Annotated in this window: 41 protein-coding genes and 8 pseudogenes; 35 read left to right on the top strand and 14 right to left on the bottom strand. The window is 64.0% G+C overall.

Translation table 11 applies throughout. From position 1 onward, the window contains the following. Window positions 1-500 precede the first annotated feature (500 nt). Complete coding sequence (locus tag EBE87_RS22355) at window positions 501-1,619, bottom strand: FUSC family protein (protein WP_158611664.1); 1,119 nt, start codon at window positions 1,617-1,619, stop codon at window positions 501-503. A 185-nt stretch (window positions 1,620-1,804) separates the two neighbouring features. After that, window positions 1,805-2,710 (bottom strand): annotated as a pseudogene (locus tag EBE87_RS22350) (helix-turn-helix domain-containing protein). A gap of 168 nt (window positions 2,711-2,878) precedes the next feature. Between EBE87_RS22350 and EBE87_RS22345 the strand changes: the two are divergent. From EBE87_RS22345 to EBE87_RS22285, 13 genes and pseudogenes are all read left to right on the top strand, one after another. After that, window positions 2,879-3,658: pseudogene (locus EBE87_RS22345) on the top strand (IS5 family transposase). 296 nt (window positions 3,659-3,954) lie between these two features. Further along, entirely contained in the window at window positions 3,955-4,257 is a 303-nt protein-coding gene (locus EBE87_RS22340) for an urease subunit gamma (RefSeq protein WP_120636389.1), read from the top strand. A gap of 20 nt (window positions 4,258-4,277) precedes the next feature. After that, window positions 4,278-4,730 (top strand): urease subunit beta, encoded by a 453-nt coding sequence (gene ureB / locus EBE87_RS30530; protein WP_120636388.1) that lies wholly within the window; start codon window positions 4,278-4,280, stop codon window positions 4,728-4,730. Between the two features lie 33 nt (window positions 4,731-4,763). Continuing rightward, window positions 4,764-6,482 (top strand): urease subunit alpha, encoded by a 1,719-nt coding sequence (locus tag EBE87_RS22330; protein WP_120636387.1) that lies wholly within the window; start codon window positions 4,764-4,766, stop codon window positions 6,480-6,482. A 62-nt stretch (window positions 6,483-6,544) separates the two neighbouring features. After that, window positions 6,545-6,928: a fluoride efflux transporter FluC gene (locus EBE87_RS22325; protein ID WP_120636393.1), complete on the top strand. Its 384-nt coding sequence runs from the start codon at window positions 6,545-6,547 to the stop codon at window positions 6,926-6,928. A 15-nt stretch (window positions 6,929-6,943) separates the two neighbouring features. Further along, window positions 6,944-7,321 carry a CrcB family protein gene (locus EBE87_RS22320; protein ID WP_199707038.1) on the top strand — a complete coding sequence of 126 codons (378 nt, stop codon included), beginning with the start codon at window positions 6,944-6,946 and terminating at the stop codon, window positions 7,319-7,321. 22 nt (window positions 7,322-7,343) lie between these two features. Then, window positions 7,344-8,012 (top strand): urease accessory protein UreE, encoded by a 669-nt coding sequence (locus tag EBE87_RS22315; RefSeq protein ID WP_120636385.1) that lies wholly within the window; start codon window positions 7,344-7,346, stop codon window positions 8,010-8,012. A 41-nt stretch (window positions 8,013-8,053) separates the two neighbouring features. Beyond that, window positions 8,054-8,734, top strand: a complete 681-nt coding sequence (locus EBE87_RS22310) for an urease accessory protein UreF (protein ID WP_120636384.1) — start codon at window positions 8,054-8,056, stop codon at window positions 8,732-8,734. Window positions 8,735-8,761: 27 nt separating this feature from the next. Further along, window positions 8,762-9,409 carry an urease accessory protein UreG gene (gene ureG / locus EBE87_RS22305; RefSeq protein ID WP_120636383.1) on the top strand — a complete coding sequence of 216 codons (648 nt, stop codon included), beginning with the start codon at window positions 8,762-8,764 and terminating at the stop codon, window positions 9,407-9,409. Between the two features lie 4 nt (window positions 9,410-9,413). Continuing rightward, window positions 9,414-10,349 (top strand): urease accessory protein UreD, encoded by a 936-nt coding sequence (locus EBE87_RS22300; RefSeq protein WP_120636382.1) that lies wholly within the window; start codon window positions 9,414-9,416, stop codon window positions 10,347-10,349. A 15-nt stretch (window positions 10,350-10,364) separates the two neighbouring features. Beyond that, entirely contained in the window at window positions 10,365-11,390 is a 1,026-nt protein-coding gene (gene yut, locus EBE87_RS22295) for an urea transporter (protein WP_120636381.1), read from the top strand. 163 nt (window positions 11,391-11,553) lie between these two features. Further along, a complete protein-coding gene (locus tag EBE87_RS22290; RefSeq protein WP_120636380.1) occupies window positions 11,554-12,795 on the top strand; it encodes an ammonium transporter in 1,242 nt (413 codons plus the stop codon). A gap of 120 nt (window positions 12,796-12,915) precedes the next feature. Then, a complete protein-coding gene (locus EBE87_RS22285; protein WP_120636379.1) occupies window positions 12,916-14,154 on the top strand; it encodes an ArsB/NhaD family transporter in 1,239 nt (412 codons plus the stop codon). A gap of 60 nt (window positions 14,155-14,214) precedes the next feature. Here the strand turns inward: EBE87_RS22285 and nikR are convergent, their stop codons facing one another. After that, complete coding sequence (gene nikR / locus EBE87_RS22280; protein WP_120636392.1) at window positions 14,215-14,688, bottom strand: nickel-responsive transcriptional regulator NikR; 474 nt, start codon at window positions 14,686-14,688, stop codon at window positions 14,215-14,217. A gap of 143 nt (window positions 14,689-14,831) precedes the next feature. Between nikR and EBE87_RS22275 the strand changes: the two genes are divergently transcribed. From EBE87_RS22275 to EBE87_RS22250, 6 genes are all read left to right on the top strand, one after another. After that, window positions 14,832-15,614: a DUF4198 domain-containing protein gene (locus EBE87_RS22275; protein WP_120636378.1), complete on the top strand. Its 783-nt coding sequence runs from the start codon at window positions 14,832-14,834 to the stop codon at window positions 15,612-15,614. 6 nt (window positions 15,615-15,620) lie between these two features. After that, window positions 15,621-16,235 carry a cobalt transporter CbiM gene (gene cbiM, locus EBE87_RS22270; RefSeq protein WP_120636377.1) on the top strand — a complete coding sequence of 205 codons (615 nt, stop codon included), beginning with the start codon at window positions 15,621-15,623 and terminating at the stop codon, window positions 16,233-16,235. Continuing rightward, on the top strand, window positions 16,232-16,786 hold the full coding sequence (locus EBE87_RS22265) for a cobalamin biosynthesis protein CbiL (RefSeq protein ID WP_120636376.1): 555 nt from the start codon (window positions 16,232-16,234) through the stop codon (window positions 16,784-16,786). The genes cbiM and EBE87_RS22265 overlap by 4 nt, the downstream gene beginning before the upstream one ends. Continuing rightward, a complete protein-coding gene (gene cbiQ / locus EBE87_RS22260; RefSeq protein WP_120636375.1) occupies window positions 16,783-17,496 on the top strand; it encodes a cobalt ECF transporter T component CbiQ in 714 nt (237 codons plus the stop codon). Before EBE87_RS22265 ends, cbiQ begins: the two co-directional genes overlap by 4 nt. Further along, the gene (locus tag EBE87_RS22255) at window positions 17,493-18,194 is read left to right on the top strand and encodes an energy-coupling factor ABC transporter ATP-binding protein (protein ID WP_120636374.1); all 702 of its coding nucleotides are present in this window, start codon (window positions 17,493-17,495) and stop codon (window positions 18,192-18,194) included. The genes cbiQ and EBE87_RS22255 overlap by 4 nt, the downstream gene beginning before the upstream one ends. A 507-nt stretch (window positions 18,195-18,701) precedes the next feature. Next, window positions 18,702-19,470 (top strand): IS5 family transposase gene (locus tag EBE87_RS22250; protein ID WP_408887757.1). Its coding sequence is split into 2 segments (ribosomal slippage): window positions 18,702-19,009 and window positions 19,008-19,470, totalling 771 coding nucleotides; the frame shifts between segments, so codons are not numbered across the junction. A 5-nt stretch (window positions 19,471-19,475) separates the two neighbouring features. Here EBE87_RS22250 and EBE87_RS29935 read toward each other — a convergent pair. After that, a pseudogene (locus EBE87_RS29935) lies at window positions 19,476-19,670 on the bottom strand (IS481 family transposase); the annotation flags it as partial. A gap of 278 nt (window positions 19,671-19,948) precedes the next feature. Here EBE87_RS29935 and EBE87_RS22240 point away from each other — a divergent pair. After that, the gene (locus EBE87_RS22240) at window positions 19,949-20,206 is read left to right on the top strand and encodes a hypothetical protein (RefSeq protein WP_147425910.1); all 258 of its coding nucleotides are present in this window, start codon (window positions 19,949-19,951) and stop codon (window positions 20,204-20,206) included. Window positions 20,207-20,316: 110 nt separating this feature from the next. Here the strand turns inward: EBE87_RS22240 and EBE87_RS22235 are convergent, their stop codons facing one another. Both EBE87_RS22235 and EBE87_RS22230 read right to left on the bottom strand, forming a co-directional pair. Beyond that, entirely contained in the window at window positions 20,317-21,471 is a 1,155-nt protein-coding gene (locus tag EBE87_RS22235) for an amidohydrolase (RefSeq protein WP_120636371.1), read from the bottom strand. Between the two features lie 65 nt (window positions 21,472-21,536). Beyond that, a complete protein-coding gene (locus EBE87_RS22230; RefSeq protein WP_120636370.1) occupies window positions 21,537-23,003 on the bottom strand; it encodes an MFS transporter in 1,467 nt (488 codons plus the stop codon). A 488-nt stretch (window positions 23,004-23,491) separates the two neighbouring features. Between EBE87_RS22230 and EBE87_RS30525 the strand changes: the two genes are divergently transcribed. Beyond that, complete coding sequence (locus EBE87_RS30525) at window positions 23,492-23,731, top strand: DDE-type integrase/transposase/recombinase (protein WP_120636369.1); 240 nt, start codon at window positions 23,492-23,494, stop codon at window positions 23,729-23,731. 65 nt (window positions 23,732-23,796) lie between these two features. On the opposite strand, the pseudogene EBE87_RS22220 reads toward EBE87_RS30525, so the two are convergent. Beyond that, window positions 23,797-24,965 (bottom strand): annotated as a pseudogene (locus tag EBE87_RS22220) (IS110 family RNA-guided transposase). Window positions 24,966-25,220: 255 nt separating this feature from the next. On the opposite strand from EBE87_RS22220, the gene EBE87_RS30680 reads away from it, so the two are divergent. Next, window positions 25,221-25,454 (top strand): hypothetical protein, encoded by a 234-nt coding sequence (locus EBE87_RS30680; protein ID WP_199726506.1) that lies wholly within the window; start codon window positions 25,221-25,223, stop codon window positions 25,452-25,454. A 257-nt stretch (window positions 25,455-25,711) separates the two neighbouring features. Here EBE87_RS30680 and EBE87_RS22210 read toward each other — a convergent pair whose 3' ends face one another. Together EBE87_RS22210 and EBE87_RS22205 are read right to left on the bottom strand one after the other, a co-directional pair. Next, the gene (locus tag EBE87_RS22210; protein WP_120636368.1) at window positions 25,712-26,830 is read right to left on the bottom strand and encodes a Fic family protein; all 1,119 of its coding nucleotides are present in this window, start codon (window positions 26,828-26,830) and stop codon (window positions 25,712-25,714) included. A 131-nt stretch (window positions 26,831-26,961) separates the two neighbouring features. Next, a complete protein-coding gene (locus EBE87_RS22205; protein ID WP_120636367.1) occupies window positions 26,962-27,759 on the bottom strand; it encodes an IclR family transcriptional regulator in 798 nt (265 codons plus the stop codon). A 271-nt stretch (window positions 27,760-28,030) separates the two neighbouring features. On the opposite strand from EBE87_RS22205, the gene EBE87_RS22200 reads away from it, so the two are divergent. Genes EBE87_RS22200 through EBE87_RS22190 form a run of 3 tightly spaced genes read left to right on the top strand, consistent with a single transcriptional unit; the run spans window position 28,031 to window position 31,287 of the window. Continuing rightward, the gene (locus tag EBE87_RS22200) at window positions 28,031-28,864 is read left to right on the top strand and encodes a polysaccharide deacetylase family protein (RefSeq protein ID WP_120636366.1); all 834 of its coding nucleotides are present in this window, start codon (window positions 28,031-28,033) and stop codon (window positions 28,862-28,864) included. A gap of 39 nt (window positions 28,865-28,903) precedes the next feature. Continuing rightward, complete coding sequence (locus tag EBE87_RS22195; RefSeq protein ID WP_233552956.1) at window positions 28,904-29,671, top strand: SDR family NAD(P)-dependent oxidoreductase; 768 nt, start codon at window positions 28,904-28,906, stop codon at window positions 29,669-29,671. 38 nt (window positions 29,672-29,709) lie between these two features. Beyond that, window positions 29,710-31,287: an ABC transporter substrate-binding protein gene (locus tag EBE87_RS22190; protein WP_120636364.1), complete on the top strand. Its 1,578-nt coding sequence runs from the start codon at window positions 29,710-29,712 to the stop codon at window positions 31,285-31,287. Window positions 31,288-31,403: 116 nt separating this feature from the next. On the opposite strand, the gene EBE87_RS30375 is transcribed toward EBE87_RS22190, so the two are convergent. The 3 genes from EBE87_RS30375 to EBE87_RS22180 form a co-directional block, all read right to left on the bottom strand. Further along, window positions 31,404-31,526: a hypothetical protein gene (locus tag EBE87_RS30375; RefSeq protein ID WP_267898272.1), complete on the bottom strand. Its 123-nt coding sequence runs from the start codon at window positions 31,524-31,526 to the stop codon at window positions 31,404-31,406. A gap of 388 nt (window positions 31,527-31,914) precedes the next feature. Next, window positions 31,915-33,375: a M81 family metallopeptidase gene (locus EBE87_RS22185; RefSeq protein WP_120636363.1), complete on the bottom strand. Its 1,461-nt coding sequence runs from the start codon at window positions 33,373-33,375 to the stop codon at window positions 31,915-31,917. Between the two features lie 89 nt (window positions 33,376-33,464). Beyond that, the gene (locus tag EBE87_RS22180; RefSeq protein ID WP_120636362.1) at window positions 33,465-35,045 is read right to left on the bottom strand and encodes an ABC transporter substrate-binding protein; all 1,581 of its coding nucleotides are present in this window, start codon (window positions 35,043-35,045) and stop codon (window positions 33,465-33,467) included. A gap of 160 nt (window positions 35,046-35,205) precedes the next feature. Here EBE87_RS22180 and EBE87_RS22175 point away from each other — a divergent pair, with 160 nt between their 5' ends. Continuing rightward, window positions 35,206-36,144, top strand: coding sequence for a LysR family transcriptional regulator (locus EBE87_RS22175; RefSeq protein ID WP_120636361.1), 939 nt, complete (start codon window positions 35,206-35,208; stop codon window positions 36,142-36,144). Window positions 36,145-36,380: 236 nt separating this feature from the next. Here the strand turns inward: EBE87_RS22175 and EBE87_RS30520 are convergent, their stop codons facing one another. After that, window positions 36,381-36,572 carry a transposase gene (locus EBE87_RS30520; protein WP_120636360.1) on the bottom strand — a complete coding sequence of 64 codons (192 nt, stop codon included), beginning with the start codon at window positions 36,570-36,572 and terminating at the stop codon, window positions 36,381-36,383. Window positions 36,573-36,847: 275 nt separating this feature from the next. Between EBE87_RS30520 and egtB the strand changes: the two genes are divergently transcribed. From egtB to EBE87_RS22150, 4 genes and pseudogenes are all read left to right on the top strand, one after another. Beyond that, a complete protein-coding gene (gene egtB, locus EBE87_RS22165; RefSeq protein ID WP_120636359.1) occupies window positions 36,848-38,056 on the top strand; it encodes an ergothioneine biosynthesis protein EgtB in 1,209 nt (402 codons plus the stop codon). Continuing rightward, window positions 38,053-39,012 (top strand): L-histidine N(alpha)-methyltransferase, encoded by a 960-nt coding sequence (gene egtD, locus EBE87_RS22160; RefSeq protein ID WP_120636358.1) that lies wholly within the window; start codon window positions 38,053-38,055, stop codon window positions 39,010-39,012. The genes egtB and egtD overlap by 4 nt, the downstream gene beginning before the upstream one ends. A gap of 70 nt (window positions 39,013-39,082) precedes the next feature. Continuing rightward, window positions 39,083-39,557, top strand: a pseudogene (locus tag EBE87_RS29920) (IS5 family transposase); the annotation flags it as partial. Between the two features lie 459 nt (window positions 39,558-40,016). Then, a pseudogene (locus EBE87_RS22150) lies at window positions 40,017-40,367 on the top strand (transposase family protein); the annotation flags it as partial. A gap of 230 nt (window positions 40,368-40,597) precedes the next feature. Here EBE87_RS22150 and EBE87_RS28745 read toward each other — a convergent pair. Continuing rightward, window positions 40,598-40,795 (bottom strand): hypothetical protein, encoded by a 198-nt coding sequence (locus EBE87_RS28745; RefSeq protein WP_147425908.1) that lies wholly within the window; start codon window positions 40,793-40,795, stop codon window positions 40,598-40,600. A gap of 415 nt (window positions 40,796-41,210) precedes the next feature. On the opposite strand from EBE87_RS28745, the gene EBE87_RS22145 reads away from it, so the two are divergent. From EBE87_RS22145 to EBE87_RS29910, 5 genes and pseudogenes are all read left to right on the top strand, one after another. After that, window positions 41,211-42,209: a YncE family protein gene (locus EBE87_RS22145; protein WP_158600776.1), complete on the top strand. Its 999-nt coding sequence runs from the start codon at window positions 41,211-41,213 to the stop codon at window positions 42,207-42,209. Window positions 42,210-42,351: 142 nt separating this feature from the next. After that, complete coding sequence (istA, locus tag EBE87_RS22140) at window positions 42,352-43,902, top strand: IS21 family transposase (protein WP_120636354.1); 1,551 nt, start codon at window positions 42,352-42,354, stop codon at window positions 43,900-43,902. Window positions 43,903-43,914: 12 nt separating this feature from the next. Beyond that, window positions 43,915-44,568: an IS21-like element helper ATPase IstB gene (gene istB / locus EBE87_RS22135; protein WP_120636353.1), complete on the top strand. Its 654-nt coding sequence runs from the start codon at window positions 43,915-43,917 to the stop codon at window positions 44,566-44,568. 181 nt (window positions 44,569-44,749) lie between these two features. After that, window positions 44,750-46,030 (top strand): annotated as a pseudogene (locus EBE87_RS29915) (recombinase family protein); the annotation flags it as partial. A gap of 490 nt (window positions 46,031-46,520) precedes the next feature. Next, window positions 46,521-46,673: pseudogene (locus EBE87_RS29910) on the top strand (ATP-binding protein); the annotation flags it as partial. Window positions 46,674-46,799: the final 126 nt, after the last annotated feature.

The raw sequence follows: 46,799 nt of genomic DNA, 5'->3' as shown, positions 1-46,799 counted from the left end.
GGATCCGACCCCATGGCCCGTCTCCACGAACCAATATGCCGTCACGCACCTGGGGAAGCCTCAACCCAAACTCAACTGTAGAACTAGTCAGATCAACGGCGCCGCCTTCCACAGGACAGCGGCAGCATCGGCGATCGGGGTGGCCGCCCCTCTAGGAGTTCAGCCGGTCAAGTCGCCTGGGATTTTTCCGTCGGCACCTCCGGGGAGCACTCACCCGGCATCTACACATCGCTGGGCTGGCGGGTGCAGTTATCCCAATCTCTACCCGGCGGGGCCGCCCAGGCGAGCTGCCGGCCGGCCAACTTGGCGGTGCCGTTCGAATGCAGCGGGCGCATCCTGGACGTCAGCCTGATCCGGCTTCGCTGCGGACCACCAAATCTTCCCATCGGCGCAGGTCGGGGAGGCGGTGGCTTGCACAACGAATATGAACCGCTTTGCCTCCGGGCCTAGCGCTCGTGGGGCTGATGCTGTGCAGGAGCACCGCCAGAGCGTTCGGGGCCTCAGGACGAAGCCCGATGCAAGAGCCACTGCGCGGCAGCATTCACATAGACAGCAACGATCGAGATTGCGCAGCCTATGGAAATGTCGATCAGGCGGTCTGCTGGAGCGTGCGAAGGATGACCAGTGAGATGAGCAACCAACTGCAGCAGCAAGACGATGAACACAGCCATGGCTGCGAACCCGAGCGACCCCTTTCGCTGCTGCACAGGCCAACGGATGATGGCCGCAACCGTCATTCCGAAAATAAGGGCGGATGGCGATTCAAACAAAGTGCCGTAAAGCCAAGCCACAGCCACGCCTAGCAGCGTCCCACTGAACAGGTTCCTAGCCGTCCGGCGGCTTGCCTCGGCATCGCTGTGGAGGACGAGGATCAAGGCGAGGATCGCCCAGTTTAGGTGCTCGAGCCCGAGTGACCTTGCGAGGAGGAATGATCCTGCAACTGTCATCCCTGTAACGGAAGCGAACACCAGGCGCGCTGCCTGATCCTTCTTTAGATAGGCGGATATCTGCTCGAGCTTCAGGCCAGCCGAGGGGCGCCAAATCCCTGTTGCGGCGTCCCAAGACACCGAAAGTACCCAGCCATAGAGCGCGCATCCTCCGACTACGGCTATGTCAAACACATGCACGGGGGAATAGAGAGCGGCGATAGTGACAGCTAGGCAGAGGAAGCGCGAGGCAGCGGCAGCACTGGGGTGAAGCCCTTCGACAATACCATACAACATGGCGGTGCCGCCGAGCGCGAGGGCCGTCAGCCTGGGGTCTCCGTACGCCAAGGTGCCGATGCCGGCGCCCGCGATCACTATAAGGGCGGCAACGGCGAAGTTCGGCACGCGCGAAAGCGCTGTGCCACCGGTGTCGAGCATGTAGCTGAGGATGCAGGTTAGAATGGCGTAGGCAACCCAGCCACTGGCCCCGACCATGAGCCCTACAACAATGGGCGCCATCAGAGCAAAGGTAAAGCGGACAGACCTTCCGAGCAGGCCGTCACCATGCCAGAACGTAAGCGGCAGGTCGGACGGCAGCGATGTCGTCCCTGTCTGCTTCTCGCTCAGAATACCCTCCACTCTTGTCGGATTGCAGCGGTTATTAAGAAGCCGGTCTGATGCAAGTCCTAACATGCGAGTGGCAGCTTCGCGTTGAACTAAGTGTAGGGAGGGCATGTTTGCCGATAGCGTTCTTTCCATCAACCGGGCAGGCGGCTGACCAGCGATGAACCCACGGTCTGGGCTGTAGAGTATGGACTTGATGTGACGGCCACCTGACCGGCGGTCGGGCGTGTCCGATCCGGTGCGTATGTCTGACGCTACTGTGCCTGCAGCGTCTTCTTCTGGGCAAGTGGCGAGGCAGCCAGGAAGGTCTGCATGGGCGTTTTGCCGTAGCACCACCTGCCTTGGTGTGACCGCGCCTCGTTGTGCTCGGCAAGCTAGGCATCGCGGTCGCGTTGCAGCTCGTCGATCGCGCGGCAGAGCTTCTTACGAAAGGCTATCTGATGGAACTCGTGCAGCATGGTCTCGTGGAGACGCGCCACGATGCCATTCGTTTGCGGGCTTTTCGTCCTGGTGCGGGAGTGATCCAGGTCCTCGACAGCCAGGTAGCGTTCATATTCGTGCCGCCCGGGGCTGCCGCAGAATTCGGTTCCTCGATCAGTCAGGATTCGCAGCAGCGGGATAGCATGAGGTCGTTCAACAAGTCGGCGGCGGTGATCGGGGTCTTGCGGTCATACAGCTTGGCAAAGGCCACCTTGGAGGCAGTGTGGACAAAGGTCTGCTGGTAAATCCGGCCCACGCCCTTCATGTTGCCGACATGGAAGGTGTCCTGTGCGCCATCCGGGCCTCCAGCGCCTTCAGCCGCGCCTTCATGCTGGTGAGATCGTGGCGCAGCCAGATGTTCCTCACCCCAAAGGAGGAGACGGGGACACCCTGCTTGCGGAGTTCGTTGGACACCCGGAGCTGCCCCAGGCGGGCTGGTCCACGGCCATCTCGGCCACGGCTGCCTCAATGGCTGGGTCGACCCGGTTCTTCAGGTTCGGCTTGCGCCGGGAGAGTTCCTGAAGCGCAACCTCGCCGCCCTTCTCGTACAGGTCCTTGAACCGGTAAAAGCTGTCCCGGCTGTCGCCCATGATCTTGCAGGCCTGGCTGACGCTGCCGGGCTGCCTGGCCAGCTCCTGCACCCCGACCTTGCCGCGGATGATCTTCTGCTCCCGCATCATCGTGACCTCCGTCCTCAAGGACGCCTGCCAGCTCCAGCCAGCAGGTCAGGTGCCCACCACTTCACCACTGCCTATCAGATTAAGCCGATACCTTTGCAGATCGGGTCTATCAACAAGCCTCTTGCTCCTTGATCCTGCTGTGATGCCATGGTGGCCGGAGGTGCTGCCATGGCCGACCTGTTCTGGCTGACGAAGGCGCAGATCGAGCGGATCCCGCGCTCCTTCCCGCTCTCGCACGGCGGGCCGCGGGTGGACGACCGACGCGTCGTCAGCGGCATCATCCATGTCATCCGCAATGGACTTCGCTGGCGCGACGCGCCTGCCGAATACGGGCCGCACAAGACCCTCTGCAACCGCTTCATCCGCTGGCGCCGCATGGGCATCTTCAACCGCATCTTCGCGGGGCTGGCCCGGCGCAACGGGCAGCCGGAGCGGCTGATGATCGACGCCACGCAGCGCAAGGTCCACCGCGCGGCGGCCAGCCTGCTCGGAAAGGGCTGTTCCCCGCCGTAGCGGGCGCACCAAGGGCGGCCCGAGTTCCAAGCCGCACGTGGTCCCGGACGGGCAGGGTCGTCCCCCTTGTCATGCTGCTCTCTGAAGGTCAGATGAGCGACCACAAGGGCGCAGCCCTGATGCGCGACGCCCCGGCGTCCACCAGCATCCTGATCGGCAACAAAGGCCATAACAGCGACCGCTTCCGCCAAGCCCTGGCCGCCCGCGGTATCGAACCCTGCATGCCGTCATGCCGTGGCCGCAAGCGGCGCATCCCGCATGACAGGAAGCTCTACCGCCAGCGGCACCGCATCGAGAACATGTTCGGCAGGCTCAAGGGTTCGAGGCACTGCCTCGGACCGCCGCATCGCCATGCGCTATGGCCGATGCGCCCACACCTTCATGTCCGCCATCTGCCTCGCAGCCACCGCCCTCTTCCGCATCGATGAGGCCTGAACTTAAACTGCGCATCAGCTGAACAAACATTTTACGATGAAGAAACAACTTATAGTTATCGCTTCAAAAAGGAATCTCCTAGTACATCCAATAAGACAGATTTATACGTCGTTCAGGCAGCTCACCTATAAGGAAGCTTCTTCTCTGAAGCTGGAACATTCCGGAGGCTTTGTCGGAGCGGTTAACCAGCGCAAAGCAAGCGAACAGTGCTGCTTCGCTAAGTACAAGTCTCCGAAATTGATCAGGTGCGTGCTGAACGGCCTATCGCTGATCAGCAGACCATGAGGAGGTGGTGAATGCATTTCACTCCGCGGGAAATTGATAAGCTCATGATCTACATGGTCGCCCTTATTGCACAGAAGCGTAAGGACGCTGGGCTGAAGCTCAACCACCCGGAAACGGTATCTCTCATCTCGGCTGCTGCACTCGATGGTGCGCGGGCTGGCAAGACCGTTGAGGAGGTCATGGAGTTGGCTGGGAAGGCGATCACCCGAAGTGATGTCATGGACGGCGTGGCAGAAATGATTCCGTACGTCCAGCTGGAGGCCGTTTTCACTGACGGCAGCCGCCTCGTCACTGTCCATAACCCGATCAAGTAGCGGCGATCTAAGGAGCTATCATGAGCAAGGACCAGAACAAGAGGCCGCCGGCAGCTTCCGTCCCTGACGACGGCAACAGAAAGGCGCCGGTTGGAGGACTCGTCCTTGGTAACGGTGATATCGAGATCAATGCCGGTTATCCAACGACCCCGCTGAAAGTTCGGAATACTGGTGACCGGCCAATCCAGGTCGGATCACATTTCCACTTCTTCGAGGTAAACGCCTCCCTGGAATTCGATCGCCAGCTGGCCTTCGGCAAGCGGCTCAATATTCCCGCCACCACCGCTCTGCGCTTTGAGCCAGGGGATGAGAAGGAGGTTGTGCTCATTCCCTACCAAGGCAAGCAGCGCGTGTTTGGCTTCAACGGCCTCGTCAATGGCTGGGCGGGCGACGAGAGCTACAATGATTACCGCCCACGCCTGACAGATGCTCTCGAAAAAGCGAAGCGCTACGGTTTCAAGAGCAAGCCGTGACAAGCCGCAACAATCAGGGATCGGAGATCTGAAATGGCCAAGATCTCAAGGCAACAGTATTCGGATCTCTATGGTCCAACAACCGGCGACAAGATCCGTCTTGGTGACACCGACCTCTATGTGGAGATTGAGCAAGATCTGCGTGTTTATGGTGAGGAGGCGGTCTATGGCGGCGGTAAGACGCTGCGCGACGGGATGGGGTTCGACAATGAACTCACCAGCGCCGCCGGATCGCCCGATCTCATTATAACCAATGTCACCATCATCGATGCCAAGCTCGGTATCATCAAGGCCGATGTTGGCATCAAGAACGGCCTGATCTGCGGCATCGGCAAGGCAGGCAACCCCTCGATCATGCCGGGAGTGACAAATGGCTTGGCGCTGGGGCCCGGAGTCGACGCCATTTCGGGTGAGCATCTTATCCTCACAGCGGGCGGTATCGACGCACACGTCCATATGATCTCTCCGCAACAGGCCCAGGCCGCGCTTTCCAATGGTGTCACGACCTTGCTGGGTGGCGGCGTCGGCCCCACCGACGGGACCAACGGCACCACCATCACGCCGGGCACATGGAACATCGAGCAGATGCTCCGCTCATTTGATGGCTGGCCCGTAAATGCGGGTGTACTTGGAAAAGGCAACGCTTCCGCGCCGGTGCCCGTTGAGGAGCAGATCTATGCCGGGGCGATGGGCCTCAAGATCCATGAGGACTGGGGCAGCACACCAGCCGCTATCCGCAACTCGCTTGCGGTTGCTGACATTCAGGACATCCAGGTGTGCATCCATACCGACACCCTGAATGAGTCCGGCTTCGTCGAGAACACTATCGCCGCATTCGAAGGCCGCACGATTCATACCTATCATACGGAAGGGGCCGGTGGTGGCCATGCGCCGGACATCATCCGCGTGGCAGGTGTGTCGAACGTCATTCCAAGCTCGACCAATCCAACTCTTCCTTTTGGGATCAACTCCCAAGCAGAGTTGTTCGATATGACTATGATCTGTCACAATTTGAGCCCGAAAATCCCGACCGACGTTGCCTTTGCCGAAAGCCGGGTGCGTGTTGAGACCATTGCGGCAGAGAATGTCCTGCATGATTTGGGGGCAATCTCGATCATCTCGAGTGACAGCCAGGCCATGGGGCGGGTCGGAGAGAACTGGACCCGTGTCATTCAGCTTGCCGATCTTATGAAGCAACGCCGTGGCGCCTATGACGGGGATACCTCCGGCAACGACAATCAACGTGTGCTTCGCTTCGCTGCGAAGATCACGATCAACCCGGCCATTGCGATGGGTGTGTCGCATGTGATCGGCTCTGTAGAGGTCGGCAAGATGGCGGACCTCGTCCTCTGGGAACCGGCGTTCTTTGGTGCCAAGCCGAAGATGGTGATCAAAGGCGGGATGATTTCCTGGGCGCTGATGGGTGATCCGAACGCTTCCCTGCCCACACCGCAGCCGGTGATCTATCGTCCGACGTTCGGTGCAATGGGATCGGCACTAACAAGGACCCGGATGACCTTCACCTCCCATGCGGCCTTCGAACGCGGCATTGTCGACCGCTACGAACTGAAATCGCAGGTGGTGCCGGTATACGGAACGCGCACGATCACAAAGAGCTCGATGATCCGGAATTCCGCCCTTCCGAAGATCGAGGTCAACCCTGAGACCTTCGCCGTTATGGTTGATGGCACGCACGCCACGATAGAGCCTGCCAAGCGGCTTCCTCTCGCGCAGCTTCATTTCTTCAGCTGAACCTCGAGACGAGGTCTGGCTAATGATGCGTTCTTGCGCAACATATCAACGGCTCGTAGGTGATGAAAGCAATCGACATACTGTGGGTTGGCCTGGGAGGCGGTGCCGGGTCATTGCTGCGCTGGCAGGTCGGCCGGTTCATCGACAAACGCATCACCACGCCGTTCAAGTTCGGCACCTTCCTCATCAATGTGTCGGGCGCCTTCGTTATTGCATATATTTCTACTTTGCTTGCACTGGGGTGGGAAGATCGTTATGGAAACGTGATCTCCTCCCTTGTGCTGACAGGCGTGCTCGGTGGGTACACCACATTCAGCACCATGCAACTTGACGCGGTTCAGATGGCAACTGCGCGCCGCCACGGGCTCGCGGTCATCTACCTGGTGACCTCCGTGTGCGCCGGCCTAGTGGCTGCGGCGGCGGGCGTCGCCTTCGCACGGATATAGGAGGCGTCGTTGTGGATGTCAGCAGTAGTTGTCTTTGTGGGTGGCGGCCTTGGCGCGATTGTCCGCGAGCTCTTCATGCTCATGCTGGGACGCTACAGTACGGCCTTTCCGCTCGACATCTTCATGGCGAATATTCTTGCCTGCTTTCTTCTGGGTATAGTTTCAAGTCTTCATCAGGAACGCCGTGCGTCCGACGGTGCCAATCTTCTACTCGCAACAGGCTTCTGTGGCGGGATGTCCACTTTCTCAAGTTTCGTGTTTGGCGCTTTCTCGGAGACGATGACGCCCGGCCGGCTCGTGCCGTCGATCCTTTACATTATTGCCAGCCTCGTCGTCGGCTATGGCGCCGCATGGGTCGGCCTTCGCAGCGTCACACGGAAACGTCGAGCGTGAAGCCGACGTGTAGGAGAGAAACATGATTCTTGTCGAGAAAACGCTTGGCAATCTTCATGACCGTGCCTGGCAAGAGCGGGCCAGATCTGCTGATGTCGACCTTCTGGTGCTCGAACAATGGGAAGCTCCCAAGAGCCGCCTGCGCAAGGCAAGCAAGGGCGGTGTAGAACTTGCCATTTCTCTGCCGCGCTCTGACCATCTGCACGACGGCGATGTGCTGCATTATGATGAGGCAAAGAAGTTCATCGTCGTTGCGCAGATCACACTTAGAGATGTGTTGGTTATTGAGCTTCAAGATATCAGTAATTTGACGCCTGATGAGATTCTGCGCGTCAGTTTTGAACTTGGTCATGGCCTTGGGAATCAACACTGGCCGGCGGTGATCAAGGGATCAACGGTCTATGTTCCGCTCTCGGTAGACCAGAAGGTCATGGCTTCGGTCATGCGAACGCATGCCTTCGAGCATGTGAGAACCCGCTTTGCGCCAGGTGCGGAGATCGCGGCCATGCTAGATGCGCGGGAAGTGAGGTTGCTGTTTGCCGGAGCCGACGCGACGCCGCATCACCACCACGGTACCGATGCGCCGGGTCATGCACACGGCGGCGACCACCGTCACTCAGATGGCCACGATGAACATCATGACCATAACCATAGCCATTCCCGCGGCCACGGACACTCTTCGGTGGCATGATGGACGACGGAGGCATAGGAGGGCATGGCGTTCCGTCCAGCATGGTGCATCTCGCGCGCCTGCTGCAATTCTCGGACTCGACGCTACCGATCGGATCTTTTGCTTTCTCGAACGGTCTTGAATCTGCGTTGCAGACTCGTATCGTCTCTGACCCCGCGAGTCTGTTAAACTATGTTACCCTCATCTTGCGCCAGTCGGCACGGATCGACGGGATCGCCTTGCTACATGCCCACCGTTCTGCATGCTCTGGTAGTCATCCGGAAATTCTTAGGGCTGATAGCGAGCTTTACTGTCGGCGCGTGGGTGAGGAGCAACAACTGATGCTTACCCGCGTTGGCAAGAAGTTCTCCGAGCTGGTGCTGAGCATCATGCCGTCTCCAATGCTCGAACGCTGGCTTAACGATATCAAGGTTGGTGCGACCCCGGGCTGCCTTCCAGTCGGCCAAGCGGTAGCGCTGGCTTACATGGGCGTCGACGAGGTTGAAGCCTTTGTCATGCACCAATATGGCATCGCCTCGATGATCCTGAGCGCCGCGTTGCGGTTGATGCGGATCGACCACATGGATACGCAGCGGATCCTTTTCGCAGCCCAGGCGCGTGTTGAAGAGGATTATCTAGCGGTGCGTGACCTTTCGCTCGACGAAATGGCGTCGTTTTCACCGGTCTTCGACGTCCTTGTTGCACACCATACGACGACCCATGTCCGCCTGTTTATGAACTGAACAGGACACCGGAAAAGGAGGCGATCCATGAAGAAGATCACCCGTATCGGCATTGGTGGCCCTGTCGGCTCAGGGAAGACCGCCGTCATCGAGGCTATAACTCCACGGCTCATCGAGCTTGGAATCAAGCCCTTGATTATTACCAACGATGTGGTGACGACCGAGGACGCCAAACAGGTTCGCCGTACCCTGAACGGGATTCTGATCGAGGAAAAGATCGTCGGGGTCGAGACAGGTGCCTGCCCCCACACTGCCGTTCGTGAGGACCCCTCGATGAACATCGCGGCAGTCGAGGAACTCGAGACCAAGTATCCAGATAGCGACCTGATCCTGATCGAGTCAGGCGGCGATAACCTCACCTTGACCTTTAGTCCTGCTCTGGCGGATTTTTATATCTACGTGATTGATGTCGCTGCAGGAGACAAGATTCCACGCAAGAACGGCGCCGGGGTTTGTCAGTCCGACATTCTTGTTATCAACAAGAAGGATCTTGCTCCTTATGTTGGTGCGAGCCTGGAAGTCATGGAGCGGGATTCGAAGCTGATGCGCGGCACAAAGCCGTTTATCTTCACGAATTGCAAGACAGGAGAAGGCATCGACGAGCTGATCCGCCTTGTACTGGATATGGCGTTGTTCGATGTGAAGGTCACGTTGCCCGCGACAGTGGGTGCCTGATTCCATGGCGCTGCACGGGCAACTCGGCCTCCTCGACGCGGCGCGTGAACTGCGCGGGTTCAAATCTGAGCCGGCCCAGATGCGTGCTGCCGCACCTGGGAAGGTCGGAGAGCTCCGCCTTGGCTTCCACTTGCGTGACGGACGTTCTGTCCTGCATGACCTCTATCGCGTGACGCCGCTACTCGTGCAGCAGGCGCTCTACTGGGATGAGGCGATGCCGGAACTGCCGATTTGCTCCATCATATCGATAGGCGGCGGTATCCTCCAGGGCGACCGCTACAAGATCGACATCCATCTCGGCGAAGGTTCCTGCGCTCATGTCACCTCGCAAAGCGCCAATCGCATCCACCGGATGGACGCGAATTATGCGTCCCAGCACCAGACTGTAACACTTGAGAGCGGGACCTATCTCGAGTACCTGCCGGACTTTACCATCGCCTATCGTGGCTCTCGCTTCATCAACCGCACCGACATCGTTCTCGCGGAAGATGCGACCCTGCTATACGGGGAGATGATGCTGGCCGGGCGTAAGCATCATCACGCCGACGAACGTTTTGGTCTTGATCTCCTCTCGGTCGCGGTCACGGTTCGCCGGCCCGATGGCCGTAAGCTCTTTGCTGAGAAGATCCTGATCGAGAAGGATGATCCAACGGTGGATTATCCGGCTGTGATGCGGGGCTACGACGCATTCGCCAACATCATGTGCCTGACGCCGCCGGCTGTTGCCACCCGTATCAAGGAGCGGTTCGAGACCCGGTTCTCGCCCGAAGCGCCGCGGGCGATCGCGGGCGTCTGCCGTCTGCCAAACGACGCTGGACTCATGCTGCGGGCCGTGGGTGTGGAAACCTATGACCTGCGGAAGGAAGTGCGCCGTTTCTGGCACATCGTCCGCGAGGAAGCGCGTGGAAGAACCTTGCCGGAAGAGTTCCTGTGGCGCTGAACCGTGGAGGTATGCATGTCCAAGGAAAAGCCGAACTTTATGGTCGAGGTGCTGCGCGGTACGAGCCAGGTCTTCTTCATGGAGAACGCCCTGACCGGGGTGCTGTTCTTCGTGGCGATGGCCTACGCCTCCTTTGCATCAGGCGTATGGGCGACGACCATCGGCGCGGCTATCGGCGTTGTCGTGGCCACGCTCACGGCCAGGCTGTTGGGATTCAGTGAGGAGTCGATCTGGTCGGGCCTCTATGGGTTCAACGGTGTGCTGGTCGGGGCGGCGCTGCCCACCTTCATCGCTCCGTCGCCTCAGCTTTGGGTTTATCTTGTCGTGGGCGCCGCCGTCAGCACGGTCTTTACCGCCGCCTTCAGCGCGACGTTGACCGCCAGATGGGACATCCCCGGCTCGACCGGCCCCTTCGTCCTCACCGGATGGTTGATGGTTGCGGGCGCGTATTCCTTTGGCGGGCTGCGGGTCATCGGAGATGCACCGGCGCTCCCAAGCGACTATGTGCAGGGCCTCTCCCCAGTGCCCGCGCCGGTCGAACTCATAGAGATTTTCTTCCGCAATATTGGCCAGGTTTATCTGCTCGGTAGCTGGGTGAGCGGCGTCATCATCCTTGCCGGTATCTTCATTGCCTCGATACGCGCGGGCGTCGCCGCGGTGGCCGGGTCCGTCATCGCCATGGTGGTTTCCATCGCCATGGGCGCCAATCCCGGCCCGGTCAGCCAGGGTCTCTATGGTTTCAGTCCGGTCCTGACGGCGATGGCGGTTGGCGTTGTCTTCCTCTCACCTTCACCGAAGGTTGTCGTCTATGCGCTACTGGCGACGGTGATGACCGTGTTCGTTCAAGGTGCGCTTGACGTGATCGTTGCTCCCGCCGGCATCCCGTCCTTCACGGCGCCTTACGTGCTGACGATGTATCTGTTCATGGCGCCCAAGAAGCACCTGCTTCCGCAACCGCATGTGCCGGTCGCCGACCATTTCCTGATGATCGGCTCGAAGAAGGTGGAGGTTGTCCAGACGTCAGCGCGACCTGCCGCGTGATGAAGCTGATCCATGACCGGGCGGGGCCGCATCCTGCTCTGTCCGGTTTCCCGGCTCCGCGCCCCATGCGCCGCATCAGATGGCCTGGCTCCTGCTTGCCTCGCCGAGACCTGTTCCTGTTCATCCAGACCGGGTCGCACCGGCACTTACCAGAGGAACTGCCATGCAAAGTATAAATGCAGGCGACACTGCCTTCATCCTCCTGTGCACAGCGCTCGTGTGCATGATGACCCCGGCACTGGCATTGTTCTACGGCGGCCTTGTGAAGCAGCGAGACATGCTGTCGATCATGATCCAGAACTTCGTCTGTATCGGCGTGGTCGGACTGATCTGGGTATTCGGCGGCTTCAGCCTGGTCTTCGGGCCTGACATCGGCGGCGTTATCGGCAGCATCGTACCCTACTTCGGCATGTACCATGTTGGCATCGACCCGCATCCGTCCATCGCGCCGAACATCCCCTTCATCATGGTCTTCGCCTATCAGATGATGTTTGCCATCATCACGCCGGCACTGATGACGGGGGCCTTCGTCGGGAGGTTTCGCTTCGGCGCCTATCTGATCTTCATCGCCGCCTGGACCATCCTGATCTACCTGCCAGCCGCACATTGGATCTGGGGCGGCGGCTTCATGGCCAGTCTCGGAGTTGTTGATTTCGCCGGTGGCATTGTCATTCACACGACGGCGGGCTTCTCAGCCCTCACGACGGCCGCCTTCCTCGGCAAGCGCAGGCTCGCTCCGGGCGAGAGCGAGTCCGCGCCGGCCAGCCTGCCACTGGTCGCTCTGGGCGCGGGACTGCTGTGGTTTGGGTGGTTCGGTTTCAATGCTGGCGGTGCTTACGCCGCCGATGCGCTGGCGGCCTATGCCTTCACCAACACAATGCTGGCGGGCTCCATCGCCATGCTCGTGTGGATGTTCTGGGAATGGCGGGAGAACGGCCGCCCGTCCTTCTCTGGTGTGCTGGTCGGCGCCGTGGCTGGCCTCGCCACCATTACCCCGGCCTCTGGTTACGTCGAACCCATGTCCGCGCTGGTCATCGGCGCGGTCGGCGCGACCACCTGCTACTACGCCAAGTACGTCCAGAGGGCGTTGCGGATCGATGATTCCCTGGAAGTCTGGCGGGCGCATGGCGTCGGTGGCATGACAGGGGCGATACTGATCGGCGTCCTCGCCAGCTCGCACATCAATCAGGTGTCGGCAGGCATTCACCAGTTGGGCATCCAGATCCTTGCCGTGGCCATCGTGGCAGCCTGGTCCTGCGTCATTACCTACGTCCTCCTGAAGATGCTGGATGCGATGAAGATACTTCGTGTGCCTGAGGACATTCAGGAACGGGGCCTCGACGCCCCCTTCTACGGCGAGCATGCTTACAATCTCTGGGACATGGATCGCGACGAGACGAAGTGACCTGGAGGTGACCAACCATACTCCGCTGTCAGCGCCGCCTCGCCGCCCTGCCGGGCGGCGGATATCCTCCTTCGCGGGGCTTCCTGTGCCGCCCCGCGCCTGTCTGCAGGTCGTCGGCAATTGGACCTGACGCTCGCCATATTCTTCCTGGTCTACGTCGCCATGGGTGTAGGCTATCTGCCGGGCTTTCGCCTCCACAGGACTGGGGCGGCGTTGGTGGGCGCGATGCTGATGATAGCGCTGGGCAGGATCTCGCCGCCGGCCGCCTGGGGGGCGATTGACTACAATGTCATCGGCCTCCTGTTTGGGCTCATGATCGTTTCCTCCGCATTCGGTATCGCCGGCTTCTACGACTGGATGGCAAGGAAGGTGGGCGCGGTGAAGGTGGGGCCGAAAGCCCTGCTGGCCATCTTCATAGTGGTTTCTGGCATCTTGTCGGCGGTGCTCACCAATGATGTGGTGTCTGCCGCCATGACGGCAGTCTTGTGCCAGATATGCCTGGCGCGGCGCCTCAACCCTGTTCCGTTCCTGCTGGGATTCTGTTTCGCCGCCAATGTCGGATCAGCGGCGACCCTGATCGGTAGCCCGAAGAGCATGATCGTGGCCGAAACCCTGCATGTCTCCTTCGCAAGATTCACAGCCGTCACCTCACCTCCTTCGCTTCTTGGCCTTCTGTTGACCTGGCTTGTGCTGGTCATCATCTATCGCGGCAAGTGGGGTCTTCCGGCGGCCTCGCCGAAAGCCGCCGTGGATGCTGCTATCGCCCCGGCCGCGCTGGACCGGGCCGAGACCATCAAGGCTGCCATTGTCGTCGTGGCCGTGATCATGGCTTTCGTGTTCACGGACTGGCCGCGAATGCTGATCGCGCTTCTGGGCGCCAGCTTTCTGCTCGTCAGCCGCCGTGTTGATTCGGACAAGGTCCTCGGAGCGGTAGACGGATCCCTGCTGGTGCTGCTGATCGGCCTCTTCATCGTCAATGCCGCGCTGGGCGCCACCGGCCTGCCGGAGAAGCTGGTAAACTGGCTGTCCTCGGCTGGGCTCGATCTGCACGACCCCGTCGCCGTGCTCGTCGTCATGGCCGTGCTCTGCAACATCGTCGGGGCGACGCCGGCCGTGATGCTGGCGCTGCCCTTTCTCTCCGGGGGGGAGAGGCCCGAAATCCTCGGCGCGGCCGTTGCGTTGGGCGCGAGCTTTTCCGCCAACGCCCTGCTCTTCGGTAGTCTTGCTGGGATCATTGTCGCTGAGGAGGGGCGTCGGCGCGGGGTCAGCATCAGCTTCGGAGAATTCACCAGGGCGGGCGCTCTGCTGGCGTTCCTGTGCCTGCTTCTCGCAGCCGGGTGGCTCCATTATCTGCGGTGAGCCAGGCGACGCGTCTGGCTCGACCTGCTGATCTGTTCCCGGTATCGGGAAGCACTTCCGCTAGAACCCGCTCTTGATCCGCGGATGCGTGTGTTCATGTGCTGCCCCTGGCCCGTGGCGGTGATGCACGGCGCTCTCCGCCACCGGAATGAGGCTCAGGGCGCCATGCATGACACCGCGTTCCAGGAAGAGCGCCTCGGCATAGGATGAGATGTCGGCGACATGGCCGCGCATAACGGCGACATCGATCGATGTCGTATGGTCCAGCGGAACAGAGAGTGCCGAAACCGTCTGGTCGTGGCGCTCCAGCCGCCCCTGCGGCACACGCGCGGCGAGGCCGCGAACCGACTGATCGATGGCACAGCTCACGACACCGAAACAGTGAGCCTTGGCCGGGCCCGCCGCGCGGGAGGTCAGGCCACGCCGGACCAGATCGCGGACCGCCTCGGAGCGGCTGGAAGTGCCGGATAACCGCATATGCGTGTCCAGCTCCCCGGCCAGGTCGTCGTCCATGGATATCGTTATCCGCTGCATACCGGTCCTCCGCTGGAACGCCTGAAACCAGACCATCATACCGGCGCGGGAAACAAGGCGTCGATGAGCATCCATTTCAGCTTGTGGGATTTCGGCGGCGGAGAGTAAGATTTTTCCTGACCTAATTCTTAACAGGTACTGGTATGACCTTGGAACTTCGCGCGGCTCCTCTCGTGCTTGGGCTCCTGGCATCGCCGATTTCGGCCTCACCTTTGCAGGCACATTTCCAGGAGATCATACCCTCCTCGGACGTTCTTCCCGAGGGTGGCACCGTGACCGTGGACATGGTGTTCACCCATCCGGTCGAAGGCGGCCCCGTGCTGGAAATGGCCAGGCCCGCCCAGGCGGGCGTCCTGCTCGCCGGCAGGAAGACCGACATGACAGACCGTCTCGTCATGAAGGCGTCCGGCGGCAAGAGCGCCTGGAGCTTCACCCATGATCTGCCCGAACCGGGGGCCGCGATCTTCTACGTGGCACCCAGGCCCTACTGGGAAGCGGCGGAAGGAAAGTACATCATCCATTATGCCAAGGTAATCGTCGACAGCTACGCTTCCGGCGAAGGCTGGGACACGCTGGTCGGGCTGCCGGTGGAGATCCGTCCACTGACGCGGCCGACCGGTCTGTGGACAGGAAATCTGTTCTCGGGCGTCGTGCTGAAAGCCGGCCAGCCTGTTCCTTCGGCCGAGGTCGAGGTCGAGTTCATCAATGACGGCACAGTGAAAACGCCGAATGATGCCTTCGTCACCCAGGTCGTGAAGGCCGATGCGAACGGCACCTTCACCTATGCCATCCCACGCGCGGGATGGTGGGGCTTCGCGGCCCTGCTGGAGGGTGACGAGCCAATGACCTCGCCCGAGGGCAGGCAGGTGCCGGTCGAGAATGGCGCGCTGATCTGGGTAAAGGCTACCGACATGGGCGGGAAGTAGTGTCCGATGGCGCATATCCCGGACGGCATCCTTTCCGCGCCGGTCCTGATCGGCGGCGGGGTTGTCGCGGCCGCCGGGGTGGCGCTCGGGCTGAAGCGGCTCGATGACCGGTTGATCCCGCGCACGGCAATTCTGGCGGCGGCTCTGTTCGCCGGGTCACTGATCGCTGTCCCGGTCGGCCCGTCCAGCGTGCACCTGCTGTTGTCGGGCCTGATGGGAATCATGCTGGGCACGGCCATCTTTCCCGCCGTGCTGGTCGCGCTGCTGCTCCAGGCGCTGCTCTTCGGGTTCGGCGGGCTGACGACGCTGGGCGTGAATACCGTGAACATCGCGCTTCCTGGCCTGCTGGCTGGCATGGCTCTGGGGCCCTCGATCCGCTCGACCGGAAGCCCTGGGCTGCGACTGCTGGCCGGCGCGTTGGCGGGCTTGCTGCCAGTGATCGGGACAGGGGTCCTGGTCGCGCTGGCGCTGTGGCTGTCATCGGGCGACTACACGCCGGTCGCGAGCGTTATGGCCGTCACCTACCTGCCGCTCGCCATCGGCGAGGCTTTCGTCACGGCGGCGGCCGTCGCCTTCCTGGCTCGCGTGCAGCCGGATGTCATGAGGCCGGTCGCCCCGTGAAGCGCCTCGTCTTCCATGCCCTGGCCTTCGCCGCGTGCATCGGGCCGGCCCAGGCGCACAAGCTCAAGGTCTTCGCGACGGTCGAGGGCGGTGTGGTGAAGGGCTATGCCTTCTTTATCGGCGGCGGCCGCGCCGCGGCTACGCCTTGGATGGCGCGTGGTGACGCGGGGGGCGAGATCGCCAGCGGGGAGACGGATGCCGAGGGGCGCTTCGACTTCCGGGCACCCCCGCCGGCATCGGAAGTGACCGTCACGGTCGACACGCGCGAAGGCCATGTCGCCTCGGCGTCCCTGCCTGCGGCGCGGTTCAACGGAGTTGCGTCGGCCGGCGGCATCCCCCCCGATCCGGCCGCAGGGGGGCGGCCCGCCATCCCGGCGGAGCAGCCGGTCGCCATGATGGTGGAAGAGGCCGTCCAGAATCAGCTTACTCCGCTGCTGGAGCGCATCGAGCAACTGGATGCACGCCTGCGCTACACCGACATGATCTCCGGCCTCTTCCTGATCCTCGGCCTCGCGGGCATGGCGATCTGGGCGCGTGGCCGCCGCAGATGACATTGCCACGGGATCTTCGCCTGAGGATCGTCGCAGCCTTCGCAGTGGTCGGCTGCCTCTCGCAGCTGAGGTCGCTGCCCGTCGCGGCCGGTGCGCTCGCGGCCGTCATGCTCCTCGCCTGGCTGCACCGGTCCGGCCAGCCTTCCTGGCGCCGGCTGCTGCATCTGGAGGGATTCCTGCTGCTGCTCTTCGTGACGCTTCCCTTTAGCGTCGCGGGGCAGCCGCTCTTCAGCCTCGGCCCCGTCGTCGCGAGCTTTGAAGGCGTGTCACGAGCAGCGCTCATCGTCTGCAAGGTCTCGGCCTCCATGCTGGTCATCGTGACGATGCTGCGCGAGGATGAGCCGGTCCGGCTGGCGGTCGCCCTGCGCGGCCTCCATGTGCCGGAGCCGGCCGTGCGGCTTTTCATGCTAACGGCCCGCTATCTGGAGCTGATTCGTGGCGAGGCGCAGCGTCTGCATGACGCGATGCGGATGCGCGGCTTCCGTCCGCGCGGGAACCGGCATACCTGGCGCAGCTACGGCAACCTGCTCGGCATGCTGCTGGTCCGTGCTCTCGCCCGCGCGCAGAGGGTCGAGGAGGCGATGTTGTGCCGTGGCTATGACGGGCGCTTCCCCCGTGTCGCGCAGCCTCCTCCGGCTCCCCGGGACTGGATGGGCTTCGCCCTCATTCTCGCCTTCGGCTTCGCCGTCATCCTGACGGACCGGCTATGAGCGAGCTTCTGGCCCTTGAGGATGTGAGCGTGAGCCGGGAGGGCGCGAGGGTGCTCAGTCATGCGAGCCTCAGCCTCTCGTCGGGGGAACGACTGGCGATCATCGGCCCGAACGGAGCGGGCAAGACGACATTGCTGCGAACGCTCATGGGCCTGGAGCGCGGCGTCGAGGGGCGTGTCCGGCTGTTCGGGACGGAGTGCGGCGACGAGCACGGCTTCAGCTCCCTGCGCCCGCGCATCGGCTATCTCTTCCAGGACAGCGACGACCAGCTCTTCTGCCCGACCGTGATCGAGGATGTCGCCTTCGGTCCGCTGAACCTCGGCTGCACGCAGGCAGAGGCGCTCAGCCGGGCCGCGGATGTCCTGGCCCAACTCGGCATCGGCGCGCTCGCCCCGCGCATCAGCCACCGGCTGTCGGGCGGCGAAAAGCGCCTGGTCTGCCTCGCCGGCCTCCTAACGATGAAGCCCGAGGTGCTGATCCTCGACGAACCCACCAATGGCGTCGACACCGAGAACGGCCACCGGCTACGCGCGGCGCTGCGCGGCTTTCCCGGCGCGATGCTGCTGGTATCGCATGACGATGGCTTCATCGCGGAATTGGCAACACGGGCGATGGCGATACGCGATGGCACCCTTTCTGCTGCCGCCATTCACGCGCATCGGCATATGCACAGCCACCCGCATATCCACCCCGCCTAGCTGTCCGGTTGTCGGAACTCCTTGGCATCCTCCACGATGAGGCCTGCGCGGGCGACATTGTCTGGCCCAGCACGACCTTGGGGCGTCTTGGGTTGAGGTGGGCGGGCCTGTGCCAGCTCAGAGCCCTTCCCTGATGATCCGGTCGGGTGATTTGCTGTCGTGGACCCACTGGCGGCGGAGATTGTAGGCGGCGTTGAAGCCGTGGGGCAATTGCTCCAGTTAGGCCTGGGACCAGATCGTAATGCCGAGCACCTCGCTGCCGACCCGGCCACCTAACCGCTCGACTATCCCATCTGTCTGCAGCGAGTGAGGTTTGGTGTGCTGGTATTCGGCCCCGAAATCCTCGCAGGCTTTAAAGGCTGGCGTGAAACAGCTTAGAGCTTATCCCACTAGGCATTGGGTTGAGGGCTTCCCAGATCCTCGTTCATGACGAGGAGATCTGTTCGGACGACGAAGCGGCGCATTCGAGATGACGGCTGGCGCCTGCCGGATGCGCTCTGGGCTGAGATGGAGCCGTTGCTGCCACCGCGGCCTAAACACCCGCTGGGCTGCCACAACCCACGTGTGCCGGACCGGGCGGCGATGGACGCCATCTTCTGTGTGCTGCGCACCGGCTGTCAGTGGAATGCGCTGCGGGAGACCAAGCTCTGCTCGTCCTCCTCGGCGCACCGGCGCTTTCAGGAATGGACAAAGGCCGGAGTGTTCGAGGCGTTCTGGCGCAAGGGATTGCTGGCCTATGACGGGCTGCGGGGCATCGACTGGAGTTGGCTCGCACTCGACGGCGCCATGGGCAAGGCGCCGCTGGGCGGGGGGAAAAACCGGGCCCAATCCAACGGACCGCGGCAAGCGCGGGGTCAAGCGCTCGGTGCTGACCGACGGACGCGGCGTCCCTCTGGGTGCAGTGGTCGAGGGGGCGAACCGCAACGACCACAAGCTGATGCGCCAGACCCTGCAGGCCATCCCTGTTAAGCGGCCCAAGCCGACGCGCCGCCAACCCCAGCACCTCTGCCTCCACAAAGGCTTCGACTATGACGAGCCGCGCGCACTGGCAGCCGAGTTCGGCTTCACCCTGCACCTGCGCACACGTGGCGAGGAGGTCAGGGCCAGGCGGCACGCCAGAGCCAAGGCAAGGCGCTGGGTTGTTGAACGCACGCACTCCTGGCTGAACCGCTTCCGCTCCATCCTGATCCGATGGACCAGGAAGCCTGCCAACGACCTCGCCCTGCTTCACCTTGCCTGCGGCATCATCACATGGCGTCATGCCCTACCGGGATAGGCTCTAACGTTGTTGCTCAGGAAGGGGAACGCCTTAGCGAAACCGCGCAGCAAGGCGATCGCGTGCTGTTCTGCCTCATTGTCCTTGGCGGCCAAGTGGACGGACTGGGAGCGGCGGTCAATGGTGACATAAAGATTGCGCTTGCGGCGCTCGCTGTCGGCCGTGCGCAACTTCGGCAGATGCATGATGCCAATGTGGACAGGAGACGCACCTGCTGTCCAGACCGCATGCGAATGCGGATCAGGAACTTACCCAGTTCCGCGGGAGAACGAGATTCTGTGTCAGGAGCAGGATCTGCCAAAAGAAGCGGCAGCCCTCTTCGCTCAGGAGACAAGCCTACGAGGTTTCGGCTCATTAATGCGGAAAAGCAGCGACACCCGTGTCGCGTCTGTGCAGCATGCTCGGTGTGAACGTCAGCAGGCACGATGCTTCGAGGGTCAGAAGAGCCAGCCGACGCCAACGGCGGGACCTGATCTTCATGGCTCATATTCACGGTCACTTCGCCTATTCCAACAAGACCTACGGTAGTCCCCGCGTCCTTGCGGATCTGAAGGCCTGGGGCTTCTCAATCAGAGGACATCGGGTGGCCCAGCAGAGGCAGCGGTTTAAGCGAACTACGGACAGCCAGCACAACAATCTGGTTGGCCAGAATCTGATGGAGCAGGACTTCGCGACCAAAGGGCAGCACCGGAAGTGCGGCAGCGACATCTCGTATGTCTGGTACCTGGACAACTGACGGTTGGCTCTACCCGGGCATGGACCGCTCGGGGCAAGCGGGCGGGCCGCCAAACTGACGATACCAGCCACGTGGCTTGTTCACCTGGCCCTGGTTACACGGTGCGAAGGTCAGCGCAGATAACCTTCCGTTAGCGCCACCCAATAGGCCGCTCCGATGGGCATGATCTCCTCATCGAGGACATACTCGGGATGGTGCACCATCTTGCCCGGGCCGTTACCAAGGAAGCAGTAAGTGCCCTTCTTCTTCTGTAGCATGAAGGCGAAATCCTCAGACGCCAGAAAGGACGGGCCGGGATTGACAACCTGATCCTCACCGAAAGCCGCTTGCGCGATCCTCGCGGCCTTGTCGGTTTCTTCCGCGTCATTGATCAGCACCGCACCGGGAATGCCCTCGCGAATCTCTGATGTGCAACCAAAAGACTCCGCCTGGTGGCTGACGATGCGGCGGATATTGGTTAGGATCATCTCGCGGTCCTCAGGCGTGGTAGAGCGAATGGAAAAGCGTAGAATCGCACTGCCGGCCACCACATTTCCCGCGTTGCCAGCAAGGAAGGCGCCGATGGTCACCACCGCGCGATGGGATGGCGCGACATTACGGGATACGATCGACTGGATCGCCATGACGATCGACGAGCCTGCCACCACCGGGTCAATGGTAAGTTCAGGAATGCCGCCATGGCCACCTTTGCCAATGATCTCGACTTCCCAGTTATCGACCGCCGACATCATCTCGCCGGCGTGGAAATAGAACTTCCCCTTTTCGAGGCCAGGGATGTTGTGCATGCCAAAGACGGCATCGACGGGGAAGCGCTCGAACAGACCATCGTTGATCATAGCCGGACCGCCTTCCATGGTCTCCTCAGCGGGCTGGAAGATCAGTCGGACAGTACCATTGAAATTTCGGGTCTCGGCCAGATGCTTTGCCGCGCCAAGCAGCATAGCGGTATGGCCATCATGCCCGCATAGATGCGCAACCCCCTGGACCGTGGATTTGTAGGGCAGATTGTTTTCTTCCTGGATCGGCAGTGCGTCGAAGTCGGCGCGCAGACCGATCACCTTGTCCCCGTCACCCACCTTGAGCGTGGCAACGATCCCATGCTTGCCGATTCCGGTCGCGATTTCATACCCGCCGATGGCTCGAAGTTGCTCGGCAATGTATTCGGCAGTGTGCTTCTCGTGCATGGACAGTTCGGGATGGCGATGCATGTGCTCGAACCACCCCTTCATCGCGATGCTGTCCATATGCTTCACGATGGCGTTCATGTCAGTCCTCCTGGGGAATAAATCTATGCCGCCCCGTCCTACGGCAGGGGCGGTCGCCGCCAATGCTACCGATCGCTGGTCTGCTTGCCCTTGGGTACTGTGACGACGATGGACAGGATGGCGACCGCCACCATCACCAGATTGGCGAGGAAGGCGAAGAACGCTGCCTGACGCGAGGCAAGGTTTTCCTGATTTCCGATGAAGGTGATCACACCCTCGATCCATTCCACGCTCCCGCGGTTGCCCGCTATTGCCGTATAGATCGTGGCCGAGATCGCGATTCCAAAAGACCCGCCCAGGGACGAGGCCATCTTGTAGATGCCAGCGCCCGCGCCGGCCTGATCTTCAGGCAGGTTCGACAGTGCCGCATCGGTCGACGGCGTGGCATAGAAGGCCAGCCCCAGCCCAAAAAGCGAGAAGGCGATCACGGTCAGCACCGTGTAGGTGCCCAACAAGAGGTTGGTGGGCATCAGCAGCAGGATCGAGAGCCCGACGATGAGGCAACCCCACAGCATCGGCTTGCGCGGACCATGGCGTTGGAGCAGTTTCTCACCCACCCGGATGAAAACAAGGATGGTGACGGCATAGCCGATGGTCAGAAGACCGGCCCTCTGCGCCGTCATATTGCCACCCTGTTGCAGCACCAGCATGGCGACCATGATGATTCCCGCCGTGCCGTTCAGCAGAAGGTTCGAGATGGTTGCCCCGGTGAAGGTTAGGTTCCTGAACAGCCTGAACTGCACGAAGGCGTTCGGGTTGTTGCTTTCCAACCGGTAGAAGATGATGCCGAAAACTATGGCCACCACCAGAAGCGTCAGCGAGGGCAGGCTCGTCCATCCCATTTTGGCGCCCTGTGTCGCGAAGATCTGCAATGCGACCATGGTGATCATGAACGTTAGCACGCCTGCAAGATCGAACTTGTAGTCCGCTCTCGGTGGAGCCTTGCTTTCGGGCGTGCCGCGCACCAGCAGCATGCCTACGAGTGATACCACCGCAGCAATAATGAAGATCGCGCGCCAGCCGACGTTCTGGGCCATCAACCCACCGAACAGCGCTGCGAAACCAGAGCCGCCCCATGAGCCCATCGACCACAGCGAAACCGCCCGTTGCCGGCCAGCGCCGTCCCAATAGGCTTTCACTAGAGCCAGTGAGGATGGCATGATGAAGGCCGCTGACAGACCCTGGCAGATACGGCCCAGAATCAGGAAGAAGCCGCCGCTGCCCCCCGTCGGGGCCAGCCCAATCAGAAGCGAACCAACGATAGAGAAGACGAAGCCGAACATCATGATCTTCACGCGTCCGACTCGATCGGCCAGGCCGCCAATGACAACGATGAAGATGCCTGAAAACAAAGCTGTAATCGAAACAGCGATATTCATGAAGGTCTGTTCAACCTGAAGATCGGCGGCCATGGTTGGCGCGATGTTCAGTGTTGTCATGGCGAATAGCCAGAATGCGAGGACCCCTAGAATAATCCCAAACAGCAGCCGGTCATTACCGCGGTAGGTTTCGGTTGTAGCTGCTTTTTCCATGTTCGCCTCTCTTGTTGACAATCGCCTGATCGGAACAACGGCGAAAGGAAAAGCCGCGCTGTGGCATCAAGGCGGATTCAGACAGGTTCAGAGGGATCCACGCCAAGTCCACCAGCTTAACCATGGTATCAGAACAATAACGATTATTCGATTTGGTTTCGCAATCAGCACAAAGTCACTGAGGGGGCCATTGCCAATTTGGGCGGCAGCAGCCGGATAGAGCGAGCTGGGCGAAGCTGGTCGGATGACACCAGACCCCGCCATCTATCCTGGGTATCGCTTCCCGGCGGAGATCATCAGCCACGCTGTGTGGCTGTATCACGTGTTTAGCCTGAGCCTGCGCATGGGAACATCCGGAGCTGGTGCCGAAAGCTCAGATCGGCGTTCGCCCGAAAGCTGCGGCGGCGCCGGCCGAAGCCGGGCAACACCTGGCACCTCTATGAGGTAGTTCTGCGCATCAATGGCGTGCTCCCTATCTCTGGCGAGCCGTGGGCCAGCACGGCGCGGTGCTGGACATCCTCGTTCAGAATCGACGGAACGGGAGTGCAGCCAAGCGGTTCTTCAGGCGCCTGCTCGCAGGCCTCCGGTACAAGCCGCGCCGGCTGGCCCCTGATAGGCTGAAGAGCCACAGCGTGGCTCAGCGCGAGTTCCTGCCCGAGGTTCGGCATCGCACCAGCCGGTACCTCACGGATGTCTTCGACAAGACTTTTCTGATGGCGTTGTGCTAATTTCCCGAGGCACGGGTGACCGCGTGGCCAGGAGCGGGTCTGAGGATGCGAGCCCGCCGCGCCGCCTAGGATGTGCGTCTCCCATTTGCGGCACCCGTGCGCCCTGTTGGCGGTGTGCTCTGCCAGTGCGCGACAAAGCGGGCATAGGCCTGCTCGGTCTGCTCCAGCCAGGCGCGCTCGCGGGCGCGCACCTCCTTGCTGTTGTAGGCCTGCGCCCGACCCGGCCGCGGACCCTTGGCAGGCGGCTGACCGGCGGCGAGTTCCAATCCTCAGCTTTGGTCAGGAGGTGCCAGACAAGGACGGCCAGCTTTCGTGCTGTGGCGACCGCCGCCACGGCCTTGCCGCGCCGGGCCTGGATACGCAGGAAGAAGGCGCGCAGCGGGCCCGGGGCCCGAGCCGCGGCCCAGGCGGCCTCCACCAGCATGGCGCGCGCATGCGAGCGGCCCTGCTTGGTGATCCGGCCATGATGGGCTGGAGCCTCGCCGGACTGGCGCACGGAAGGGTTCAGCCCGAGGTAGCTGACCAGCTTCTCGGACGACGCGAAGCGCGAGATGTCGCCGACGGCGGCCAGCAGCCCCATGGCGACCGTCACATGCACGCCACTGAGCGTCATCAGCCGGCGCACCCGTTCGTCCCCCAGGGCACGCCCGGCCAGGGCCTGATCAAGAAGCGCCAGGTCCGCCGTCCGTTGGTCGAGATCCGCGAGATAGCGCCGGATTGCGAGCATTTCGTCAGCGGCCAGGGGCCGGGTCTCCAGCCAGGCCCGGCCTGCCGCGCTGAACACCTCGCCCGGAAAGGGCGGGATCAGATTGGCGTGTAGGACGCCGTGGATCCGGTTCTTGGCCCGTGTCATCTGCTGGACGACCTGCGCCCGCTGGGCCACCAGGCGCCGGAGGGCCTCGGTTGCCTCGTCCGGCATCCGGACCTCTGGCAGGAAGCCGCTGGCATGCAGCTTGGCGAGCGCCGCCGCATCGATCTTGTCAGTCTTGACCTTGGCATGGGCGATCACCCGCACCTGGAGTGGATTGGCGACCACCACACGCTCCACAAAGGGCCGCAGCAGGCGCACGATCATGGCCGTGTTGACCGTTGCCTCGATCACCACCTTATCGTCCGGACGAAGCGTTCGGCCAAAGGCGATCACCGCATCGCGCGTGAGATCGACCCTCCCACCACCGCGCAGTTGCCCATCCTCAAGGATCGCCACCACCGCAAAGCTGCGGTGTACGTCCAGTCCGATCACCCGCATGTTGCCTCCCGTATGCTTGCGTTTGCCTTTGGGAGTGTGTGGGCAACACGACACTTACGGATCCGCGCTCGCAGCGCACCCGGGCTAGTCGCAGGGGCGGCCAGATAACAACGCGAGCTCGCAGCTCATGAGATACCCCGGCCTGCCCACCACGTGCTCCCGACGCCCCTGTCCCGGAAGCCCCAGGATACAGCCGGTGGACTGTCTCTCCCAGCCCGCCGGTGGCGTCGGACCAGATTCATGCCCGATAACAATCGGGCGGAGAACTCGCATCGGCCGACCCGACGGCGGGAGCGGCTGAGGCAGCGCTTCAACTCAACCGGGCAGGCCCGGCGGTTCCTCTCGGCACACAGTATAATCTACGGTCATTTCCGTCCCCGCCGACACCTGATGACGGCCGGCGAGTACCGGCGCATCCGGACCAAGGCCTTCCGGATCTGGCGGCAGGAAACCTGTGCCCAGGCGGCCGCCTGATAATGCTGCGCCTCCAGTCACACGGCCCAACTCACCTTCTCGTTAAACAACTTGCCAATCCCGGCTGGCGGGCGGGGGTCCATCTCAGACTCCTCAGTTCAGTCCCGCTGACGTACATCTCCCATCTTCCCCTCCAGGTCCTCATGATGACCTTACCTGAGCGTTCTCCACTTCTCCCGGGGTAAGTCCATTTCATCAGTGGTAGTGGTTGTAGGTGGTGGCCGCCGGGCCGCTACGCCGGCTACTGACTGCTGTACTCAAGGCCCGGTAAAGTCGTAGCCTATGCTGCGGCCACCCTTCTCATTGGCGCGTAGCAGGCCGCGCTGCAGCAGGTCGGCAATGTCGCGCTGCGCGGTATCGGCCGAGCAGCCGCAGATTGCCACCCATTTGCGCGTGGTCATCGGACCTTCCCAGTCTTCGATAAGCTTCGCTAGCACCTTCCGCTGGCGCTCATTCACGGGCCTTGGGCCGGCATCCAGCGCCGCCCAGAAACGCGCCTTGCCGACTACACGACGCGCCGTCTCCTCAGCCTCGGCAATGGCCTGCCGGTGGCAGCGCAGGAACCAGCCCAGCCATTCCGTGACGTCCAGATCGCCCTTCTGCGCTTGCTCCAGCGCGTCGTAGTAGCCCTTTCGCTGGCGCAGGATGGCAGAGGAAAGCGAGTAGAAGCGCTGCCCTGTGCCCTCGGCCTGGGCGATGGCCATGTCGGCGATGGCGCGGCCCACGCGGCCATTGCCATCATCCAGCGGATGGATGGTGACGAACCACAGATGCGCCAGCCCGGCCCGGACCAGCCCGTCCGGCGGCACGCCGTCGCCATTGAACCATGCCAGAAAGCGGCGCATCTCCCGCCCCGCCACGGCTGCCGGCGGAGCCTCGTAATGCACGCGGGGCGGCTTGCCGCCCCGGTACACGCCGGAGACGACCTGCATGCGGCCATGCGCATCCGTCCGCCAGCGGCCGATATCGATAGGGTCCGGCCCCTTGCCCGGTGCGGCGAACAGTGCCCGGTGCCAGGCGAAGATGCGCTCCTCCGTCAACGGTGCCTGGAAGTGGCGCGTGGCGTCCAGCACGACCTCGGCAATGCCTTCCACCTGACTGTCCTGCGGCAGTACGCCACCCTGCGGCAACCCGAGCCTGCGGGCCACCGAGGAGCGCACGCTGGCCGGCGGCAGCCGCTCGCCCTCGATGGCGCTGGTGGCCACCACATCCTCTGTGCTGGCGGAAAGCTCGGCTTCCTGGCGCGTCTCAAGCCCGGCCGCCGCCATAGTGCCGAGAAACCGGCCCTGCCGGAAGCGCGCCTCGGCGACCAGCGGCAGCAATGCCTCCGCATTCCAGCGGAATTCCGGCCATGCGGAGTGTTGCCAGATATACATCGCACATCGACCGCCGCAAATTCCGGTGAGTACCTAGGTGGCGGCGGAGATGCCGTCAAGCTAAACGCCGCATAAATGCGGCATTTACGGCGGGCCATGCGGCGAATAGCCCAGGGTGCGGCCCGCCGCCCTCACCCGCGCTTGTAGCTATGGGACAGCGCCTGCGCCGCCTCCATCACCAAGGGGCTGACACGCTGGCGGAAGCCTTCCTCCGTCCATTCGGAGAGCGAGGCCGCCACATGGATCGCTGCCACCGGCCGCTGGTTTATGTCGAGTACGGCGGCGGCCAGGGCGATCTCGCCCAGAAGGGATTCCTCGACCGCCGTCGCATAGCCCTGGCGACGCGCCTCCCCGATCTTCCTGACGATCTTGGGGATGTCCGTGATCGTCCTCGGCGTCAGAGGGGTGCGGTCCGAAGCTTCCAGTATCCGCATCGCCTCCTCCTCCGGCATGGCCGCCAGCATCGCCCGGCCGCCGGAGGAGCAGAAGCTCGGGATGCGGCGCCCGACCAGCGTCGCCGAGAAGGTCTCCCGCTTACTCTGCAACCGCACCACATAAACGATGTCCGGGCCGTCCAGCAGGCTAAGATCCACCCTTTCATTCACCGATTTACGCAGTTCATGCAGCACCGGCGTGGCACTTTCGACCAGGGCATTCATGCGCAGGAAGTCGAAGGCGCGGTAGAGGGTCTTCTTGCCAGGGACCAGCCCTTCGCTGGAGCGGTCCAGATACCCCATAGCCTGCAAGGTATGGACGATGCGCTGGCCGGCGCTTTTGTTGAGTCCAGCGGCGGCGGCCAGTTCGGCAATCGACAAGGGGCGGGGCTGCTGTGCGAAGACCTCCAGCACCCGCAGCGTGCGCGCTGTGGATTGCAGGAACAATGGCCCTTCCGCCGCAGGCGAGGCGTTCTTGCCCTTGTGCGTTGACATGGATGCGAGCCCTTACCTAGCATTGCAAAAATAAACCAGCCGTATCGAACAGAGATACGGCCACGGAGGGACCGCACGCAAGCCATGCTGGCATCGCAAATTAAGGGACAGTCCTGCATAGCGGCATGCCAGGGTACGTGCGGCGCCGCACCGGCCCGCGACGACGCTTCATCCCCGCTTCCACGCATCCGCAATGCCGCCCGGCAGAAGGCGCGCTGCGGCCGGTAAGCCGTGAAATACCTTCCTGCTGCCGAGAAAAGGACCTCCGCACTTGCCCCGCCACATCGCCTGCCTCTCCTATGATTTCGACACCTGGTCCGGCTTCGCCTCGCGCGGCATGCTGACTCCGACGCCGATCTCGCGCGGCGAATTCGGCGTCATTGGCGCGCGCCGCATCCTCGACCTGCTGTCCAGCCGTGGCATCAAGGGAAGCTGGTACATTCCCGGCGTGGTCATCAAGACCTATCCCGAGGCCTGCGAAAGCGTCGTGGCCGGCGGGCATGAGGTCGGGCACCACGGCTGGAGCCACATCCCGCCGGCCGAGCTTTCTGCTGATCGCGAGGCGGAGGAATTCGCCATGGGTGTCGAGGCCATTCGCGGGCTGACCGGGCAGATCCCGGCAGGCTACCGTTCTCCTGCCTGGGATCTCAGCGAGCAGAGCATAGACCTGATGGTGCAGCACGGCCTGCGCTACGACAGCAGCATGATGGGCCATGATTGCGAGCCTTATTTCGCCCGCAGGGGCGACAAGGTCGCGGCGGATGCACCGCTGGTTTTCGGCGAGACGACCGACCTTGTCGAGGTGCCCATCAGTTGGTCACTCGACGATCACCCGCATTTCGAGTTCTTTCGCACCAAGGCAGGAGTGATGCCGGGCCTCGCCAATGCCGGATCGGTGCTGGAAAACTGGTTGGCCGATTTTGAATACATGCGCCGCACAACCGACTGGGGCGTGCTGGTCTATACCTTTCACCCCTATGTCAGCGGCCGTGGCCATCGGATGATGATGATGGAGAAGCTCATCGACGCCCTCACCGCGATGGGCGCCGAATTTTGCACGCTGGATGAGGTGCAGCGGGAATTCCGCGCGCGGCAGGCCAGCTGAACTGCGGACACCGCCCTGCCATTCCAAAGGATATCTTGTGTGACGAAGGATTCTCGTTTCGCCGGGCGCATCGCCATTGTGACGGGCGCGGCCGGCGGCATCGGCGCGGCCACCGCCATCCGCCTGGCGCGGGAAGGCGCCCGCGTGCTGGCGGCCGACCGCTCGGCGGAGGTTGAGGCCGTGGCACGTGAGATCGGCGGCGCCGCGCTGCTGCTCGACGTCAATGAGAAGGGCGCGGGCACCCGCCTCGCACAGGCGGCGCTCGATGCCTTCGGTCGGCTCGACATCCTGGTGAACAACGCCGGCATCGGCGGCAGCAGCACACTGGCGGAATCGGATGACGACCTCATCGACCGGTTCGTCGACATCAACCTCAAGGCCGTGCTGCGGGTGACGCGGGATTGCCTGCCGCATCTGACGCGGCCGGGCGGGCGCATCGTCAATATCTCCTCCATCTTCGGGCTGGTGGGCTATCCGGGCACGGCGGCCTATGCGGTCGCCAAGGCCGGCGTCGCGCAGCTCACCCGCCAGCTGGCCTGCGACCTCGGCCCGGAAGGCATATTGGTCAATGCCATCGCCCCCGGCGTGATCGAGACGCCGATGACGGCGAACCACCTGCAGAACCCGCGCTACGTCGCCAATATGATGGCGCCAACGCCGCTGCGGCGCGCGGGGAAGCCGGAGGAGATCGCCGCCGCCGCCGCCTTCCTGGCCTCCGATGATGCATCCTTCATCACCGGGCAGGTTCTCGTCGTCGATGGCGGGTGGATGACCTCCCGCGCCGCGCCTGCCCCGGCGGAAGCCTGAGCCCGCGCTCCAACCCACGTACCGGAAAGACAGACTTCATGAAGCGCAGGACATTCCTGGCCACTGGAGCGGCGGCCCTCGCGGCGCCCTCCCTCGGCCTCGCGCAGCAGGCCAAGGTGCTGCGGTTCATCCCGCAGACCGACCTCAGCTTCCTCGACCCGATCTTCAGCCTGGCCTACGCCACCCGGAACCATGGCTACATGGTCTTCGATATGCTTTACGGCCAGGACAGCAACTACCGCGCCACGCCACAGATGGTGGAAGGCCATGTCACCGAGCAGGATGGCCTCCTCTGGCGCCTGACGCTGCGGGACGGGCTGAGATGGCATGATGGGGAGCGCGTGCTGGCGCGGGATTGCGTCGCCAGCATCCGCCGCTGGGGCGCGCGCGACCCCTTCGGCCAGGCGCTGCTGGCGGCGACGGACGAGCTCTCCGCGCCGGACGACAAGACCATCCAGTTCCGCATGAAGCGCCCCTTCCCGCTGCTGCCGGAGGCGTTGGGCAAGCTGCCGCCGCTGCTGCCGGTGATGATGCCGGAGCGGCTGGCCAAGACCGACGCCTTCACTCAGGTGACGGAGATGGTCGGCTCCGGCCCCTTCCGCTTCAAGGCAGATGAGCGCGTCTCCGGCGCCCGCGTCGTCTACGAGAAGTTCCAGGACTATGTGCCGCGCGGCTCCGGCACCACGGATGGCACGGCCGGGCCCAAGGTGGTGCATGTGGACCGGGTGGAGTGGACCACCATCCCCGACGCCTCCACGGCCGCCGCCGCCATGCAGGCGGGCGAGCAGGATTGGTGGGAATTCGCCGCCAACGACATGATCCCGCTGCTGAAGCGCATGCGGAGCGTCAAGGTGGCGGTGCAGGAGCAGGCGGGCATGATGTGCTTCATGCGCCTGAACCACCTGCATGCGCCCTTCAACAACCCCGGCATCCGCCGCGCGTTGCTGGGCGCCTTCGAGCAGCCCGACTTCATGATGGCAGTGGCGGGCGAGGACAAGGCGATGTGGAACGCGCCGGTCGGCTTCTTCACCCCCGGCTCCCCCATGGCCAATGACGAGGGCATGGGCGTGTTCCGCGGCCCGCGCGACTACGCCAAGGTGAAGCGGGAGCTGGAGGCCGCCGGCTACAATGGGGAGAAGGTAGTGCTGCTGGGCGCCACAGACCCGACCTTCATCCACGGCCTCAGCGAGGTGGCGGCGGACACACTGCGCAAATGCGGCATGAATGTCGATTTCCAGATGTCCGATTGGGGCACGCTGACGGCGCGCCGCTCCAGCAAGGAACCGACGGAGAAGGGTGGTTGGAGCTGCTACATGACCGCGCTGACTGGCGTGGACATGATCAACCCCGCTCTCAGCGCGCCGCTACGCGGCAATGGCCCCAACGCCATGGCCGGCTGGCCGGACCTGCCGGAAGTGGAAAGCCTGATCGGCGATTGGTTCTCCGCCTTGGGGCTGGAGGCCCAGCAGCGCGTCGCCGCGCGGCTGCAGGCACAGGCCTTCAAGGATGTGCCCTACATCCCGGCGGGGCAGTTCCTACAGGCGGCGGCCTATCGCTCCGATCTGGAAGGCGTTCTGCGTGGCTTCCCGCTGTTCTGGAACGTAAAGAAGGGGTGAGAAGCGCAGGGGAGTGACCTCCCCTGCCCCCTCCTTTTTATTCAGGTTCTATTCGTGCGGCGGGGTTAGGATCAGGACCCAGGCTGCCGCCGGCTTAAACAGCTACGCCCCGTTTCTCAGCCGAAGCGCAGGCCCAGGGCCGTGATGTCGTCCGCCTGCGGCGCACCATCGGCAAAGGCGGTGACGCTCGCGAACAGTCCGTCCACAACGGCACGGGGCGCTGCATCCCAAGCCGCCAAGCGTTCGAGTTCCGTAAGGAGATGTGTCTTTCAGCACCCAATCGGGACCCCACCCTGAATGACTCATAACTTGATGGATCTGCCTGCAGACTAGACTATGTGCCGGGGTCCTCGTCGGAGCCGATTGGAACCCCGCCATCTGAGCGAAATCAGCAGAGACCTCAAAGGTATAGGAGCAGTTTTCACGGGGTCACGGTTGCACGCCTATTCACACCGAGGCTGAGGGTGCCTAATTACCGGACCAACCTGTTCTGGTTTGGTGAACTGGGCCATGCGGGGAAGGACTTTGAAAGCCGTCACCGCGTGCCAGATGTGCGTAGTTCCTGCCAAGTGTGCTCGGCGTCGGGACCGGCCCGGCCGGAGAGCTGATAGACGGGCCAAGGCCGCCTCATTCCGTCAGCGGGTAGAAGTACTTCACCGATGACGTGAAGGCGAAGTTGTCGAAGTTGAAGGTGGAGATGCCCGGTGTGTCGACTGTTACGATGCGTGCCGCGGCCGTCTCGAAGAACGCACGGAAATGCTGGCTCGATTTGATGGCGATGACCTTGTAGCGGCCCATCGGCATGCCGTGCAGCTTCAGCATCTCGTCATCCAGCAACTGCGATTTTAGCTCCGTCACGATGACGTCGACGTTCCCGATGCGCAGCCGCGTAGACAAGCCGTAATCCCGCTCGCCGCCCTTGCCCATGGGGCTGCTCGTGATAAAGCGGCAGCGAGTGTTCATCACGACTTCGGCTTCGACGTCCAGCGGCGTCCCATGTCGCACGTCCACCTTGCCGCCGAGCCGAACCCGGATGCGCGCACCCTCGCCAGCCTGGTGCGCGGCGGCCACGGCCTCGGCATCCGCCAGATGAGCGAAGCAGGTGCCCGCGACGTTCCGGCGCAGCATCTCGGCTAGCAGCCAGGTGCCGTCGCCCGGTGCGCCCGCGCCAGGATTGTCGGAAGTCTCGTTGACGATGACCGGTGACTCCGGGCAGCTCAGCGCCGTCTCTAGTCCCTCGGCCGCACCGGGCAGCGACACTGCGAAGACCTCGCGCTGGTTCCAAATGAAGTCAGCGACGTCTCGCGTGGCTTTCTGCGCTAGGGCCTCGTCGCCATCGGCAATGGCGATGACGGAGACGCAGGTGGCGGGCGAATCCGCGTAGGGGAAGCCGTGATAGGCCGCGCAGTGGACGATGCCAGGCTTCGCCTCCCACGCAGCGCAGCGGGCATTCACCGCCTTCAGCGGGCCATGGAAGGTGGTGGTGGTCGGTATGACCATCGGCAGGCGCGTCAGCGTCATGCGGGGGTTCAGCGCGCCACGCAGCATCCGACCCAGGTTTTGGATGGCGTCTCGACCCCGGTCGTACATGTCGACGTGCGGGTATTCCTTGACGCCGAACAGCATGTCCGCGTTGTCGATCATCCGCTCGGTGATGTTGCCGTGCAGGTCCAGCGTCGCGGCGATGGGCATGGCGGTGCCGAACTCCAGCCGCAGGGTGCGCAGCAGGTCGCCCTCGATGTCGCCGGTGCTCTCGGCTACCCCGGCGCCGTGCAGTTCCAGGCATATGGCGTCGAAGGGCATGGCTGCTTTCAGCCCGTCCAACACGCGCCGCTTGATCTCGGCCCAGGTCTCGGACCGGATGTAGCCGGAGGGGCTGGTGATGGCGGCGAAGGTCGGCAGCAGTTCGATGCCGCCGAGTGCCTCCGCCTCGTCGATCATGCCGCCGATGTAGTCCCGCACGCCGCGGTGACGGCGGAGGATCTCCTCGCCTTCAATCCAGGAGCGGATGCTGAAGGCAGCCTGGTCGGTCAGCTCGCTGGAGAAGGTGTTGGTCTCGTGGGAGACCTGGGCAATGGCGATGCGCATGGGCAATCCTTCACGACACCGCTGCCGCGGCGCCGCCTAGTCGACGTGAAAGGAAAAGGAAGGGCGCAGTGATGGCGGCGCCCGGCCGGTCAGGTGAAGCGGGCGCTCCAGAAGGCGTGCAGGCCGTCGGGCACGTCCTCCAGCTTCGCCGAATAGGCGGTCATGTTGAAGTACTGGCCCGTGGGGATGTAGACGGCCTGCTTCAGGGCGAGGGCCTGGATGTCGCGCGCGAGCCGCTTCTGCTCCGCCAGGTCGGACGCGTCGATCCAGGCATTGCGCAGCGCCTCAAGTTCAGGGATGTCCGGCCAGCCGAAATAGGTCTGGCCTCCGGCCGTGCGCAGCATCTGGCTGACGCTGGGGTTGATCAGGTCCAGCCCGTACCAGGTGGTGTGGAACATGTTCCAGCCGCCTGCCTCGGGTGCGGCCTTGCTGGCGCGGCGCTGGACCAGCGTGCCCCAATCCGAGACCACGTAGTCGACGTTCATGCCCAGGCGGCGCAGCACGTCGTTGGCCACTTCGCCCAAGGCGGCCAGCACCGGGTTGTCGCTGGCCGCCATCAGCACCACCCGCTCGCCCTTGTAACCGGCGGCCTGCAGGGCCTTCTTCGACGCTTCCAGGTTGCGCGGGCCGGTGATCGCCGCCATTCCGGCGTCGTTGGCCATCGGCGTTTCCGGTGGGAACACGCCGACACCGGCGCGCCACATGCTGGGCTCCCCGGCGGCGGCGGCCATGCAGTCCTCCTGCGAGAAGGCCTCCATCACCACCCGGCGGATCTCCGGGTTGTTGAAGGGCGCGTGCAGGTGGTTGAAGATGCCCGTACCGACGATGCCGAGGGGGCTGCTGCGTCGTGCCTTCAGGCTGCGGGAACCTTCCAGCAGCGGCAGCAGGTCGTTGGGGGGGTTCTCCCACCAGTCGACCTCACCGTTCTGTAGCGCGCTCATGGCCGTGCCGGGGTCCGGCATCACCGTCCATTCGACCCGGTCCACATGCACGACCTTAGGGCCTGCCGCCCAGCTCGGCGTGCCGCCCTGACGGGGCACATAGTCGCGGTTCTTCTCGTAGACCACCTTGGCGCCTACAATCCGCTCGTCCGCCTTCCAGCGGAAGGGGCCTGAGCCGATCAACTCCTTGATCTGCTGGCTGGAGGGTGTCTGCGCGATCCGCTCGGGCATGATCATCAGCGCCGGAGGACCGAGGCGCGCCAGGGTGCTCAGGATGCCGGGGTAAGGCTTCTGGAGGCGGATCACGAAGCGGTTGTCGGCGGGCGCGGTGATCTCCGCCACGCGGGCCATCAGGGTGCCGCCTTCTGCGTTGCGCTCGGCCCAGCGGCGGATGGAGGCTACGCAGTCACGGCCCCGCACCGGCTCGCCGTCATGGAACTTCAGGCCCGGCCGCAGGGTGAAGGTCCAGAGCTTGCCATCATCCTCGACGGTATGACCCTCCACCATCTGCGGCTGCGGCTGAAGGTTGCTGTCCAGGCCATAGAGCTGGTCCCAGATCATCAAGGCATGATGGCGGGTAACGTAAGCGGTGGTGAAGACAGGGTCGATCACCGTCAGGTCGCTCTGCGGCACGAAGCGGAGCGTGTTGCGCTGCCCTTGTGCCAGGGCGGGGCGGGACAGACTGGCAACTGAACCCGCTGCGACCGCGAGAAAGGACCGACGTTGCATGCTCTACCTGCTCATCAGTGGGGTGGAAGTCCGGTAGCTGGCGTTGCGCTGCGTTATGCAATCGCGATGATTGCGAGCATGCTAGGGAACCACGCCCGGTGGAATCAACAGCACGAGAAGGTTAGTTTGTTGCCATAGAGTCAACGGTTGGTGGTCCGACGTGCTGGATGAGAGACGTGCCGAGGCGGTGTACCGCGTGGTCAAGGACGGTGGTGTCCGGGCGGCGGCGGAGGTCATGAGGGTCGACCCCGCCGCCATCAGCCGCTACCTGGCGAAGGCGGCGAGCGAGGTCGGACTGCCCCTGTTCGAGCGCCGTGGGCGGTCTCTGGTCCCGACCCCAGCTGCCCTGGCCATCCGCGACTATTTCGAGGAACGTCAGGAGAGCGCGACGTCCTTGGGGGCCAAGCTTGAGGCGATGCGGGGCGCGCAAGCCGGAATTGTGCGGATGGGGGTCGGCGAAGGCTACCTTAACGACTTCGTCTCCCATCCGGTCCACGACTTCCTGGCCACGCATCCCGGCGTCCGCGTGCAGGTCGAGGCGCTCTCGGTCGATGCGATTATTTCTGGCCTGTCGGAGGGGCAATTGGATATCGGCTTGGCCTATAACCCGACCCCCGAGGCCAGGCTGAAGCTGTGGGCGCGTCGGCCCGTGCCGGTTCAACTGGTGGCCGCGGCCGGGCACCCTTTGCTCCAGATGCACGGGGGCCTGACACTCAAAGACGTGGCCGCCCATCCTGTCGGCCTCCTGCTGCCCGGCTACGGCCTGCGGAAGCTGGTGCAGAGCGCCGAGTACTTAGAAGGGGTGAAGATCCATCCGAGCTTCGAGACCAATTCGCTCTCCGCGCTCCGGAGCTACCTGCTGTCCGGCAGCGGAGTCACCTTCCTGGCCAGGAGAAGCGTGGAGCGCGAATACGCCGAAGGCATCCTGGGATGCGCAAAGCTCAAGTCCGACCTCTTTGAGAAGTCGGAAGTGCATCTTTTCACACAGGACGGGGTGCGCCTGATGCCAGCCATCGAAGGCCTTCTCAAGCTCGTGACGCAGCACTTTCGCAGGGGAGCTGTCAGCGTCGGCTATCCTGAAATGCCGTTGAGAAAGTGATTGTTTGGCCGGAACGGGTGCTGCCTCGTGGCTGAGGCGGCAGTTTTCAGACAGCCGGACACCTCGAAGTACCGTCGCTGCGCAGGTTTCGTGAACAGGGTTGTCGCCTCAGGTCATGACGTGCCCCTGCTGACCCGGCTGGTTGCCGGCTTTGGGCAGCGGGTGCCGCTCCGGGCCAGGCGCAGGAACCAGCGGTGCACCGTGCCAGGCGGCGGCAAGTCGCGAGGCAGATGCGCTCAGGCACAGCCGGTGCGCAGTACATACAGAAAGGCGTCCGTGATCAGGGGCATTGGCCACTGGCGGGGGCGCCCGGTCTGGCCGGACGCCGGCATGAAGGCCGCACTAGCGCTCCATTCAGCATCAGTCAGGCAGCTTGAATAGGAGATGGTCCCACGCGCAAGCTGCACGCGGGCTGCGGGGGTCCACATGAGCAGCCTCGGAAGCTTCGAACGCTCCCGAAACGCGCAGAACCTCCGTCGCTCACCCCGCCTCAGCCGTTATGCAGTAGGTTATCAGTCACAGCCCAGCTTAGGAGCGGCCTTCATTCGCAACCTCCCGGCCTCGGCAACGTTCCCGGATAGGGAGCTAGCCGGTTGCACCGAGCAATCGATCATGCTGCTCGGCTTCGGCGCCTTTCCGGCCATTGCGATAGGACTTGTTGCCTGGCTGGCTGATCCGAATGCGACCTGGGGAGAGCGACGCCATGAATGTCATCCACCGTCAGGCGGCTGGAACCGGTGCGGACGCGCTGGTGGCCCGCTATCGCGACGTGCGGGCCAGGACGGATGCACTGACCGCGCCACTGTCACCCGAAGACCAGGTCGTGCAATCCATGCCCGATGCTAGCCCTGCCAAGTGGCACCGCGCGCATACCACCTGGTTCTTCGAAACCTTCCTGCTGCTGCCCTTCCTGCCCGGCTATCGCCGCGTGCGGGAGGAGTACGCCTTCCTGTTCAACTCCTATTACGAGGCTGCCGGGCCGCGCCATGCCCGCGCCATGCGCGGCATGGTGACGCGCCCCTCCTGCGACGAGGTGGCAGAATACCGTGCCGCCGTGGACGAGGGCATGGCCGCCCTGCTGCGCGACCCGCCGCCCGAGGTTCCGGCATTGCTCGAACTCGGATTGCAGCATGAGCAGCAGCATCAGGAACTGATGCTGACCGACATCCTCCATCTTCTCAGCGCCAATCCGCTGCGGCCAGCCTATGACGCGGCGTGGCAGCCACCGCCCGCCGCGGCCGGGCCATCCCGGATGCTTGATGGCCCGCGCGGGTTGGTGGAGATCGGCCATGGCGGGAACGGCTTTGCCTTCGACAACGAAGCGCCGCGGCACCCGGCCTATCTCTCGCCCTATTGCATCGCCGACGGACTGGTCACCAACGGCGAATGGCTGGCCTTCATGCAGGATGGCGGTTACCGCGAGCCGCTGCTGTGGATGAGTGAGGGCTGGGCCATGTGCCAAGCCGAAGGCTGGGAAGCGCCGCTTTACTGGGAAGAGCGTGACGGCGAGTGGATGCAGTTCGGCCTCGGCGGGCTCCGCGCGGTGCAGCCCGGAAGCCCGGTCTGCCACGTCTCCTGGTACGAGGCCGATGCCTTCGCCCGCTGGGCCGGCAAACGCCTGCCGACGGAGCAGGAATGGGAAGCGGCGGCTACCACCCTGCCCGGCTTCGCCAATGCGGAAGGGGTCGGTTGGCAGTGGACCGGCAGCGCCTATCGTCCCTATCCCGGCTTCCAACCCTGGGCCGGGGCGGTAGGCGAATACAACGGCAAGTTCATGATCAACCAGATGGTGCTGCGCGGCGGCTCCCTGGCGACACCGCCAGGGCATACGCGTCCAAGCTACCGCAACTTCTTCGCGGCCGGGGCGCGTTGGCAGTTCAGCACCCTGCGGCTGGCGGAGGACGCGGCATGAGTGGCGCCCTGTCCCGCGACCCGGCCGAGCCGCAGCGCGCCGCCCTGATGGCGGATGCCCTGACCGGTCTGTCGGCCATGCGCAAGACCCTGCCCTGCAAGTGGCTCTATGACGCCGAGGGCACGCGGTTATTCGAGGCGATCACCAACCTTCCAGAATACTACCCAACGCGGACCGAGGTCGGAATTCTGGAGGAATGCGGGCCGGAGATCGCCCGCGCGGTCGGGCCCGGTGCGGCGGTGGTGGAGTTCGGTCCGGGCGATGGCGCCAAGGCCGTGCAGTTGCTCCGGCAACTGGATGCACCGGTGGTCTACCTGCCCGTGGATATCGCCCCGGAATGGCTGGCCGCCGCGGCTTCCCGCGTCGCCGAGGCCCTTCCCGCACTGCGGGTGCAGCCGGTCGTGGCGGATTTCACCCAGCCCTTCGACCTCGCCGGACGGGCGGAGGGCAGCACCACGCATCTCGGCTTCTTTCCTGGCTCCACCATTGGGAACTTCGAGCCCACGGAGGCCGTCACCTTTCTGCGCCGCGCCCGCACCAGCCTGCGTGCCGGGGCGCGCATGCTGTTGGGCGCCGATCTGGTGAAGGACATCAGGGTGCTGCAGGCGGCCTATGACGATGCCGCCGGTGTGACTGCGGCCTTCAACCTCAATCTGCTGGCCCGTCTTAATCGCGAGGCGGGCGCGGATTTCGACCTCTCCGGCTTCGGCCATGAAGCACGCTGGAACGCCGCAGCCAGTCGAATCGAGATGCATCTGGTTGCGCGGCGCGCCCAGTCCGTTCGACTGGGCGGCCGCGTCTTCCGCTTCGCCGCCGGGGACAGCATCCATACCGAGAGCAGCCACAAATACCATCCCGAGCATCTGCGCGCTCTGGCAGAGGCCGCTGGATGGCAGGCAATCACCATGTGGACGGATCCTGGAGGCAAGTTCTCGGTCTGGCTGTTGGAGAGCTAGATCAAGACCTATCAACGAGCCTCTTGCGCTTTGATCCTGCTGTGATGCCATGGTGGCCGGAGGTGCTGCCATGGCCGACCTGTTCTGGCTCACGTAAGGCGCAGATCGAGCGGATCTCGCGCTCCTTCCCGCTCTCGCATGGCGTGCCGCGGGTGGACGACCAGCGGGTCGTCAGCGGCATCATCCATGCTATCCGTAATGGCCTTCGCTGGCGCGACGCGCCTGCCGAGTACGGGCCGCACAAGACCCTCTACCGCTTCATCCGCTGGAACCGCATGGGCGTCTTCAACCGCATCTTCGTGGGGCTGGCCGGGCGCAAGGGCAGCCGAAGCGGCTGATGATCGATGCCACGCAGTTCAAGGCCCACCGCACAGCGGCCAGCCGGCTCGAGAAGGGGCTGATCCCCGCCGTGGCGGGCACACCGGGGCGGCCTGAACTCCAAGCCGCACGTGGTCCCGGACGGGCAGGGTCGTCCCCTTGTCATGTTGCTCTCCGAAGGTCAGATGAGCGACCACAAGGGCGCAGCCCTGATGCTCAATGAGTTGCTGCCGGTCTGGTGGACACCTGGATAAGGTTTTCACCCGATTGGAGTCCCTAGGATGGGACGAAGGATATTTGGCCGCAAGTTCAACCTCTCGGCGGTAAAGTTGGGCCGGGAGCGTGGGGTATCGGTTGCCCAGACTTGCCGAGACCTGGAGCTTGCGACGAGCTGCAACGCGACCGCGACGCCTGGCTTGCCGAGCACAACGAGGCGCGGTCACACCAAGGCAGGTGGTGCTACGGCAAAACGCCCATGCAGACCTTCCTGGCTGCCTCGCCACTTGCCCAGGAACAGACGCTGCAGGCACAGTAGCGTCAGACACAGGCACCGGATCGGACACGCCCGACCGCCGATCAGGTGACCGTCAGATCAAGTCCATACTTCTACACATATCGGCATCGACCGGCGGCACGGGCTGATCCGCCGCTGGACGGTGACCGATGCCGCCTAGCACGACAGCCGCAGCTTTCCAGCCCTGCTCGACCCCGAGAACACCGCCAGCCACGTCTTGGCCGACACCGCCTACCGCACGAAGCGCAATCTGGAGGTGCTGGAGCGGCGCGGCCTGTCCGAGAGGATCCAGTTCCGCCGGCCACCGCGGCGTCAACTCTCTGAGCCGCAGGCGAAGGCCAATGCCTCACGCGCCCGGATCCGCTCCAGCATCGAGCATATCTTCGCCGCGCAGAAGCATCGCATGGCACTCTTCGTGGGCACCAGCGGCTTGGCCCGCGCCCAGGTGAAGATCGGCATGGCTAATCTCGCCTACAACTTCAACCGCCTGGCGTGGCTCGGCACCCGAACTGCGCCCGCATAGCGCCGCAGCCCCCACGAAGAGCGGCATCGGCTGCCCCGGGGCCGGTGACCCAGGCGGGTCAGCAGAGGCACTTCACGACCTGAGGTGGCGATCCTGTTCGGGAAAGCTGCGCAGCGATGGGTAATTCGAGGTCTCACCTGGCTTGGCCTTCGCCGGGGCAGCCTGGATGCAAAGCCCCGGCCGAACTTCAGGCACCTGCGCCGGATGCTCTCGTGCGCAACCATAACGGCTTACTCGGCCAAAATCAGCTCGACATCACGCAGGCTAAGGCTGAGGACGTGGTAGAGCCAAACGGCATGGTGGATGATCTCGGCCGGGAAGCGGTAACTGGGATAGGTCGTGCGCTCAGGCATCATTCCCCCATCTTGGCTACCGGCCGCGGTGAGCCCACAGACCGTCAATGTGACAGTGCCGACGACAGACATCATGCGCGTGGTGGACGGCTAGATCGTGGAGGACTGGCACGTTAGGGATCATGAGGCTCTACATCGCCAATCCCGCTGAGACCAGCGGGATACCATAAGACTGGCCAGAGGGCGGCGAAAGGTCTGGCCCGAACGTGTCTGGTGCGGGTGGGATGGCGCGCCTTCCAAGTCCACTCCCACCTGCTTGGCGTTTCCCATGCACCATGGCCAGTGCCTCTGCCAAGCGCCATGATGGCGGCAGCCTGGCAAGAGGCTCCTCAGTTTGCAGTGTCGTGAGAAGTCTATGCTTGCCGCCTACGGCAAGCCAGGACGAGACTACGAAGGGGACGCAGATCCTCTTTGACAATGTTCAGGGACGAACGTGATGCGGAAAGCAGCTATCCTGGCTGGGGCAGCACTGACGCTGAGCCATGCGGCCATGGCGGAGATCGCGGTCTCCGGCAACGACAACAAGCGCGCGTTGATAAATGGCGTCAACAGTGTAGTCCGGGATGCCAAGCCCGACACGCTAGCGGTGATTGAATTCGGTCAGGGTGAGCCCCGCCTGCTAGGCGAGGTCCAGGCTCCGCATTCCGTTGTTGGCCCGCCCAACTCCATCGCCTTGACGCCGGATGAAAGTCTAGCGCTGGCGACCTCGGCCGAGAAGATCGACCCTGCAGATGCCAGCAAGGTCGTGCCTGACAGCCGCGTCTCAGTGGTCGACCTGAAGGCGTCACCGCCGAAGGTGGTTGAAGTACTGGAAGTTGGGGCAGGCCCATCCGGCATTGCCATCAACCCTGCAGGCACGCTGGCATTGGTGGCCAACCGCAATGCCGGCACCGTTTCCGTGCTGCGCATCGCCGGCGGCCGCGTCAGCGTCACGAGCACCGTGCCAATCGGCGCCGCCACGACAGGTGTTTCAGCCGTCGCCTTCACCCCGGATGGAATGCATGCGCTCGTGACACGGGACAATGACAGCATTGTCTCGGTGCTGCACATCGCGGGGGACGCGGTGACCAAACTCGACCGTGACATTACGGTAGGCCTCCGGCCCTACTCCGTTTCCGTGTCCCCAGCCGGCTGGGCCGTGGTCGGCAATGTCGGCCGCAGCGTCAACAACACCGGAGATGTGGACACGGTAAGCCTGGTAGATGTGTCGCGCGAGCCGTTCCGCACCGTCGACACTGTATCCGCAGGGCCAACGCCCGAGGGCGTCCTGGCCAGTCCCGACGGGGTGCATGCTGTTGTCGTGGTGCATAACGGTTCAAGCCGGGCAGCGGGCGACCCGTTGCGAGGGCGAGCGCTGGTGAAGCTGCTCAAAGTAGAAAATGGCCGGCTCCGTGTGGTGGCCGAGGCATCAGCTGGTGACTGGGTTCAGGGCATGGCCTTCTCTCGCGACGGTCGCACGCTGCGGATTCCGGAGCAAGTCGGCACCTGATTCCGATTTGAAGTCGGCCGGTGTTTCCGAGACGAAGTCGGCCATTCCGATTTGAAGTCGGCACCCCTGAGGGGTGGGTGGTTGCTCGACCGCTGGGCGAGCTCTGGGGCTCTCTTCTCGCTGGACGCGAGGGGGATCCCGGATGCCAGCCGAGAGAGTGTCGATGCGACGAGTGCGAGAGATTTTGCGGCTGAAGTACGAGGCGGGCGCCTCTGACCGAGCGATCGGTCTTGCGGTGGGCGTGGCGCGGAGCACGGCGCGGTTGTGCCTGGATCGGGCAGCGGCGGCTGGGTTGGGCTGGCCACTGCCGGTGACGCTGACGGATGGCGCGCTGGAGGCGCTGCTGTTCGCCGGCGGCGGGGCGGTTGCCGGACAGCGGCGCAAGGCTGAGCCCGATTGGGCGGAGGTGCACCGGGAGCTGCGCCGGCCTGGCGTGACGCTGATGCTGCTGTGGGACGAGTACCGGGCCATCACCCCTGGCGGCTACCAGTACAGCCGCTGGTGCGAGCTCTACCGGGGCTGGGAGGGGCGACTGTCGCCGACCATGCGGCAGGTCCACCCGGCCGGGGAGCGGCTGTTCGTCGACTTCGCGGGGCAGACGGTGGAGGTCATCGACCCTGGCACGGGCGAGGTCCGCACGGCGCAGGTGTTCGTCGCCGTGCTGGGCGCCTCGAACTACACCTACGCCGAGGCGGTGTGGACGCAGACCCTGCCGGACTGGATTGGCGCCCATGTGCGGGCGCTGGAGTTCCTCGGCGGGGTGCCGCGGCAGATCGTGCCGGACAATCTGCGCAGCGGCGTGCTGCGGGCCAACTGGTACGAGCCCGGGCTCAACCCGACCTACAGCGACCTGGCGGCCCACTACGGCACTGCCATCCTGCCGGCACGGGTACGCCGGCCACGGGATAAAGCCAAGGTCGAGGCTGGCGTGCTGGTGGTGGAGCGCTGGATCCTGGCCCGCCTCCGGCACCAGCGGTTTGCCTCGCTCGCGGCGCTGAACGCGGCCATCTCCGGCCTGTTGGCGGATCTGAACACCCGGCCGATGCGTCGGCTCGGGGTCAGCCGCCACCAGTTGTTCGTGGAACTGGACCGGCCCGCCCTGGCGGCATTGCCAGCCGAGCCTTTCGTTTATGCCGAATGGCGCATCCGCCGTGTTGGGCTCGATTACCACGTCGATGTCGATGGCCACTATTACTCGGTGCCGCACCGGCTGCTGCGCCAGCAGGTGGAGGCCCGCGTCACCGCCCGGACAGTGGAGCTGTTCCATCAGGGCGAGCGCGTTGCGGTCCATCTCCGCGGCGGGCTGCGTGGCCGGCACACCACCCTCGCCGAGCACATGCCGCAGGCCCACCGGCGCCATGCCGAGTGGACGCTCGAGCGGATCGGCCGCGAGGCCGCCGCCATCGGCCCGGCCACCGCGGCGCTGACGGCGATCATTCTCAAAAGCCGGCCGCATCCTGAGCAGGGGTTCCGCGCCTGCCTCGGCATCCTGCGGCTGCTGCGGGCCTACGGGCGGGACCGGCTGGAGGCGGCCTGCACGCGTGGCCTGGAAATCGGCGCCCGGTCCTACGGCTCCATTCAATCGATCCTGCAGCACGGCCTTGATCGCCAGCCGGCGCCGCAGCCGACGCGCGGCAGCGAGGAACTGCCGCTGCTGCACCCCAACATCCGGGGCTCTGGCTACTACCACTGAGGAGAACCAGCCTTGCTGACCCACCCCACCCTCGACCAGCTCCACCAGCTCGGCCTCGCCGGCATGGCGCGAGCCTTCGAAGAATTGCAGGCCAATCCACAAGGCGGCGAACTCGCCCCGGCCGAATGGCTCGGCCTGCTGCTCGACCGCGAGATCGCCGAGCGGCACGACCGCCGGCTCAAGGCCCGGCTGCGGTTCGCCAAGCTGCGCCACCAGGCCAGCGTCGAGAACATCGACTGGCGGACCAGCCGCGGCCTCGACCGCGCCTTGTTCCAAAAGCTCGCCCAGGGCGGCTGGATCGAGGCCCGGGAGAACCTGATCATCGAGGGCCCGACCGGCGTCGGGAAGTCCTGGCTGGCCTGCGCCCTCGGCCAGAAGGCCTGCCGCGACAATCACTCCGTGCTCTACCAGCGGGTGCCGCGGCTGTTCGCCGAACTCGGCTTGGCCCGCGGCGACGGCCGGCATGCCCGGCTGATGCGCACCCTCGGTGCGGTGAAGCTGCTCATTCTGGATGACTGGGGCCTCGAGCCGCTCGGCCCGGAACAGCAGCGCGACCTGCTGGAACTCGCCGAGGATCGCTACGGCCGCGGCGCTACGCTGATCACCAGCCAGGTTCCCGTCACGTGCTGGACAATGTGGCAAAATACCCGCCTGGGCTGGTGCTGACCCTTTCGCGGGAGGAACTTCGTCCCCCGATTAGGCGGCTGCGTGCGACGGTCGAGGCCCCCATATTCCGGTTCCGGCAGGACAGGCCGGGCAAGGGTGGAGGCGGTGATGGCCCGGCAGCGCAGCATGGAGCCGCGGTTCAGCCTGGAGGTGAGCTTCGAGCCGCGACGAGGCGGCCGGGATGCGCTCACGCAGGGCTACCAACGGCTCCTGCCGACCCTGTCGCGCCCAGTCCGTCCTGTACCGGCGGCACACAGGAGAGAGGAGACGGGTGATGCAGCAGCGGCAAGCAACGGCCTCGGTGCGGGTCCGGCTCGTGGCGCCGATCCGGGCGGCGATCTACGCCCGGGTGTCCTCCGACCAACAGGTTGAGCGTCACACCATCGGCAGCCAGGTCGAGGCGTTGCTGGCACGCGCGGCCGCGGACGGCCACGCGGTCGCGCCCGAACTGCGCTTCCTCGATGACGGTCACAGCGGTGCCAGCCTGATCCGGCCAGCCCTGGAGCGCCTGCGCGATCTCGCGGCGATGGCGGCGGTCGACGTTGTCTACGTGCACGCGCCCGATCGCCTGGCCCGCTCCTATGCGCACCAGGCCGTGCTGGTCGAGGAGTTCGCACGTGCCGGCACCGAGATCATGTTTCTCAACCGACCCATCGGGCAGACCCCGGAGGACACCCTGCTGCTGCAGCTTCAAGGGATGTTTGCCGAATACGAACGGACGCGCATCATCGAGCGCAGCCGGCGCGGCAAGCGTCACCTTGCCCAGGCCGGCGTGGTCAGCGTGCTGGGCCGCGCTCCGTATGGCTATCACTACGTCGGTCGTGAGGCCGGCCACGCGGCGGTGCGTTTTGAGGTGGCCGAGGACGAGGCCGCGGTGGTCCGTCGCATCTTCGGCTGGGTCGGCCAGGAACGCATCAGCTTGGCCGCTGTATGCCAGCGGCTGCTCGAGGCTGGCGTGCCCAGCCCGTCCGGCAAGGCCCATTGGGGCCGCAGCATGGTCTGGACCTTGCTGTCGAACCCCACCTATGTCGGTCAGGCCCAGTTCGGCAAGACCGCCTCGGTGCTTTGGCGTCCGCCGCTGCGCCCGGCGCGCGGCCGCGCGCCTGTTCCCAAGCGCCCGTCCCGCCAGATCCCGGCTCCGCCCGAGCACCGCATCATCATTCCGGTCCCGCCCCTCATTGATGCGGCGCTGTTCGAGATCGTGCGGGAGCAGCTGGATGAGAACCGGCATCGCCGGCGCCAGCGCCTGGAAGGGGCGCGTTACTTGCTGCAGGGCCTGCTGGTCTGCCAGGAATGCGGCTACGCGCTCTGCGGCCGTCGGCAAACGCGCTATTCGCGCCAGTCCAGCAACGAGGGCAAGTATCACTACTATCGTTGCACCGGGACGGAGAGAGACCGCCTCGACGGCCAGCGCCGGTGCCGCGCCCAGGGCATCCGCGTCGAACAGCTCGATACGGCCGTCTGGCGTGAGGTTTGCGGATTGCTTGAAGATCCGGCTCGCGTCATGGGGGAGTACCAGCGGCGCCTGCAGGCCGTGCTCACCGGACCACGCCGGCCCGAGCTGGAAACGGTGGAACGCCAGCTCGCCAAGCTGCGTGGCGGCGTTGGCCGGCTGATCGACAGCTACGCCGAAGGCATGATCGACAAGACGGAGTTCGAGCCGCGACTGGCGGGGCTGCGCCAACGGGTCGCCAAGCTCGAGATCGAAGCCAAGGCGTTCCACGACACCGCCGAACAGGCCCGGTCCATCCAGCTCGTCATCGGCAAGCTGGAATCTTTCGCTGCCCTGGTCCGGGACCGGCTGGACGAGGCGGACTGGGCAACCCGACGCGACATCGTCCGCACCCTCGTGCGGCGGATTGAGGTCGATGGCCCGAGCATCCGGGTCGTGTTCCGTGTCGACCCCGGGCCAGGGGATAACCCTGCCTCGCCACGAATTTCACCACATTGTCCAGCACGTGGTGGACCGATGGCACGACCTGATCACCGGCAATCCCACGCTGGCCGACGCCATCCTCGATCGCCTGGTCCACAACGCCCATCGCATCCAGCTGCGCGGTGACAGCCTGCGGCGAAAGCAGGGCGCTCAACCAATCGAGGCTTGACCAGAAACACAGACCCGATGGAGACAACAATCAGCCCGGTGACGAGCGGCCACCCCGGCCGACATCAATCGGAATCAGGTGCCGACATCGCGTCGGAACAGGCGGCCGACATCGCCGGAATCCGCA

The sequence above is a fragment of the Teichococcus wenyumeiae genome (assembly GCF_003696345.1).
In the GTDB taxonomy this organism is placed as follows: Bacteria; Pseudomonadota; Alphaproteobacteria; order Acetobacterales; family Acetobacteraceae; genus Pseudoroseomonas; species Pseudoroseomonas wenyumeiae.
The sequence above is the reverse complement of the archived record's forward strand: the minus strand, read 5'-3'. Positions and strand labels throughout refer to the sequence as shown.

Bases quoted from the DNA above. Each gene is read 5' to 3' on its own strand.
- EBE87_RS22355 (WP_158611664.1), bottom strand. From the start codon at position 1,619: ATGTTAGGACTTGCATCAGACCGGCTTCTTAATAACCGCTGCAATCCG.
- EBE87_RS22340 (WP_120636389.1), top strand. From the start codon at position 3,955: ATGCATTTCACTCCGCGGGAAATTGATAAGCTCATGATCTACATGGTC.
- ureB (WP_120636388.1), top strand. From the start codon at position 4,278: ATGAGCAAGGACCAGAACAAGAGGCCGCCGGCAGCTTCCGTCCCTGAC.
- EBE87_RS22330 (WP_120636387.1), top strand. From the start codon at position 4,764: ATGGCCAAGATCTCAAGGCAACAGTATTCGGATCTCTATGGTCCAACA.
- EBE87_RS22325 (WP_120636393.1), top strand. From the start codon at position 6,545: ATGAAAGCAATCGACATACTGTGGGTTGGCCTGGGAGGCGGTGCCGGG.
- EBE87_RS22320 (WP_199707038.1), top strand. From the start codon at position 6,944: ATGTCAGCAGTAGTTGTCTTTGTGGGTGGCGGCCTTGGCGCGATTGTC.
- EBE87_RS22315 (WP_120636385.1), top strand. From the start codon at position 7,344: ATGATTCTTGTCGAGAAAACGCTTGGCAATCTTCATGACCGTGCCTGG.
- EBE87_RS22310 (WP_120636384.1), top strand. From the start codon at position 8,054: ATGGTGCATCTCGCGCGCCTGCTGCAATTCTCGGACTCGACGCTACCG.
- ureG (WP_120636383.1), top strand. From the start codon at position 8,762: ATGAAGAAGATCACCCGTATCGGCATTGGTGGCCCTGTCGGCTCAGGG.
- EBE87_RS22300 (WP_120636382.1), top strand. From the start codon at position 9,414: ATGGCGCTGCACGGGCAACTCGGCCTCCTCGACGCGGCGCGTGAACTG.
- yut (WP_120636381.1), top strand. From the start codon at position 10,365: ATGTCCAAGGAAAAGCCGAACTTTATGGTCGAGGTGCTGCGCGGTACG.
- EBE87_RS22290 (WP_120636380.1), top strand. From the start codon at position 11,554: ATGCAAAGTATAAATGCAGGCGACACTGCCTTCATCCTCCTGTGCACA.
- nikR (WP_120636392.1), bottom strand. From the start codon at position 14,688: ATGCAGCGGATAACGATATCCATGGACGACGACCTGGCCGGGGAGCTG.
- EBE87_RS22275 (WP_120636378.1), top strand. From the start codon at position 14,832: ATGACCTTGGAACTTCGCGCGGCTCCTCTCGTGCTTGGGCTCCTGGCA.
- cbiM (WP_120636377.1), top strand. From the start codon at position 15,621: ATGGCGCATATCCCGGACGGCATCCTTTCCGCGCCGGTCCTGATCGGC.
- cbiQ (WP_120636375.1), top strand. From the start codon at position 16,783: ATGACATTGCCACGGGATCTTCGCCTGAGGATCGTCGCAGCCTTCGCA.
- EBE87_RS22255 (WP_120636374.1), top strand. From the start codon at position 17,493: ATGAGCGAGCTTCTGGCCCTTGAGGATGTGAGCGTGAGCCGGGAGGGC.
- EBE87_RS22240 (WP_147425910.1), top strand. From the start codon at position 19,949: ATGGCTCATATTCACGGTCACTTCGCCTATTCCAACAAGACCTACGGT.
- EBE87_RS22235 (WP_120636371.1), bottom strand. From the start codon at position 21,471: ATGAACGCCATCGTGAAGCATATGGACAGCATCGCGATGAAGGGGTGG.
- EBE87_RS22230 (WP_120636370.1), bottom strand. From the start codon at position 23,003: ATGGAAAAAGCAGCTACAACCGAAACCTACCGCGGTAATGACCGGCTG.
- EBE87_RS30680 (WP_199726506.1), top strand. From the start codon at position 25,221: ATGCCCGATAACAATCGGGCGGAGAACTCGCATCGGCCGACCCGACGG.
- EBE87_RS22210 (WP_120636368.1), bottom strand. From the start codon at position 26,830: ATGTATATCTGGCAACACTCCGCATGGCCGGAATTCCGCTGGAATGCG.
- EBE87_RS22205 (WP_120636367.1), bottom strand. From the start codon at position 27,759: ATGTCAACGCACAAGGGCAAGAACGCCTCGCCTGCGGCGGAAGGGCCA.
- EBE87_RS22190 (WP_120636364.1), top strand. From the start codon at position 29,710: ATGAAGCGCAGGACATTCCTGGCCACTGGAGCGGCGGCCCTCGCGGCG.
- EBE87_RS22185 (WP_120636363.1), bottom strand. From the start codon at position 33,375: ATGCGCATCGCCATTGCCCAGGTCTCCCACGAGACCAACACCTTCTCC.
- EBE87_RS22180 (WP_120636362.1), bottom strand. From the start codon at position 35,045: ATGCAACGTCGGTCCTTTCTCGCGGTCGCAGCGGGTTCAGTTGCCAGT.
- EBE87_RS30520 (WP_120636360.1), bottom strand. From the start codon at position 36,572: ATGTGGACCCCCGCAGCCCGCGTGCAGCTTGCGCGTGGGACCATCTCC.
- egtB (WP_120636359.1), top strand. From the start codon at position 36,848: ATGAATGTCATCCACCGTCAGGCGGCTGGAACCGGTGCGGACGCGCTG.
- egtD (WP_120636358.1), top strand. From the start codon at position 38,053: ATGAGTGGCGCCCTGTCCCGCGACCCGGCCGAGCCGCAGCGCGCCGCC.
- EBE87_RS28745 (WP_147425908.1), bottom strand. From the start codon at position 40,795: ATGATGTCTGTCGTCGGCACTGTCACATTGACGGTCTGTGGGCTCACC.
- EBE87_RS22145 (WP_158600776.1), top strand. From the start codon at position 41,211: ATGGCGGAGATCGCGGTCTCCGGCAACGACAACAAGCGCGCGTTGATA.
- istA (WP_120636354.1), top strand. From the start codon at position 42,352: ATGCCAGCCGAGAGAGTGTCGATGCGACGAGTGCGAGAGATTTTGCGG.